Annotated in this window: 50 protein-coding genes; 22 read left to right on the top strand and 28 right to left on the bottom strand. The window is 49.8% G+C overall.

The window, feature by feature from the left end:
- Positions 1–39: 39 nt before the first annotated feature.
- The gene (locus BLS15_RS13775) at positions 40–1,047 is read right to left on the bottom strand and encodes an amidase domain-containing protein (protein WP_021256107.1); all 1,008 of its coding nucleotides are present in this window, start codon (positions 1,045–1,047) and stop codon (positions 40–42) included.
- Between the two features lie 414 nt (positions 1,048–1,461).
- Between BLS15_RS13775 and acnA the strand changes: the two genes are divergently transcribed.
- Positions 1,462–4,185 carry an aconitate hydratase AcnA gene (acnA, locus tag BLS15_RS13770; RefSeq protein ID WP_021256108.1) on the top strand — a complete coding sequence of 908 codons (2,724 nt, stop codon included), beginning with the start codon at positions 1,462–1,464 and terminating at the stop codon, positions 4,183–4,185.
- Between the two features lie 254 nt (positions 4,186–4,439).
- Here the strand turns inward: acnA and BLS15_RS13765 are convergent, their stop codons facing one another.
- Positions 4,440–5,138: an ArsR/SmtB family transcription factor gene (locus BLS15_RS13765; protein ID WP_090512155.1), complete on the bottom strand. Its 699-nt coding sequence runs from the start codon at positions 5,136–5,138 to the stop codon at positions 4,440–4,442.
- Between the two features lie 130 nt (positions 5,139–5,268).
- On the opposite strand from BLS15_RS13765, the gene BLS15_RS13760 reads away from it, so the two are divergent.
- From BLS15_RS13760 to BLS15_RS13750, 3 genes are all read left to right on the top strand, one after another.
- Positions 5,269–5,889 carry a flavin reductase family protein gene (locus BLS15_RS13760; RefSeq protein WP_021256110.1) on the top strand — a complete coding sequence of 207 codons (621 nt, stop codon included), beginning with the start codon at positions 5,269–5,271 and terminating at the stop codon, positions 5,887–5,889.
- Positions 5,890–6,104: 215 nt separating this feature from the next.
- A complete protein-coding gene (locus tag BLS15_RS13755) occupies positions 6,105–7,190 on the top strand; it encodes a glycosyltransferase family 61 protein (protein ID WP_021256111.1) in 1,086 nt (361 codons plus the stop codon).
- Between the two features lie 222 nt (positions 7,191–7,412).
- Positions 7,413–8,819, top strand: a complete 1,407-nt coding sequence (locus BLS15_RS13750; protein ID WP_028533621.1) for a hypothetical protein — start codon at positions 7,413–7,415, stop codon at positions 8,817–8,819.
- A 182-nt stretch (positions 8,820–9,001) separates the two neighbouring features.
- Here the strand turns inward: BLS15_RS13750 and BLS15_RS13745 are convergent, their stop codons facing one another.
- Positions 9,002–9,727 (bottom strand): nitrous oxide reductase accessory protein NosL, encoded by a 726-nt coding sequence (locus tag BLS15_RS13745; protein WP_021256113.1) that lies wholly within the window; start codon positions 9,725–9,727, stop codon positions 9,002–9,004.
- 211 nt (positions 9,728–9,938) lie between these two features.
- On the opposite strand from BLS15_RS13745, the gene BLS15_RS13740 reads away from it, so the two are divergent.
- The 7 genes from BLS15_RS13740 (at position 9,939) to BLS15_RS13710 (ending at position 16,592) form a co-directional block, all read left to right on the top strand.
- Positions 9,939–10,925, top strand: a complete 987-nt coding sequence (locus tag BLS15_RS13740) for a YncE family protein (protein WP_021256114.1) — start codon at positions 9,939–9,941, stop codon at positions 10,923–10,925.
- Positions 10,926–10,945: 20 nt separating this feature from the next.
- Complete coding sequence (locus tag BLS15_RS13735) at positions 10,946–11,623, top strand: response regulator transcription factor (protein WP_021256115.1); 678 nt, start codon at positions 10,946–10,948, stop codon at positions 11,621–11,623.
- A gap of 5 nt (positions 11,624–11,628) precedes the next feature.
- Entirely contained in the window at positions 11,629–13,035 is a 1,407-nt protein-coding gene (locus BLS15_RS13730; protein ID WP_090512048.1) for a sensor histidine kinase, read from the top strand.
- A gap of 110 nt (positions 13,036–13,145) precedes the next feature.
- Entirely contained in the window at positions 13,146–14,567 is a 1,422-nt protein-coding gene (gene nosD, locus BLS15_RS13725) for a nitrous oxide reductase family maturation protein NosD (RefSeq protein WP_021256117.1), read from the top strand.
- Positions 14,564–15,022: a nitrous oxide reductase accessory protein NosL gene (locus tag BLS15_RS13720; RefSeq protein WP_090512044.1), complete on the top strand. Its 459-nt coding sequence runs from the start codon at positions 14,564–14,566 to the stop codon at positions 15,020–15,022. Before nosD ends, BLS15_RS13720 begins: the two co-directional genes overlap by 4 nt.
- Positions 15,019–15,858, top strand: coding sequence for an ABC transporter permease (locus BLS15_RS13715; RefSeq protein WP_021256119.1), 840 nt, complete (start codon positions 15,019–15,021; stop codon positions 15,856–15,858). Before BLS15_RS13720 ends, BLS15_RS13715 begins: the two co-directional genes overlap by 4 nt.
- Positions 15,855–16,592 carry an ABC transporter ATP-binding protein gene (locus BLS15_RS13710; protein WP_021256120.1) on the top strand — a complete coding sequence of 246 codons (738 nt, stop codon included), beginning with the start codon at positions 15,855–15,857 and terminating at the stop codon, positions 16,590–16,592. The genes BLS15_RS13715 and BLS15_RS13710 overlap by 4 nt, the downstream gene beginning before the upstream one ends.
- Positions 16,593–16,787: 195 nt before the next feature.
- Here BLS15_RS13710 and BLS15_RS13705 read toward each other — a convergent pair whose 3' ends face one another.
- The 4 genes from BLS15_RS13705 to BLS15_RS13690 form a co-directional block, all read right to left on the bottom strand.
- Positions 16,788–18,092 (bottom strand): Gfo/Idh/MocA family protein, encoded by a 1,305-nt coding sequence (locus BLS15_RS13705; RefSeq protein ID WP_090512041.1) that lies wholly within the window; start codon positions 18,090–18,092, stop codon positions 16,788–16,790.
- A gap of 65 nt (positions 18,093–18,157) precedes the next feature.
- Positions 18,158–19,672: an extracellular solute-binding protein gene (locus BLS15_RS13700; RefSeq protein ID WP_021256122.1), complete on the bottom strand. Its 1,515-nt coding sequence runs from the start codon at positions 19,670–19,672 to the stop codon at positions 18,158–18,160.
- Positions 19,673–19,733: 61 nt separating this feature from the next.
- Positions 19,734–20,621 carry a carbohydrate ABC transporter permease gene (locus tag BLS15_RS13695; RefSeq protein WP_021256123.1) on the bottom strand — a complete coding sequence of 296 codons (888 nt, stop codon included), beginning with the start codon at positions 20,619–20,621 and terminating at the stop codon, positions 19,734–19,736.
- 21 nt (positions 20,622–20,642) lie between these two features.
- A complete protein-coding gene (locus BLS15_RS13690; protein WP_028533617.1) occupies positions 20,643–21,620 on the bottom strand; it encodes an ABC transporter permease in 978 nt (325 codons plus the stop codon).
- Positions 21,621–22,064: 444 nt separating this feature from the next.
- On the opposite strand from BLS15_RS13690, the gene BLS15_RS13685 reads away from it, so the two are divergent.
- A complete protein-coding gene (locus BLS15_RS13685; protein ID WP_021256125.1) occupies positions 22,065–24,395 on the top strand; it encodes a helix-turn-helix domain-containing protein in 2,331 nt (776 codons plus the stop codon).
- A gap of 233 nt (positions 24,396–24,628) precedes the next feature.
- Here BLS15_RS13685 and BLS15_RS13680 read toward each other — a convergent pair whose 3' ends face one another.
- Entirely contained in the window at positions 24,629–25,378 is a 750-nt protein-coding gene (locus tag BLS15_RS13680; RefSeq protein ID WP_028533615.1) for an IclR family transcriptional regulator, read from the bottom strand.
- Between the two features lie 333 nt (positions 25,379–25,711).
- Here BLS15_RS13680 and BLS15_RS13675 point away from each other — a divergent pair, with 333 nt between their 5' ends.
- The 3 genes from BLS15_RS13675 to BLS15_RS13665 all read left to right on the top strand — a co-directional run bounded on the left by BLS15_RS13675 (position 25,712) and on the right by BLS15_RS13665 (position 29,206).
- Positions 25,712–26,734, top strand: coding sequence for an alpha/beta hydrolase (locus BLS15_RS13675; RefSeq protein ID WP_021256127.1), 1,023 nt, complete (start codon positions 25,712–25,714; stop codon positions 26,732–26,734).
- A gap of 177 nt (positions 26,735–26,911) precedes the next feature.
- On the top strand, positions 26,912–28,192 hold the full coding sequence (locus BLS15_RS13670) for a Fe-Mn family superoxide dismutase (RefSeq protein WP_021256128.1): 1,281 nt from the start codon (positions 26,912–26,914) through the stop codon (positions 28,190–28,192).
- 186 nt (positions 28,193–28,378) lie between these two features.
- Entirely contained in the window at positions 28,379–29,206 is an 828-nt protein-coding gene (locus BLS15_RS13665) for a DNA adenine methylase (RefSeq protein WP_021256129.1), read from the top strand.
- A 62-nt stretch (positions 29,207–29,268) separates the two neighbouring features.
- Here BLS15_RS13665 and BLS15_RS29000 read toward each other — a convergent pair whose 3' ends face one another.
- From BLS15_RS29000 to BLS15_RS13620, 10 genes are all read right to left on the bottom strand, one after another.
- The gene (locus tag BLS15_RS29000) at positions 29,269–29,412 is read right to left on the bottom strand and encodes a hypothetical protein (protein WP_175460762.1); all 144 of its coding nucleotides are present in this window, start codon (positions 29,410–29,412) and stop codon (positions 29,269–29,271) included.
- A 30-nt stretch (positions 29,413–29,442) separates the two neighbouring features.
- Positions 29,443–30,285: a PhzF family phenazine biosynthesis protein gene (locus tag BLS15_RS13660; protein ID WP_021256130.1), complete on the bottom strand. Its 843-nt coding sequence runs from the start codon at positions 30,283–30,285 to the stop codon at positions 29,443–29,445.
- A 109-nt stretch (positions 30,286–30,394) separates the two neighbouring features.
- A complete protein-coding gene (helD, locus tag BLS15_RS13655; protein WP_021256131.1) occupies positions 30,395–32,746 on the bottom strand; it encodes an RNA polymerase recycling motor HelD in 2,352 nt (783 codons plus the stop codon).
- 222 nt (positions 32,747–32,968) lie between these two features.
- The gene (locus BLS15_RS13650; protein WP_021256132.1) at positions 32,969–33,484 is read right to left on the bottom strand and encodes a YcxB family protein; all 516 of its coding nucleotides are present in this window, start codon (positions 33,482–33,484) and stop codon (positions 32,969–32,971) included.
- 203 nt (positions 33,485–33,687) lie between these two features.
- Complete coding sequence (locus BLS15_RS13645) at positions 33,688–34,752, bottom strand: DUF7309 domain-containing protein (RefSeq protein ID WP_021256133.1); 1,065 nt, start codon at positions 34,750–34,752, stop codon at positions 33,688–33,690.
- Positions 34,753–34,862: 110 nt separating this feature from the next.
- Entirely contained in the window at positions 34,863–35,453 is a 591-nt protein-coding gene (gene folE, locus BLS15_RS13640; protein WP_021256134.1) for a GTP cyclohydrolase I FolE, read from the bottom strand.
- A 45-nt stretch (positions 35,454–35,498) separates the two neighbouring features.
- A complete protein-coding gene (locus tag BLS15_RS13635) occupies positions 35,499–35,717 on the bottom strand; it encodes a YneF family protein (protein ID WP_021256135.1) in 219 nt (72 codons plus the stop codon).
- 197 nt (positions 35,718–35,914) lie between these two features.
- Positions 35,915–37,669, bottom strand: a complete 1,755-nt coding sequence (gene queG / locus BLS15_RS29830) for a tRNA epoxyqueuosine(34) reductase QueG (RefSeq protein ID WP_021256136.1) — start codon at positions 37,667–37,669, stop codon at positions 35,915–35,917.
- A gap of 175 nt (positions 37,670–37,844) precedes the next feature.
- Positions 37,845–38,405, bottom strand: coding sequence for a DUF402 domain-containing protein (locus BLS15_RS13625; protein WP_021256137.1), 561 nt, complete (start codon positions 38,403–38,405; stop codon positions 37,845–37,847).
- A 189-nt stretch (positions 38,406–38,594) separates the two neighbouring features.
- Complete coding sequence (locus BLS15_RS13620) at positions 38,595–39,032, bottom strand: GNAT family N-acetyltransferase (protein WP_021256138.1); 438 nt, start codon at positions 39,030–39,032, stop codon at positions 38,595–38,597.
- A 515-nt stretch (positions 39,033–39,547) separates the two neighbouring features.
- Here BLS15_RS13620 and BLS15_RS13615 point away from each other — a divergent pair.
- Positions 39,548–40,165: a superoxide dismutase gene (locus BLS15_RS13615; RefSeq protein WP_021256139.1), complete on the top strand. Its 618-nt coding sequence runs from the start codon at positions 39,548–39,550 to the stop codon at positions 40,163–40,165.
- Positions 40,166–40,470: 305 nt separating this feature from the next.
- Here BLS15_RS13615 and cysK read toward each other — a convergent pair whose 3' ends face one another.
- Both cysK and BLS15_RS13605 read right to left on the bottom strand, forming a co-directional pair.
- Positions 40,471–41,403: a cysteine synthase A gene (gene cysK / locus BLS15_RS13610; RefSeq protein WP_021261186.1), complete on the bottom strand. Its 933-nt coding sequence runs from the start codon at positions 41,401–41,403 to the stop codon at positions 40,471–40,473.
- Between the two features lie 46 nt (positions 41,404–41,449).
- Entirely contained in the window at positions 41,450–42,127 is a 678-nt protein-coding gene (locus tag BLS15_RS13605; RefSeq protein WP_021256141.1) for a TVP38/TMEM64 family protein, read from the bottom strand.
- Between the two features lie 369 nt (positions 42,128–42,496).
- Between BLS15_RS13605 and BLS15_RS13600 the strand changes: the two genes are divergently transcribed.
- From BLS15_RS13600 to BLS15_RS13590, 3 genes are read left to right on the top strand one after another with little or no spacing between them, the layout of a single operon-like run.
- On the top strand, positions 42,497–43,177 hold the full coding sequence (locus BLS15_RS13600) for a chromate transporter (RefSeq protein ID WP_090512037.1): 681 nt from the start codon (positions 42,497–42,499) through the stop codon (positions 43,175–43,177).
- Positions 43,178–43,234: 57 nt separating this feature from the next.
- Positions 43,235–43,771 (top strand): chromate transporter, encoded by a 537-nt coding sequence (locus BLS15_RS13595; RefSeq protein WP_021256143.1) that lies wholly within the window; start codon positions 43,235–43,237, stop codon positions 43,769–43,771.
- Positions 43,764–44,972 carry an ROK family protein gene (locus tag BLS15_RS13590; RefSeq protein WP_090512033.1) on the top strand — a complete coding sequence of 403 codons (1,209 nt, stop codon included), beginning with the start codon at positions 43,764–43,766 and terminating at the stop codon, positions 44,970–44,972. Before BLS15_RS13595 ends, BLS15_RS13590 begins: the two co-directional genes overlap by 8 nt.
- Positions 44,973–45,209: 237 nt before the next feature.
- On the opposite strand, the gene BLS15_RS13585 is transcribed toward BLS15_RS13590, so the two are convergent.
- From BLS15_RS13585 to mutY, 4 genes are all read right to left on the bottom strand, one after another.
- Complete coding sequence (locus BLS15_RS13585) at positions 45,210–45,725, bottom strand: hypothetical protein (RefSeq protein ID WP_021256145.1); 516 nt, start codon at positions 45,723–45,725, stop codon at positions 45,210–45,212.
- Positions 45,726–45,910: 185 nt separating this feature from the next.
- Positions 45,911–46,435: a peptide deformylase gene (gene def / locus BLS15_RS13580; protein ID WP_021256146.1), complete on the bottom strand. Its 525-nt coding sequence runs from the start codon at positions 46,433–46,435 to the stop codon at positions 45,911–45,913.
- Positions 46,436–46,850: 415 nt separating this feature from the next.
- The gene (locus BLS15_RS13575) at positions 46,851–49,628 is read right to left on the bottom strand and encodes an endo-beta-N-acetylglucosaminidase (RefSeq protein WP_090512030.1); all 2,778 of its coding nucleotides are present in this window, start codon (positions 49,626–49,628) and stop codon (positions 46,851–46,853) included.
- 244 nt (positions 49,629–49,872) lie between these two features.
- The gene (mutY, locus tag BLS15_RS13570; RefSeq protein ID WP_021256148.1) at positions 49,873–50,967 is read right to left on the bottom strand and encodes an A/G-specific adenine glycosylase; all 1,095 of its coding nucleotides are present in this window, start codon (positions 50,965–50,967) and stop codon (positions 49,873–49,875) included.
- Between the two features lie 202 nt (positions 50,968–51,169).
- Here mutY and BLS15_RS13565 point away from each other — a divergent pair, with 202 nt between their 5' ends.
- Together BLS15_RS13565 and BLS15_RS13560 are read left to right on the top strand one after the other, a co-directional pair.
- Positions 51,170–51,547, top strand: a complete 378-nt coding sequence (locus tag BLS15_RS13565) for a c-type cytochrome (RefSeq protein ID WP_090512026.1) — start codon at positions 51,170–51,172, stop codon at positions 51,545–51,547.
- A gap of 172 nt (positions 51,548–51,719) precedes the next feature.
- Positions 51,720–51,995 carry a hypothetical protein gene (locus tag BLS15_RS13560; protein ID WP_021256150.1) on the top strand — a complete coding sequence of 92 codons (276 nt, stop codon included), beginning with the start codon at positions 51,720–51,722 and terminating at the stop codon, positions 51,993–51,995.
- 400 nt (positions 51,996–52,395) lie between these two features.
- Here BLS15_RS13560 and BLS15_RS13555 read toward each other — a convergent pair whose 3' ends face one another.
- The 4 genes from BLS15_RS13555 to BLS15_RS13540 form a co-directional block, all read right to left on the bottom strand.
- Positions 52,396–53,340, bottom strand: coding sequence for a phosphotransferase enzyme family protein (locus BLS15_RS13555; protein ID WP_021256151.1), 945 nt, complete (start codon positions 53,338–53,340; stop codon positions 52,396–52,398).
- Positions 53,341–53,360: 20 nt separating this feature from the next.
- Positions 53,361–53,762: a holo-ACP synthase gene (gene acpS / locus BLS15_RS13550; protein WP_021256152.1), complete on the bottom strand. Its 402-nt coding sequence runs from the start codon at positions 53,760–53,762 to the stop codon at positions 53,361–53,363.
- A gap of 155 nt (positions 53,763–53,917) precedes the next feature.
- On the bottom strand, positions 53,918–54,748 hold the full coding sequence (locus BLS15_RS13545; RefSeq protein WP_083545264.1) for an ABC transporter permease: 831 nt from the start codon (positions 54,746–54,748) through the stop codon (positions 53,918–53,920).
- Positions 54,745–55,698 (bottom strand): ABC transporter ATP-binding protein, encoded by a 954-nt coding sequence (locus BLS15_RS13540; RefSeq protein ID WP_021256154.1) that lies wholly within the window; start codon positions 55,696–55,698, stop codon positions 54,745–54,747. The genes BLS15_RS13545 and BLS15_RS13540 overlap by 4 nt, the downstream gene beginning before the upstream one ends.
- A gap of 446 nt (positions 55,699–56,144) precedes the next feature.
- Between BLS15_RS13540 and bioA the strand changes: the two genes are divergently transcribed.
- Entirely contained in the window at positions 56,145–57,530 is a 1,386-nt protein-coding gene (bioA, locus tag BLS15_RS13535) for an adenosylmethionine--8-amino-7-oxononanoate transaminase (protein WP_090512021.1), read from the top strand.
- Positions 57,531–57,671: the final 141 nt, after the last annotated feature.

Raw genomic sequence — 57,671 nt, 5'->3', positions numbered from 1 at the left:
AGCGCCTGTTGTCCCTCCTACGCTGTCCATGCTGCTCCTCTACAGAGCATCAATAATATGGAAGAAGCGATATTGCGTAGCCTCAGTCCACGCGTAGGAATCCTGATAGTCCCAATAACGGTGACGGCTGTTCGTCGTATGCGCATTAATGAGCGGCATGCCGTTTGCATCAAATGCAGTTACGATCGTCGTGTGTTGGAAATGGCCATCTCCATCCCAATCATAGGCGATGACGTCGCCAAGCTGCAGATCAGTTGGCTGTGCAACCAGCACTGCTCGCAAGCTAGATGCGCTATTAGCAAGCAAGCGCTCTAGACTGTTCGCGACCGCCCAGCTGTAGCTCCAGTTCTCCTGACCGTTGACCATTCCTTTATACCACCAGCCCGTTTCTCTTCTACCAGTATAGTTCATAGGCACCCCCCCTGCAAAGAGACATTGGGAGACATAATTGGTGCAATCGACCTCAAACGACAGAAAACGGGGATTAGGCTCGTTCCACCATTGTTCTGCATATTGTACCGCTCTCTCCCGCCGATAGGGGGAAGACTTCTGCGGCCGCATATTCATGCCTAGCACATCATAATTCAATAGGGGCATCGAGCGGTTCTGCCTCTCAGCATAATGCTGCGCCTCATGATTCTCGTCATCCAGCTTGCTGCCATGACGCTCATGGGCCGGTGTTTCTACTCGTGTAATAATCCAGCTGTCACCGTCTCGGTTCAGTGTCAATCGCTCGATGTCAATTCGCTCATCGAACAAGGACACACCCTGCTGGTCATACTCGCGCTGGACGTGGAACTCTACGTCGACAGCCACTTCTCCATCGCCTTCATGCTTGCGTACGATTTTAGCCTTTGTCTCGCTCTTAAGCGGTGTTGTTCCGCGTTCGCGATACCACAATTTCAATCTTCTGGCCCGCTCGCTGGCCTTCATAACATACTCCATATCCTCGATAGGTGCCTGAACCGCATAATTCCGATCATCCACTTCTGAGCGATTGTGCTGATCTACATAGAGATACAGCGTATTTTTCCAATCTTGCCGCATGCTACTGCCTCCTTGTACGGGCGCGCCTCCGGCGGACAACCGTCCTTGAAAGCCGCGGAATATTGCTACCATATATATGCGTCATCCACATCGCTCATGTCCTGTGGAATGACCTTGGGAAGCACGGTTATCAATTGTGTGCTTAGGGCTACGAATCTGCTCTTTATCGAACAAACGACCAGACATCACAAATATGTGCGAAAAGCACGTACATTTAGGCATTTTTATGCAGAAAAACCTCTTTACGCTCATACGGGAACACGCTATACTGGAGATGTGAAGCAATTATGAAATAACGTTTCATCTAGTGGAACTAATAGAAAAAAATTAACTATCTGCATACCTGCCAGCACACGTGAATCAGATGCATCACCAAGCAAGAGATGAACACAGAACCAAGAAGGAGGTTTCTCTATGGCAAGAACAGATGCTTTTTCTACAGCACGCGAGTTAACCGTCGGCAATCATTCCTATCGCTACTACAGCTTGGAAGCGTTCGAGGCGCAAGGCAACGATATTTCCCGCCTTCCATTTTCGATCAAGGTGCTGCTTGAAGCAGCCCTGCGCCAATTCGACGGCCGCGCCATTACGAAGGATCACGTAAACCAGATCGCCAATTGGGCGAATGGCCGTGATGAGAATAAAGAGATTCCATTCATTCCAGCACGTATCGTGCTTCAGGACTTCACAGGCGTACCCGTTGTTGTCGATCTGGCAGCGATGCGGGATACGGTGAAAAAAGCCGGTGGAGATCCGAAGCAAATTAATCCGCTTGTTCCGGTCGATCTCGTTATTGACCACTCTGTCATGGTTGATGCATTCGGCACTAAGGATGCACTCGAATATAACATGAACGTGGAATTTGAGCGCAACGAAGAGCGCTACCGCTTCCTTCGCTGGGCGCAAACGGCGTTCGACAACTTCCGTGCGGTACCACCTGCAACAGGTATCGTTCACCAAGTGAACTTGGAATACCTCGCTTCCGTAGCGGCTACGAAGCAGGTTGACGGCGTTACTGAAGTATATCCTGACTCGCTCGTTGGTACAGACTCGCATACGACGATGATCAATGGTCTTGGCGTTGTAGGCTGGGGCGTTGGCGGTATTGAAGCAGAAGCAGGCATGCTCGGACAGCCGCTCTACTTCGTTACACCAGAGGTTATCGGCTTCAAGCTGACAGGCAGCTTGGCGGAAGGCGCTACGGCGACTGACCTTGCACTGACAGTTACCCAAATGCTGCGCAAGAAGGGCGTAGTCGGCAAGTTCGTTGAATTCTTCGGTCCAGGCCTTGGGAACATCAGCTTGGCTGACCGTGCAACTGTAGCGAACATGGCTCCAGAATACGGAGCAACGATCGGCTTCTTCCCTGTTGATCAAGAGACATTGAACTACATGAGTTTGACTGGCCGCTCCGAAGAGCAAATCGAGCTCGTGAAGGCTTATTATACAGCCCAAGGCTTATTCCGCACGGAGGCTACCGAAGATCCGGCATTCACAGATGTCATTGAATTGGATCTCGGCTCGATCGTACCAAGCTTGGCTGGTCCGAAGCGTCCGCAAGACCGTGTAGAGCTGACGAACATGAAGCAATCCTTCCTTGATATCGTGCGCACGCCGATCGATAAGGGTGGATATGGTCTGAGCGACGAGAAGATCGAACAGCAAGTTGCGGTTACTCATCCGAACGGTGAGACAACACAGCTGAAGACAGGTGCTGTCGTAATCGCGGCTATCACTAGCTGTACGAATACGTCCAATCCTAGCGTAATGATCGGTGCAGGTCTAGTTGCAAAGAAAGCGGTAGAGCGTGGCTTGAAGAAGCCTGCTTACGTGAAGAGCAGCTTGACGCCTGGTTCCCTTGTCGTTACCGAATATTTGAACAAATCCGGCTTGATCGAGCCGCTGGAAGCGCTCGGCTTCCATGTTGCCGGCTACGGCTGCGCAACATGTATCGGCAACTCCGGTCCGCTTCCTGACGAAGTAAGCAAGGCAATCGCAGATGAGGATATGACCGTTGCCGCTGTCTTGTCCGGTAACCGCAACTTCGAAGGCCGTGTCCATGCTCAGGTGAAGGCGAACTATCTCGCTTCTCCTCCACTGGTTGTGGCATATGCACTTGCGGGTACAGTCAACATTGACCTTGCGAACGAGCCGCTTGGCTACGACAGCAACAATGAACCTGTATTCTTGAAGGACATCTGGCCAACATCCGAAGAAATCAAGGAAGCTGTTGCTCAAGCGATTACACCGGATATGTTCCGTGATAAATACGAAAATGTATTTACTCAAAACGAGCGTTGGAACTCCATTCCGGTTCCAGAAGGCGAGTTGTACGAGTGGGATGAGAAGTCCACGTACATTCAGAATCCTCCGTTCTTCTCGAACCTTGGTTCTGATTTGAACGATATTGCAGATATCCGCGACGCGAAGGTATTAGCGCTGCTCGGCGATTCCGTAACGACTGACCATATCTCGCCAGCCGGCAATATTAAGGTCGACAGCCCTGCTGGACAATACTTGATCGATAATGGCGTAACTCGTCAGGACTTCAACTCCTACGGTTCCCGCCGCGGCAACCATGAGGTCATGATGCGCGGTACATTCGCAAACATCCGTATCCGCAACCAAATCGCGCCAGGCACAGAAGGCGGCGTAACGAAGTACTTGCCTACGGATGAAGTGATGTCCATCTATGATGCTTCCATGAAGTATCAAGCAGACGGTACAAACCTAATCGTAATCGCTGGTAAAGAATACGGTACAGGCAGCTCCCGCGACTGGGCTGCGAAGGGCACTTACCTGCTCGGCGCAAAAGCTGTTATCGCCGAAAGCTTCGAACGTATCCACCGTTCCAACCTGGTCGGCATGGGCGTTCTGCCGCTTCAATTCCAAGACGGCAACAGCTGGCAGACTCTCGCCTTGACTGGAACGGAAACATTCAGCATCGTAGGCTTGTCCAACAACGTGGAGCCAGGTCAATCTCTGCAAGTTGTGGCAACTCGCGAAGACGGTACGCAATTCGAATTCCCGGTAACAGTTCGTCTCGACAGCATGGTCGATGTCGACTACTACCATAACGGCGGCATCCTGCAAACGGTTCTTCGCCAAATGATCGCGCAAGAGCGCTCGCACGCGTAACTATAATTAATCTCGGCCCAACATGGTCAACATGAAGAGCCCCCTTATCGACGATATTGGCTGGACACCTAGTGTGTTCCTCCAATAAAGCATAAGGGGGCTTTTTTATAAGTGTATAAAAAAAGAGAAGTACCTGTAAGTAATGTATGGCTAGAATAGGTAATAGACTAGCTCTATCCTCAGACTCTGCTACTGTTACTTCAGTTACTGTTACTGTTGCTTCCTCTGATATGGCATCTGTGGAGGACACCCCTTTACACCAAATGCTTCATATCTACATCAATACCGAACGTTTCCTGAAATCCTATCGTGCCTGCTGCCGTTACCTGAATAGCTCTCGTCTTCGGCAGCCGCTCGAGCCAGCCCTTCTCTAGCATTTTTTCCAATAGGGCATTGCCTAAGGCTCCCGCTAGATGATGTCGGCGTTCACTCCAGTCCAAGCATTTCAATATATAGGCGCGCCGTTTCTTATGCGTCTCTACCAGATCTATATGAAATGCCGTGAAGAACGCCTCGCCTTGCTCTGTAATCTGATAAGTCTCCCCGACATCTTCCATCAATTCCATTCGAAGAAGAGCTTCAGTCACCTGTACGCCCACACGCCCGGCGAGGTGATCGTAGCAAGTGCGCGCATAACGGATTTTCTTATCTTCATTGTGCTGCTGTAATGACTTGATCGGAACAGGAGGCGCAATCGATAGTAAAGTCTCCATCACATGAGCGACCTCTTGATTCCGAATGCCGTAATAGCGGTGTCGCCCCTGCTTCTCCATCGTGATGACATCGGCTTCGATCATTTTGGCCAAGTGGAAGCTGGCAGTTTGCGGCTTAATTCCAGCCATAGAAGCAAGCTCGCTCGCTGGGTGAAATCGGCCATCCAACAGTGCCGTCAACATAGCAGCACGAGAGCAATCGCTGACAAGCGAAGCGATGACAGCTGCATTGGCATCCATTTGTCTAGACACGACATTCCCCTCCTTGATTGTCACGATTGTATTTCATACTTCGATGATAATGGAATTATTTACGTTTTACAATGCAGAGGTATGAACAAAGAACCCAACCATAGGAGGCACAATGAATATGGAAATGATGAAGAAGAGGATGTCTGCAAGAAGCATTCAGCCGAAAGTTTTGTATTATGGAACTCCGGTCATATTGTTGAACACATTAAATGAAGATGGAACCACCAATATAAGCCCCTTGTCTTCATCTTGGGCCTTAGGAAATTGTATTGTACTAGGGATTGGACTTGGAGGCAAAGCGATTGAAAATATTCAGCGCCATCCGCAATGCGTCATCAACGTTCCGAGCCCTGAGCTGTGGGGCAATGTCGAGAAGCTGGCTCCCTATACAGGAAAGCAGCAGGTTCCCGAATTCAAACAGCACATCGGAATTCACTATCATTCAGATAAATATGGAGTGAGCGAACTGACGCCAACTGAATCAACTGCCGTACAGCCGAGCCGTATTGCAGAGTGCCCCATTCAGATCGAGGCGAATGTGAGACATATCCGCATTCCTGAACACACTCCGTTCATGGCGATTGTCGAGACGGAAGCCGTTCACGTTCATGCCCATGAGGATATTCTCATCGGGAATAACCATATTGATCCGCGGAAATGGAGTCCGCTTATTTATAACTTCCGCCACTACTTCGGACTTGGCACTGAGCTCGGCAAGACGTACCGAGCAGAAACATAGAGCATCGAAAAAAGCCAAAAAAGCTGCTGTACCGGCGAGGAACTCCCCTTTTCCGGCCAGTGCTTCTCATTTCAAGCTGGATGTATATGTGAAATGTGCATCTTCCCCTTCTGACTTGCCCTTGCTGCCCCTTATTCTGTTGCATACTCTATTCATAGAGTTCTGCTATTCGTGGCATATGCAACTGTAGCAATTTGCAAAGGAGGGCTGGAGTGATGAATATATTTCCGAATCAGACTTATCTACGAACACGAGACTGGGCTGCTGGAACCGCTGTTAACCCTCAACAATTTCAAGAACGATATCGTGTGCTTTACCCGGCAGAAACGATTATTCTTCCTCCTCCCAAAGGAGTAGACACGCCTCGATGGGGATCTATATGTCACTTTGATGAAGCATTCGTGGCCGTTATACCAGGGGGAAGGGTCATGACTGGAAGCGGTCATGTGGTAACGCCTGACCACCGCCGGCTTCAAGACGTAGAACTCCCCCCTTATCCTTACCCGTTCAATGAGCTTCCTGAGCCGCAATATACATCAGAAACTGTAGCCACATTAATGTGGGGCTGGAATATTCCCGGCTATGCATATCACCAAGCTATTTTCGGGCACTGGTTTTTTGATTATTTGACCCGCATTCATTTGCTGGAGCAGAGCGGAATCGCTATCGACAAATATTTGGTTGGCCAACTGACACATTCTTTCCAATATGAATCGCTGCAAATGCTCGGCTTTCCGATGGAGAAGTTAATACAGGTTGACCGTAACGATTTCCATTTGGTCGCAAACAAGCTGGTCGTGCCGGCCGTACCATTCCTTATTGGCGGATGCCCGAGCTGGGCCAGTCAATACATTCGCACCCGTCTGAAAAATGCTTCCATTGCTCCTCGTCCTGGCTATGAGCGAATCTACGTTAGCCGTCAAGATGCGTTCGTTCGACACGTCATTAATGAAGAAGAAGTCATGCAAGTTTTGGCCGAGAAGGGCTTCGTCCGCATTGTGCTTACACCACTGTCCACGGCTGAAAAGATTGCAATTTATTCTTCAGCGCAAGTTATCGTTTCGCCGTTCGGAAGCGGGAGCATTAATACCGTGTTCTGCAATCCAGGCTCTACATTGATCGAACTGACGCCGTTAACAGTTATGGATGGTTACTTTTGGAAAATTAGCAATTATGCAGGTATGAATTACTATGAGGTTCTATGTAATATCGAGCAGCCGCCAAAGCAGCTCGCTGGCTTTGATAACCTGATCGTCGACATCGACAAGCTGAAGCGCGTCCTTCATATGGCAGGCATTTAGTTGTGCCTGCCATATGTAGCGATTAGCACAGGGCTATGCAAGGACACGCCGCTTGCTGGCTGTATCTTCCGGTTAAATGCAAATGTGAACGACTCGCGTCCTCTCTCATCCGCCTGATGATGACCAAATGATAGGTATCCGCATAGTATGAAGCACATAATTCGAAGAGCTTCCACGCTTCCGAAACCTATGTTAACGCTTACATTATGGGAGGCGATTCCATTGGTCGTTACACTCGTCGGGATACACTGGGTGTATCTGCTGTTCATTGGGTTAATTATTGGCTTCCTCGTCATGCGGAGAGATACGACCATTGTATGTATGGCGGGGATATTCCTGCTCGGCTTGCTGGCAACTTCCTCGGTCAGTTCAGCGGTCAGCGGTATATTTACCAGCTTTATTTATGCCATTAAGGAGTTGCTTGGCACCATTCTCATCATCTCGATTATTGTCGCGATGAGCCGTGTGCTGCTCGCGTCCGGCATTAATGAAACGATGGTATCTCCATTCACCAAGCTAATGCGCGGTCCCACGATGGCCTATTGGACACTTGGGATAGTTATGGTCGTCATCAGCACCTTCTTCTGGCCGTCGCCAGGTGTCGCTCTTATTGGTGCGGTGCTGCTGCCAGCAGCAATTCGCGTAGGGCTGCCTCCTCTTGCTGTTGCGATGGCTATGAATTTATTCGGACATGGTATCGCATTGTCAGGCGACTTCGTCATTCAGGGCGCACCAAAGCTTACCGCGGATGCAGCCGGATTGCCTGTTAAGAGCGTGCTGGAAGCCAGCATCCCGCTTGTGATGGTCATGGGTGTCGTCACCACGGTCGTAGCGTTCTGGATGATGCGCCGCGATATGGGGTGTGGTCTTCTGACCATGAGTACCGGTCTTGCCAAAAATGACGACCGCAGCAGCTTCCATGTTCCCCGTATTCCCTTATCTCCCGTTGCCAAAACAACTCTAGCCATTCTCATTCCCCTGCTCTTCGTCATCGACGTCATCATGCTGTTCCAGCTAAATCTTCAGGGTGGGGAAGCAACGGCGCTTATCGGCGGAACCGCTGCAATCACACTCATCGTCGTTACCCTGCTCACCCATCGCAAGCAAGCATTTGAACAGACAACCAGCTACCTCGTGGACGGCTTTCTATTTGGTTTCAAAGTATTCGGCCCTGTCATTCCAATCGCCGCATTCTTCTATTTAGGAGACTCTGCCTTCTTCGAAATCTTCGGCAAAACTCTGCCCGCGGCATCGCATGGGATTGTGAACGATCTAGGGTTGGCGCTTGCACACAGCGTTCCACTCCACCCTGCCATCGGTGCAATTACCCTCACCATTGTAGGAGCTATTACAGGATTGGATGGGTCAGGATTCTCCGGCATCTCGCTTGCCGGCTCCATAGCGTCCCTGTTCGGGGCCGCCATTGGCGGCGGGACAGATACCCTGACTGCACTCGGTCAAGTTGCCGCCATATGGGTCGGAGGGGGAACACTAATCCCATGGGCGCTCATACCAGCAGCAGCTATTTGTGGCATCAGCCCGTTCGAGCTGGCACGCCGCAACCTTGTCCCGGTGATCATCGGCTTAACCGCCACGACACTCGTCGCAATGCTGCTGCTTCTCTTGTAGCAATAAGTCCCACCTGCTCGCTGCTTTGCAACAGGTGGGACTTATTTTGATTCATCCATCATTATTATTGTTACCTTGACACCTTTTCAACTTATATCGACTATGTCTGACAGATTTTCTTTAATCCTCATCACTAGTGTTTGTTATCCTTCAGAGCCATCATTTTAGTATTTGTTATCACTTTAGTGTTTGCCATCATTTTTTTGCTTATCATCGCTTTTGTGCTTGTCGTCCCCATTATTGCCATGGTCCATTGATTTGTTCATGCTTCCATTGTGCATGCCGCCGTTTTTCATTTTCTCTTTCCTCTTCAAATAACGTTGGTGGGAGATTTCATCAATTTCCTTCCACGATGCTTCCTTGCCCTTCAGGGCTTGATTGTCCGACACGAACTTCTGCGCTGCATCCTGCGTAGCGAACAACGCATAGCCATATTTCATCGGTGTCTTAATATCCGCCTTTACCGGAGTTGAATCCTTTGCTGTCACCCATTCTAATGTACTATAATCTCTCACCCAGGATGCAGCCGGCTTCTCTTTCATATCTCGCTCATAATTCAATAAGCAGCCGACATCGTCAAAATAGAGATGCTGACCATCTGCTGTCTGCATTTGCGCTGTAAACATCCCCATATCTTCTTCTCTCAAATAGATTTTCATTTGGCAAAAGGCGCATAAGTCCTCATGAGTTGGCTCCTCCGCATGCGCTGCAGCCAGTTCCTGCTTGAGTTGTGCCTTATTCTCAGTCGTTTGGTTTACTTGTTCCTTCCCCGTATTCGGAGCCGCTGCCCCCTCAACTGGCGCCGCAGCTTGTTCGCCCTTCTCTCCCGCATGGTCTGCACCGCCACATCCAGCAAGAATACTCAGCATCATGATCGAACAAATAAAAATAGCTAACCCCTTTTTCATATAACACCCTCCACGATGGAATTCATTGACAGATCAAATGCTAGCAAGCAATTGTGAGGAGATTGTGAAGGAAGTGAAATGAATTGTTGAACTTTATGTTGCAATTTTCCAAAAAGAAGTACAAAACTTCATAGATTTGATCAGATTTTGTGTCTAAAGCCGCTATAATGTTGCTATATTCCATTTTTTGAAATACAGGAGGAAGCGCCTTATGCGCCTTGCACCTTTCTTACGCACATTTTTGCCTTTGTTTGTTCCGCTCACTCTTGCTTTTGTTCTCACCGGGTGCGGCAAGAACGATTTCCAGCCTATAGAGCAGCAGCCTATTATCGTCAGCGTCAATGTGAAGGACCATAGTCTCTCTTTCCTTGATCCTGTCCGCAATAAGGTATCGGCGGCATGGCAGCTCGATTTCCCGCTTAGCGGCGCCCTATTCCTTGCGCAGGATCAATTGCTCGTCTACGGCAAGCAGGCGGACAAGGCTCTCATTTACCAATTGTCTACGGGAAAGCAGATCGAGACATGGGACGTAGGCAAAGGAGCGGCCAATGCGCTGCTGTCCCATTCGAAGCAATTTGTCTATTTTGTTGATCAGCATCATAAATCGATTCGCGCTTTCCGGCTGGACGGCACGCTTCAGTACGAGGTTGCTGTAGGCAAGCAGCCGTTGCATATGTATGAGGCGAAGGACGGGAGCAAGCTGTACGTCATCAATTTCGACGATACGACGATGTCCATTATAGATACTCGATTGCAAAAAGTTGTACAAACATTCGGCATTAACGAATCTTCGGCTGGCGGTCTGCTGTTGGATGATCGGCGTGAGCTGTGGGTTGGCGGCCACGGAAGCGGGGCTGAAGTTGAGTCGGACATCCATGTGTACAACATGGATACCGGTTCGCTTATTCGGCGCATCCCAGCTCCTTATATGCCCGTAAGCTTCGCACAGACGGATACAGGCATATTCGCACTGAGCCACGGATCCAGCACGCTTCGCAAGTTCGCGCGGAATACCGGCGCAGAGCTTGGCACGATCAAAATTGGCGCCAACCCGTTCGAGATGAAGGAAATTGGCAGAAATCTATACATCGCTAGTTATGATAGCAATGAGATCTACGTCATCGATCCCAACTCACTCACCGTCAGCTCAATCATTCCCGTGGGCCAAGGCCCATTCCAGATTATGTCCAACTCATAAGCGCAAGGAGGAGAGCAAGCATGAACCAGTCTCGATTGCTCATTATCGATGATGAAGAAGATATGAGAGCACTCGTGCATATGTATTTGAAAAGCTCTGGATTCGAGGTGTACCAAGCCGCGAATGGCGAGGAAGCGCTAGAGATTCTGTCTGCCATGTCCATCGATCTAATTGTTGCCGATGTCATGATGCCAGTTCTGGATGGCTTCACGCTCTGTCTGAACATACGCCAGTCCTCTAACGTGCCAATCGTCTTCTTAACGGCAAGAGGAGAAGAATGGGATCGTGTCTATGGCCTGAAAATCGGTGCCGACGATTATATTGTAAAGCCGTTCAGTCCAAGCGAGCTGATCGCCCGCATCGACGCGGTTCTGCGCAGGGTCAATCGAGAATCTGCAGCAGACAAAACGGTTCAGCTATACGGCCAAATCGAGATCAATGAACGAGGTAGAACGGTCAAGGTATGCGGCGAGCCCTTAGCCCTCACCTTGAAGGAATTCGAGCTTCTCCTTTTCTTATGCCGCCACCGCGGTCAAGCACTCAGCCGCGAGCAGCTTCTGCAGCACGTGTGGGGCATCGATTACGAGGGCAGTGTTAGAACTGTAGATACACATATCAAAACACTGCGCATTAAGCTCGGCAATGTGGGTGAATTCATTCAAACGATGTGGGGCATCGGATATAAACTTGAGGTGTAAATGGCATGAAGCAGCTAACCTTAGCACAGAAAATGTGGCTTATCGTGTGCGCGGCGATTATCGGAACCGTGTCTTTTTCGTATGCGCTCACTCACTATTTCTATGAAAAATACTATGTCGAAAAGGTAGATGAAGGACTGCGGCTGGAAGGGTTTCGCCTTGCAAGCAACTATAGCGGTGGAGAGGTCACCGCCAAGCTGCGCGATCAGATCGATTGGTACAACAAGATGTCTGACTCGGAGGTGTTTCTTGTCACGAACCCGCGCGAGTTAAGCGCCTGCCTTCCCTTCGAAGTCGAATATGACTCCCTCATCAGCGAGCAGGATCGCCAGCAGCTCCTTCAGGGCAACCCCGTCACCAAGTCCGGGTTCGAGGAACGCTTCGGCCGCACGATTCTATCTGTCAGCATCCCGCTGCTGGACGACAATCGCTTGCAAGGCATCTTATTCCTGTACATCCCGCTTGCAACCATTATGGAAATGAATAAGGAACTGACCAGCATTTTCATTCCGATCACCGTATGCTTCGTGCTCCTATCCCTTGTAGTGGGCAGAACATTAATCAACCGCATCACGCAGCCCCTTCGACGCTTGGAGTCCGCTGCCCATGAGATGGCACATGGCAATTATGCGGAACGTGTTCCGATTACAACACATGATGAAATCGGCAAGGTGGGACAAGCCTTCAATCAGATGGCATGTGCCGTTGCCGAGGAGGATAAGCGCAAAAAAGAATTTCTCGCGAACGTGTCCCATGAGCTGCGGACCCCTATCAGCTATGTGAAGGGGTACAGCGAAGCGATTCTGGATGGGGTTGTCGAATCCGAACAAGATCAGAGAAGCTATATCAGCCTGATCCACCGCGAAGCCGGCCGCATGCAGCGGCTAGTTCATGATCTGCTAGAGCTGGCCAAGCTGGAGAACAATGCCTATCCGCTTGCCATCACCCATCTGGTGTATGCTCAGCTTATTGAGGACGTGCTGATGACATACAGACACATACTTGTCCAGCAGCACATTGCATTGGAGATTGATCTTGATCCCGAGCTTATTATTGAAGCCGATCAAAATCGAATCGAACAGATCCTCCATAACCTGCTGGACAATGCCATAAGGTATACGCCGGAACAGGGAACGATCAGCATCAAACTGCGTGCATCATCACACACCCCTTGTTGCGAGCTGAGCATTAGCGATACCGGCATCGGCATTGCCCCTGAGCATCTTCCCCATATAACCGAGCCGTTCTATCGAGCCAATAAGGCGCGAACCCGCAAGGATGGCGGGACAGGGTTGGGGCTTGCCATTGTGTCCAATATTGTTGCTATGCATGGCGGAACGCTGACCTTTCACAGCATCGAGAATGAGGGGACGACTGTAACGATTGCGCTGCCGCGATACAGAGAGACATAAAAACATGCGGGTTGTCATGCTCCGTTCACACATTCTTTCATCTTTGCACACAATTGTGTCGTAATGTAGGAGCCAAAGAAAATGAAAATGGGGACAGGATGGTGCCATTTGTGACCAATTGCAGACAAGTCAACAGAAAAATGCTGCTGGCCGCTCTAGCTTTGCTATTGTCTCTCCTCATCTGCTTCCCAGGTACAAGCAAGCTGCATGCCGCTAACGCTAACGGGAAGACGTTCATCGTTCGTGCCGGAGATTCGATCCAGAAGGCCATTAATGAAGCTGAACTAGGCGCTATCATTACCGTACAAGAAGGCATCTATCATGAACAGCTTGTCATTGATAAGCCGCTGAAGCTCCAAGCTGCAGACAGTGCCAAGGTTACGCTGAACGGCAATAATCAAGGTCATGTCGTCACAATTACCGCTCCCGGCGTTTCCCTAACCGGATTTCAGATTATCCAGAGCGGCAGCAAGAAGCAGGATGCCGGTATTTATATCGCCTCCTCGGACAACTTGATCATGTCCAATACGCTGTCCCGCGTACAGAATGGCATCTATGTCAACAAAGGAAGCCGCAATCAGATCGAGAACAATACGATAACGAGCAATAACAGCCGTATCTCTAAGCGAGGCAACGGCGTTCACCTCTTCTATGGCAGTGGTAATGTTGTGCGTGGCAATGACATTTATGATGTTCAGGACGGCATTTACATCGACTTCGCAGCCGACAGTACGCTAAGCAGCAACACGATATCCGATTCACGCTACGCCATTCATCTCATGTTCGGTGAAGGAGGTCTCGTATCGGGCAATCAATTCATGTACAACATTAACGGGATGATGGCCATGAGCTCCTCCTCCTTTCGGATTGAGAAGAACATCATGCAGAAGCAGCTTGATTACCGCGGCTATGGAGTGTTGCTCTATGACACCGACCGCATCACGATGCGGGGCAACCGCATGATGTACAACAGCAACGGTCTCGCACTGGAGGATGCGAGAGACAGCATCATTACAGACAATGTCATCTCGGGCAATCATCTTGGCCTTAGTCTGCTGAAGGGCAATACCGGAACTACCATATCGGGGAACCAGTTCATCGGCAATGTCGTGCAAGCACGTAGCTTGGATGCGAAGCAGGCCATTGATGACGGCACATCGGGCAATTATTGGGACGACTACTCTTCCTTCGATATTACCGGCGACGGCATCGGGGAACTACCTTACTACGCAGGCTCCATCTATGACAAGCTGCTGCCGAAGCAGCCGCAGCTGCAATTCTACTTCGAGAGCCCTGCCATACAGCTATGGAATGCAGTTAATCGCATGCTGCCTTCCGCTAACGCCACGAGCGGAGCAGATCGGTTCCCGCTTACGCAGCAGCCCACCCTTCAACCACTTGTAGATGATCCTGCACAATCAGTCCTAGAAGCGGAACATCCTACAGACAATCGCCATCTTATCGGCATCGCAGGATGCTTGTTCCTAATTGGCGGCATATTCATTCTTGCACAAGGGAGGATTCAGAAATGACATGGAGATTCGGAACAGTCGTAGCGGCAGTCGGCCTTATGCTTGCCACATCCTGCGGCAAACCTAGCTATGAACCGAGACCGATTAACCCTGATATCGATGTATGCATCATATGCAATATGAGCGTAGCGAACGAAGACTACGCAACAGAGGTTGTATTAACGGACGGCAAGATTATGACTTTCGATGATATCGGCTGCATGATGGATTATATCCAATCTTATCACAATGCAGACAATCCGATTGCCAAGTCCTATGTATACGCCGTAAGCAATTGGGTAGAGCTGGAGCAAGCCTGGTTCGCCTACCACCAAGACTTCTGGACGCCAATGGCGAATGGCGTGCTGGTCTTTCCCAACAAGGAACAAGCGGAACAATACGTTGCACAAGAAGGCAAAGGAAACGTTCTGTCGTTCCCTGACCTGAAGCAGCATAAATGGGACGGTCATCAATGATGCATATAGGTTCAATTGCGAAGCAGGAAATGAAGCTGATCATTCGCAGCCGCTGGCTGGCAAGCTTCTCCATATTATTTACACTACTGGCGCTGTTCATCGTATTCTTCGGCAGCACCGGCTATCAGGCAGGATACGAAGGGTTTACGAGAATGACTGCAGGACTTCTGAATCTCTCCCTCTTCCTCGTTCCGCTTCTCACATTGTTAATGGGCAGTACCATGCTCGCGGGAGATAAAGAGGATGGGGGCTATCAATTGCTGCTCACCTACCCGGTATCGCCAACTTCCATTGTTCTTGGCAAATACATAGGCATGCTGGCGGCCATTGCAGCCGTTATCCTGCTCGGCTACGGTATTGTCGGAACTGTGCTGTGGATCACGAACCGCACTGGCATGTTCGCCGCCTCCTTGTTTTTTCTCTTTATCGCCTTGACCCTGCTGCTTGCGGCTGTCTTCCTGGCGATCGCTTCGGTCATCGGCGTGTATGCCAGCACGCGATTCCAAGCGCTTGGCATCAGTATTCTGACATGGGCGCTCAGCGTGCTCCTATACGAATATATCGTGATGGGTGTCTCCAGTGTTGTCCCTTTTCATTGGATTATTACACTCTTAACCACATCCATCCTGTTCAATCCAGTTGAGCTGATACGGGTGTGGAGCATCGTTCAAATGAAGAGCGGCATGATATTCGGGCCGACGCTCTATGACTTTACGATATGGGCCGAGGGGAGCACCGGACAAATTGCCTTCTGTCTAACGGCTGCGGCATGGATTATTGCTCCGCTTGCCTTATCCATCATCATTGTGAAGCAGGGGGTGCGCATCCGCGAATGACAACAAATGCGATGATTCGATTCGATCATGTATCCAAGATTTATTCCAAGCAGAATCAGGTGCGCGATATCCACTTCTCAATCGGCCAAGGCGAATGCTTCGCCTTATGTGGAGGCAATGGCGCCGGGAAGAGCACGATCATTCAGATGATGATCGGCATCGTGAAGCCAACGTCAGGCAGCATTTACTTGAACGGGCACAAGGTATCGTCCACGGACATCGCCTATAAATCCACATTCGCCTATATGCCTGACAATATGGTATTTCCCCGTTCCTTGACGGGATACGAGGTGCTGCACTTTTTCTCCAAGCTGCTGCAGGTGCCGCGAGGTCGCATCGATGAGCTGCTCTGCCTCGTTGGGTTGGAACAAGATAAGCATAAGAAGGTAAGCCATTATTCCAAGGGAATGCAGCAGCGGCTCGCGCTCGCACAAGCGTTGCTGCCTGAAGCTCCGATCATCATTCTGGATGAGCCCACCAACGGACTTGATCCCTATTGGGTGCATACGTTCAAGGAACTAATCCATGCTGAACGCAGGAAAGGAACAACAATCCTCTATTCGACTCATATTTTGTCTGTCGTGGAGGACACGGCCGATACTGTCGCCTTCATGAATGAAGGCGTCATGGTCGCATGCGATTCTGTCGCTAGTCTTTGCCGCATAGAAAATGGACATCGTTCCCTGGAAGCCGTCTTTTATGATACATGCCAGCGTATAGCCACTAGTTCGTAATTAGTGTTTCTTCTCGTATTTGAACGATGTTGGTATTTGCTTTTACTCGCGCAAGGCTCGTATCATTCAAGTGTGCACTATACAGTTGCACATTTATATACCTATTCAAACACTGTGCACTTATCTATACAAATGCAAAAAGCCAGCGATCGCTGGCTTTTTTAAGTTCATCAGTATGCATGCATTACGACATGATTAGCAATGTTTCTCATGAACATGCGGTTGTACCGCTGCTCCTGCCAGTTCATCATAATAGGCCTGTAGATCAATCGATCTGCCCCCATCCAGCCGTGATGCCTCTGCTGCGAATGCCATCAGATGGCTGCGTACGGAGACGGAGGCAGAAGACTTGCTCTCCGTCACCATTCCCGCCTCGAAATCACGCACTTCCTTAATAAAGGAGCGGACTATATCCGCGTCTCCACCCCCATGCCCTGCAGCGGATGCATGAATATGGACAACACGCATCTCCTTCGTCACGAAATCATGGATCGTGAATGCATCATCCTCCATATTGCCGCGAATATCCCCCCTCGTGCCCATCACCTGCACAATGCGGGTATTGTCGTGTGTGAAGCCGCACATGCTGAAGGTAGCCGTTGCGCCACTGGAGAATTCCATATTGACGACCTGATGATCCACAACATTATTATCCGTCTGATAGACACATTTCCCGTACGGCCCTTCCCACAGCGCCTTAATGATGCCTTCCTTCGTATGATCATCTGTAATTTTCCGCGCCCATCCAATGCCTTCCCCCAGGTAATAACGCGGCGCATGATACTGGCAGACATGTTCTGCCGGACATCCTTCGATACAGCGCAGCGGTGCACCCTCCGGTCGATTCCCTTCATGGAAATGTATTAACGAGCCAAACGAACTAATGCGTGTGCACGGCTCCCCCATTAAGTACGCCAAAATGTCCAGATCATGGCATGATTTCTGCAGGATCATCGGGCTCGACTCGTCGCTATTGCGCCAATTGCCGCGTACGAAGCTGTGCGACATATGCATATTGCCCACGTTCTCATTTAACTGTATCGAGACGATATCACCAATCGCACCTCGGTTGATTTCCCGCTTCAAAGATGACCAGAATGCCGTATAACGCAGCACATGGCAGATCGTGAGCAGACGATTGTACCGCTTGGCCGCAAGCTCCATCTCCACACACTCTGCCGGCACAGGCGACATCGGCTTCTCCAGCAGAACATGATACCCTAACTCAAGTGCCCGGAGCGTTGGCTGGATGTGCATTCGATCCAATGTACAGATAATTGCAACTTCTGCCTGCCTCTCGTTGCCAAGCAGCGACTCCCAAGAATCGAATTGCTGCTGAGCGGTTAGTGCAAATTGCTCGGCAAATTTGCGTCGTCGTTCTGTATTCGGCTCAGCGACACCTACAATACGAAATTCATGCGGATTATCCAGTGCGTATGGAGCATATGCACGTGCTCCCCGATCCCCTGCCCCAATCACAACCGCAGTGATAGGCTTCATGTTGCTTCTCCCCCTCTAATGAAGCGAAGGAACGCTCGTAAGCAGCAGCGTTCCTTGGCCTCTCATTATTTTGCTTGGTAAGCCTTATTCATTTCATCTGTAATCATTTGCAGCTCTTTATCCTGCTTCAAGGTCGCAATAAACTGATCATAAGCCTCAATCGTCTCTTTCCCAATGATCACCTTCGTCCGCATATCCTCTACCTTCTTTTTAATTTCCGGGTAGAACCGATTATAGGCTTCCGAATAAATGCCGCGTCCTGGATCTGGTACAACATGCTCCTTGCGCTCGTTTACAATTTTCACGTTGCGTTCATACAATTCATCTGGCATCCCCACTGCAGCAATAGCCATATCGTCGCTAATCAAGTGGAACAAGCTCGACATGTTGCCGTCTCCCGTCAGATCTTTCTTCGCCTGCTCAGTAGCAATCCGCTTGCCGTTCTCTTCCTTGTAATGCACATCTTTCAAGCCGTAGTACTCCAGAATATTGCCCTCTGGGCTATTGCCATAATCGAACAGCGCCAGAATCTTCTTCACCTTATCCTCTGGTACCTTCTTAGGAATAAGGTAAACTCCATAATAGGACTCACCGGAAGGGACATACTTAGCCCCCTGCGGATTCGCCAGGTAAGAGGCCGGAATGAGATCGGCCTTCGGATCGATCTGGCGAAGCACTTCCCCTTGGATCCAGACATGGTTCATGGATAACCCCACCGCCCCTACCTTGCCGCCGCGAACCATATCAATAATTTGCGAGAACTTTAAGATGGCAAAATCCTTCGGAAACAGTCCTGCATCGTAGGCTTTCTTAATCCACAGCAGCGCATCACGGGAAGCATCTTCAGTGATGATCGGCGCCAGCTTGCCATCCTTCAACTTCCATGCGCCTTGCGTTTCATTGTAGACGTTATATACAAAACCGAGCGAGTCTGGGGATGCCGCATAAGGAACGATATCAGTCTTCCCGCCGGGCGCCTTCTCCTTAAATGCCTTCAGTACGTCGAAGAGCGAATCCATGGAATTTGGCACTTGCAGATTCAGCTCATCCAGCCAATCCTTGCGCAGCATCGGGAATACACCGCCGCCAAAGCTTGGATAGTACCGTGGAATGGCATAGTTCTTGCCCTCGATCTTCGTCTCTTCCCACATCGCCGCCTTAACGCCTTCCGTTAGATTCGGATAATCCGTAATGAAAGGCGTCAAATCCCAGAACACGCCTTGCTTAATCATCTTCTGGAGCTGCGAGTTGTTCAGCGACTCCACAAAGGTAACATCCGGCATCTCACCGGACGCCAGCATCACATTGACCTTATCTTCAATCGTCGTTGGTGTCAGCCATGTGATGTCCAGCTGTGTATTCGTGTTCTTCTCTAGTTCCTTCCACATCGGATTGCTGTTGTTCACCATGTCGGGCGCATAATTCAACGTTTGCAGTGTAATCTTCGTCGGACCTTCTCCCCCAGAGGCATCGCCTGTGCCTCCACCGCCGCATGCAGTCAGCAGCAGTGAACATGCCAGCATGATAAGCATTGTTGTCTTGAGCAAGGATGACAACTTACGTGATGAATTGTGAACCATTCTGAACCCTCCTTTTTGATATGCGAGCGCTACAGGCTGTCCATGTGCATCCTATATTTATTCATTCTTTGACAGAGCCAACCATCGCACCTTTGGCGAAATGCTTCTGTAAGAATGGATACACCAGCATAATCGGCACAGTTGCTATGACGACGGCTGCCATTTTCAACGTCTCGGACGGCATCTGGCGATTCATACGGAAATCCGCTCCGCTCCCTCCTGCCCCGCCGCCCATTGCCGCCGGATCGACCAGCAGGTTTTGCAGCAGCACCTGCAGCGGCCACATGCTCTGATCGTTAATGTACATAAGCGCGTTGAAATAGGTATTCCAATACCCTACCGCAAAGAACAAGCCGAATGCGACCAGCGCTGGAAGTGACAAGGGCAATATAATGCGCCAAAATACGCTTATCTCGTTACACCCATCAATTCGTCCCGCTTCCTCCAGACTATCGGGAATACTGTCGAAGAATCCCTTCATAAGCAGAACGTACCACCCACTGGTCAGCGACGGAATAATGAGCGACCAGATATTATCGATAAGTCCTACATTGCGCACAATTAAATACTGCGGCACAAGTCCTGGCTGGAACAGAAAGGTTAACAAAATAAGAAACAGAATGGCCTTCCGGAAGTGCAGTCGCTTCCGAGAGAGCGCATAAGCCAAGCCCCCGGTTACGATGAGGCTGCATGCTGTTCCCACTGTAGCCAGAAAGGTGCTCACACCGAGTGCGCTGACAAACAAGCCGTTTGCGAGCAAGTACTCATAGGCATCCAGTGACCATTTGGCCGGGAACAAAATAAGCGGCTTCGTGTAATATTCCGTTGGATCCGTGAACGACAGCACGATTGTATAGTAAATGGGAAAGACGGTCGCCAAGCTGATGAGCAGTAGAATGGCTATGTTCCCGATATTGAATAAGCGATCTCTCACACTGTTATCTCTCATAGCACTTGTCTTCCTCCCTAATTAATACAAACTGTCCTGTCCGAAGCGCTTAGCAATTTGATTGGCCGCCACCACAAGAATGACGCCAACTACCGATTTGAATAATCCGATGGCTGTACTGTAACTGAACTCCCCTTGCTTAATCCCAACCCTGTACACATACGTATCGAACACTTCCGCTACATTGGAGACGGCTGCATTCATCATCAGATAAATCTGCTCGAATCCGGTATCCATAATAGTGCCTAACCGCAAAATAAACAGAATGATGATCACATTGCGCATGCCCGGCAGCGTAATATGCCAAATGCGGCGCATCCGCCCTGCTCCATCCATCACCGCAGCCTCATACAGCTGAGGATCGATTCCTGCGATAGCAGCGAGGAAGATAATCGTCCCCCAACCGACCTCCTTCCAGATCGACTGTGCCGTCAACATTCCCCAGAAATAACTTGGATTCGTGAGCAGATCAAAAGCCTCTTTGTCCATAGACAGCAGCAGCTTGTTGAACAACCCTTCCGATTGCGAGAACATGAGGAACGTCAACCCCGAAATGAGCACCCACGATAAGAAGTGCGGAATGTAAATGAGAGACTGTACTGTTCGCTTCACAATCGAATGCCGAACCTCGTTCAGCATGATAGAAAGAATGATCGGCGCCGGGAAGAAAAACAACAGATTCAGAAAACTGATAGCGAGTGTGTTGCGCAGCAGAATGTAGAAATCTTCATTTGCAAAGAAGCGGCTGAAATGCTCGAATCCTACCCATGGACTTTGAAACACACCGAAATACGGCGAATAGTCTTGGAAGGCGATCACAAGATTCGTAATCGGAACATACTTGAAGACAAGGAAGAAGAGAAGTCCTGGCAGCGCCAACAAATACAAGTATCTATCCCTCTTCACATCTACCCATACACGTGTGCGCACTCTTCGTTTAGATGATGTCCTCCGTTCTAACTGGGCTGCAGATGCAGATGTTGATGGTTCCATGCTCATCAGTACTACCTCACTTTCTTCTGCATGTTCAATTGAGACAGCGAGTATCGCAGTGTTGCTAGGATTTTTTCATTAATGTAAACGCTATCATTATTTCATGCAATTTGACTTTTTTGCTGAAGCGTCTTACCTACCTGCATAACCGCGCTTATTCATCGCTCGATGAACGCACAAGCAAGCCCCGCAAAGAATCACCTGCTGCGAGATTCGATGCAGCATTTTTCCGATTTCCTGAGGCTGCACTTTTTTTCTGTAAGCCTTTTCTTCCGTTGTGCCATTCAGTATGATAAATACAATCGGCCACCATACCAGAACATTCCATACTACCGTTCTTGTATGAACAGCTTCGTGCAGTCGAGCAAATTACAATTTCTATTCCAATATCAAATATCAATGATTATCCAGTATTCCGTTTCATCATCCATTGCCACACAGGAGGAATTCATGGGAAAGCTGCATGATATACTACGTCCCTCTTCCAAGGGAATCTTCTATTGGAAAAGTCTCGCGCTCGCCGTACTGCTGACCTGCCTGCCAATCACGATCATCAGTGCGGCTTATTTATATATGGGCAACCAGCAGCTCGTGAAGCAGTTTCAAGAGAAGAACGACAGCGAGATGATTGAAGCAGCCAAACAAATCGATAAACAGCTTGGGCAGCTTATTAATTACGCTCTACATATGGTCGTGAAGCCGCATTTCAAGCCGACGATTTCCGATATGGATTTCGCACAGCAGTTCGAGGAAACGAACCAATTGCTCGATACGCTCACGCTTATCGAGAATGCCGATCCGATTATTGATCAGGTGTATTTGTACGTGGCGAAGCAGAACAAAGTACTTCAGCCCTCGATTGGTCTTCGGACATTGGAGCAGGCAGAAGAATCTCGCTGGAAGGAGCTTATGTCGGCCGAGCAGGGCATCTTCTGGACACATGAATTGCAGCGTCCCTTCAGTAGAGGCTCGTCCCATGCCGTCGTAATGAAGCTGCCGTTCAATGGAAACGCATCCTACGGGGCTATCGTGATTTACATCAATCCGTCTAAGCTGTTCGTATTTGCGAACCCAGACCGATATGCTTACCTGCTGGACGAGGAAGGACACATTATTGGGCAAAGCGTAGCAAGCAGACAGAATCCTGAGGCATTCGCCGCTATTCAATCTCATCAGACTCAACATACAGAGGCATTGAATCAACCTAGCGGAAGCAGCAAGGTTCCCTTGGATCAGGATACATTGCTCATAAACACCGTAACCTTGGAGAAAATGGGCGGCAAATGGACTTACTTATCGGCTACCCCTCAATCCATCATTACGGCACCTACACGACCCTATACACATATCCTCATTGTGTGCTGGATATTTGCCCTGCTGGCTGCGTTAGCGTTAAGCTGGTTCGCTTCCCACCGTATGTATCGACCGATACGCCGGATGATGAACTTGCTTACAGGCTGGCGCTCCCCCGATACGGATGTTCACAATGAGCTTGATTATATTGAACGGGAGTGGCAGCATTATCGAATTACAAATGAAACATTGGAACGGAGGCTGAATCAGGCCGTGCCGTCCATGCGCGAGGCAATTATGAATCAATTCATTACAGGACAGGCTGCGCACTGGACAGAGAGGGAGATGATGGAGAGGCTTCATACGATGGGGGTCGCCATTGAAGGCAGGTCATTTGCAGCGATCGTTCTACAACTTCATCCAACCGATGAAGAATATAAGCCGCTGTCCGATAAAGACGATGTTCTATTAACGTACGCAGCTATCAATATCGTGGCAGAACTATCCCAATCCGCAGCGGAACATGTTCACACGATTAATTTCTTAGATGGATCGTTCGGACTTGTGCTCATACTTCCCACACAGGATCATACTCAAGCAGAAGCACAACAGGAGATGCACAGTCTGTGCTCCCATTATATCAACGTGCTGCATGAGGTTCTGCGCATCCAGGCTACCATCGTCTATAACGGGCCAACTTCGTCGTGGATGGATATTCCCCATGCCATGGAGCAGGCTCAGCGTGCGCTTCGGTGCCGCACCTTCGACGCAACGAGCCAATTGCTTCAGGCCGATCAAGTGCTGGATAGAGCGAATACGCTGCTTGAAGCCCCTCTGCTTGTGCTTGAGCAGGAGCTTATTTACGCTCTCAATATGGGTCTGGCCCAGGAAGCGACGCAAGCCTTGGAGCAGTATGTAGAGGCACTGCAAGCAAGCCACGCGGCAGAATGGCTTGTCCATCAAGCGCTGTTGCGACTAATGGGAAGCATCCATCGCGCTATGCTTCAGGCCGGCCATAATCCGTATGCCGTCTATGACAGCGCCCAGCTGTATGAAGAGCTTCGTATGCTGCGCAATCCACAAGCATCCTTGTCCTGGTTCCAAGAGAAGGTGATCCACCCTTACATTCATTCGCTCTCTCGCAGCTTCAATGCATCTATGAAGGAGATTGTAGACAATCTGCTCGAACAGATTGCACAAAGCAACGGCCAAGAGATTGCACTCGAAACCTATGCGAAAAGTAATGGCGTCAGCATCTCCCAACTGAGCAAAGCTTTCAAGCAAATGACAGGAACGAACTATGTCGATTATATTACCTCGATAAGAATGAACTATTGCAAGCAGCTTCTACTGACCACGGATATGAAGATCAATGAAATCGCTGAATCGGCCGGTTACCAGGCCCCCTACTTCAATCGTATGTTCAAGAAGCTCGAAGGAATAACTCCCGGCCAATATCGCCAGCGTCATTCCTCACAAACCCTATAGCAGGATGTCGCAATTGGAGCAATAACTTCAGCATAACCTTATACATCACTGCAGATCATGGCTGGCATTCCGATCTCCGTTCTGATGGGTGCTGTCAGGCGCATTTCATAGGTCTATACAACTTCGGCCCCTCCACTGCTTACCGCAGTAGAGGGGCCGAAGGACGTATTATTTACAATGCACAGAATCTAGCAAAAAGACAATCTTAACCGTCGATTACAGCAGACTGACTGTTACTGCATCGTCAGCAGCATCGTGCCCATTCGGCGGGCAGTCTCCATCATCTGCGGGGCAAAGGATACAAGCGTATCTGCCGACATTCGGCTGACAGGCCCCGATACCGACAAGGCTGCGACCAGCCGCTGATTCCGATCCATGATCGGCACAGATACAGCCGCCGCTCCAAGTTCGCGTTCTTCCAAGCTCACAGCATATCCGAGTCGACGCACTTCCTCAAGCTGCTTCATATAGCTGTCCTTGTCAATGGAGGACGGCCAGCGTGAATCGCGCAATGCAGCCTCTAGCTCGTGCGTCTCAGCAAAGGCAAGCAGCACCTTGCTGGATGCCCCCACGAACAACGGCAAACGAACGCCCACTGGCGCTACTCTACGGATCGCCTGATTGCTCTGCACGGCCTGAATCCGTATCCGGTCGTTGCCATCCTTCACATATAGACTTACCGTCTCATCCAACTGATCGCGCAGGAGTTCCATCTCCGGCTGCAGCAGCTGAGCAGGATCATCGACCTGCGTCAAATTCGCCGCCAACTCCCATACCCGATATCCCAGGCGATACTTATCGCCATTTTTAAGTACGAATCCGCGATCCTCCAATGTTGTCATCAGACGATGAACAGTGCTCTTATTCAGCCCAACGCGGGTTGCAAGTTCCGTCAAGCTGATATCTCGCTCATTGGCAAAACACATTAATATATCGAGTGCACGCTCTACGGCGCGTACGGTTAGCTTTCCTCGTTCTTCCACCATGTATCTCCCTCTTCGGTTCCATAGTATGGAACATCGTTACAACTAGTATAACTCTCTTCCTTATTTTCGTAAAGATACTAGCACCATTCTCCCGCATCCTACGAACGTCCCTTCTTTCGACATGTTTTTACAGGGAGATTGCAATGTTACGGGACGATTACAATCACCTTACAAATCGCGCAAATCCGTTGACCCTATGCGGATTCCCGCATACGATAATGATACGAAGACAACGTTTACACGAATCAGCTCCCATCGGGACTTTTGTTCTATATGAATTTATTGGGCTCGACACCATTCTGCATTACATCATCGAAGGAGGTCATCTACATGAGCACACCTGTTATTACATCTCCCGCACTACAGCCTGAATGGCTCGGCCCATCTGGAGCAGCCCCTGCGGCAGCGCGGAGACTACGAGTGAAGCATGTAGCCATTGCGCTATCCCTATCGACCTTCTTCGCTGCGATTGTCATCTTCCTTGCCCTGCACGGATTCATCGCATGGATGTTCGCCAATCCGCAAGTACCCCCGCTGTTCTCCAATCCAATGGAGGCCAAAGGGATGAAGTACGAGACGGTATCCTTTCCCGCTCGCGATGGGCATACGTTGGTAGACGGATGGTACATTCCATCTGATAAGCCTTCCAAGCGCACCTTAATCTTCAGCCATGGCTACGGGGCCAATCGAGAAGAATATTGGGTGCCGATGTATGACCTCGCCAAATTCGCACATCGACTCGACTACAATGTCATCATGTTCGACTATGGATTTGCTTCCGAACAGCATCCGACCAAAGCAACAGGCGGCCGTCTGGAGAAGGAACAGCTGCTAGGCGCAGTCAAGCTCGCGAAGGAACGCGGTGCTGAGCACGTCGTCGTATGGGGCTTCTCCATGGGTGCCGGAACGGCGCTTCAAGCAGCACTGCTTACCCATGATATTAATGCCATGATTCTGGACAGCACCTTCCTGCTGGAGCCAGATACGCTATATCATAATTTGCAGCAGTACGCTCCACTGCCGAAGCATCCATCGCTTGATCTGCTGCGTACCTTCTTCCCTGCTGTCAATGGCACGAGCCTACAGCAAATTCCATACAATGAAGTGAAATCAACGAACTATGAGATGCCGATTCTCTTCGTTCATGGAACAGCGGACTCCAAGGCGCCATATGGAATTGCAGAAGGCATTGCCGCCCATCAGTCCAATAAGCTCTCGCAGGCATGGATCGTCCCTAATACACAGCATGAGCTTATCTATCGCACACAGCGCAAAGAATACTTGTCGAAGACATCCGCATTTCTGAATGCAGCCTATCGTGCTGATCGCGGTTTGTTCATTGCACAGAACTAACTTCCCTGCTACGCCGATTGAGAAATTCGGCAAGGAAGTTTCACAGAATACGAGATGGAATAAGTCGAAGTTGAACCGCAAGCCCCCGCTTGCGGTTTTTTTGTGCCATTTTACATAGGTCAACCTATGAAGCTAATACAATAAAAAGAACCATTTCAATCACAAGGAGGGAGAACATTGCAGCTCATATACGGGCCACTTATGCCTGTGCGTGTACTGGAAGAGAGTGCCTACTGGAAGCAGCAGGAGAAGAAGCATACAGAGGTCATTCGCGCAATTGTGCCCCAGCTGGAGCCTGAATACGTGCAGCTGCTTGCCCAATGGGAACAGGTTCTGTCACAGACGGAAGATGCAGCGAGGGGACAGCTGCGCACCGCCCTGCAGCAGCCAGATGTCCTTCAGCCAGATCAGCTTCAACAGCTTCAAGAATTGCTCCGCGCTTCTGTATATCAATCCGAGCAGTTCGTTCAGCAGCTTGATGCCATTAAGCATAACAGCCAAGCCGTGCAGCATACGGAGCACGCCCCTGTCGTATTCGATCATATCACGGAGCGATCCCAGTACTTTCTGAAAGCCATTAAACCTGTCTTTTACCCAGCAGTAGACCCCCCGGGAAGCAATCATAACACTCGTTCTAACAGCAGCTCATCCCCACCAGCTCGCATTCACGCCGCGGGGAACGAGCCTTCCTCGCATTGGCCGCAGCATCAGTATCAGCCCCAGCAACATCAGTATCCCTATCCACAACAATCCATTCAAGGCATTCATGCTCACATTGGCAATACGCGCAGCGCGCAGCCGGAACAGGATGATGAGACAGATGGGGAATCCTTCGTTCCAATTGGCGGACACCGGCTTCCTCCGCTTCCGTACCCTTATAATGCGCTTGAGCCTTATATCGATGAGACGACGATGCGCATTCATCATGACAAGCATCACAAGAGCTACGTGGACGGCTTGAACAAGGCCGAGTCGGCGCTAGCAGAAGCACGGCGCACCAATAAGTTCGATCTGGTGAAATATTGGGAGAACGAGCTTGCGTTCAATGGGGCTGGTCACTATCTGCACACCATCTTCTGGGATGTAATGAGTCCGCAGGGCGGAGGCAGGCCTACAGGCAGTCTGCTGCGCCAAATTGAGCATGACTTTGGCAGCTACGATGCCTTCCGGAAGCATTTCTCGAACGCAGCAGAGAAGGTTGAGGGTGGTGGCTGGACGATACTCGTCTGGAGTCCGCGCAGCCGAAGATTGGAGATTTTGCAAGCAGAGAAACATCAGAACTTGTCCCAATGGGATGTCGTCCCGCTGCTGCCGCTTGATGTATGGGAACATGCTTATTATTTGAAGCATCAAAATGAACGGCCAAAATATATTGCCGATTGGTGGAATGTCATCAATTGGCCCGCTGTATCCGAACGATTCGAGCAAGCTCGCAAATTGAAATGGACTCCCTTCTAAGCTTACAACATCATTCGATGAATGAGGTGTTTACTTCCTATTTTTCGAGCTTATTCGCCGTTGCGCCGCACCCTTTTCGTTCTATACAATAATAAATGGAAATAGCTGGATCACGTGCGGTTCTGTGCCGCGCTTTCCTTTTGTACCAGAACAATGAGTTATCGACTTCGAAAGGGGTGAGGCGAATTGCTCAGACCTATTGTGAAATGGGCTGGCGGCAAACGCCAACTACTTCCCAGCATCCGTTCCCTTCTGCCTTCGGCAGACTGGACGCGAGCAGCCTACTTCGAGCCGTTCATCGGCGGAGCGGCGTTATTGTTAGCATTAACGCCAGACAACGGGGCCATTAACGATGTCAACCCAGAGCTCATCAACGTGTACCAAATGATAAAGCAGCAGCCAGACCAACTTATTGAAACCCTTCGCCAGCATCGCAACGACGAAGGATACTATTATGAAATCCGGGCATGGGACCGGAACCAAGAAGCCTACGCCGCCTTATCCCCTATCGACCGCGCCGCCAGACTTATTTATTTGAATCGGACATGCTATAACGGCTTATACCGAGTCAATGCAGGCGGCCAATTCAATGTTCCATTCGGGAAATACAAGCGGCCGAACATCATCAGAGAAACAACTATTCGCAGTATGTCCTCCTATTTGAACCGCGCCAATATTCGAATGATGGATGGAGATTTTGCTGAGGCTGTGCAGGAGGCACGCGCCGGCGACTTCGTCTATTTTGATCCTCCCTATGACACCTTGACGCCAACTGCCGCCTTCACTTCGTATGCCAAGGGGGGCTTCGGCCGACCGGAACAACAGCGTCTAGCCAATGTATTTAAGGAACTTAGTGAACGTGGTGTATATGTCATGCTGTCCAATCATGCGACAGACTATATTCATCAATTGTATGAGGGATATCGAATCCATACGGTAAAAGCGAGGCGAAGCATTAATTCCAAAGGTGATGGCCGTGGTGTGATCAACGAGGTCATTATTATGAATTATTGACATGTAAGACGAAACGTGAATATGCAGGCATTGGTTGTACAACCCTATAGGCAGTGCAGGCATCAGTCAATCCCATACTTCTTCTTCGCACGATCGTAAGCTTCCTGGGCGCGATCCCGCCTCGGAAGCTTACTGTTGATGCGCAGAAGGAGCAGTAGATTGCAGGCGAGCAAGATGAGAATGGTCATCTCCATCCAAACTCCCATTCTATTCCCTCCTAAAATGAAATCACTAATCTACGAAAAAGTGAACTTGCCATCCATAACTGTGACAGCCGTGCCGGTTAAGTACACCCGCTCCTGATGCAGCTCCAGCTTCACAACGCCTCCTCTTGCAGAACATTGACGTCCAGTTAGAGATAACTTGCCGAGCTTGGCTCCCCAATATGGCCCCATCGTGCAATGAGCAGATCCCGTAACCGGGTCTTCATTCACACCGAGCGCGGGAAAGAAACAGCGTGACACGAAGTCAATTCCGTCATGGGCAGATTCCCCTGCTCTCGCTGTAACGAGCACACCAATCGCTTCTTCATCGCACGCCTTAAGCTGTTCCCAATTTGGCTCCAGCGACCGTACAGTCTGTTCCGAATTCACGATGGCCATTAGCTCGATTCGGCTTCTAAGTACCTCATGCACCGAGCAGCCTAGCGCTTCCTCCAGACGCACTCGCAGCGCCTCATCCTCTACGGGCATTAGCGAAGATGCTGGGAAATCCAGCGTGATCTCGCATTGGCCCCCGCTTTCCTTATATGCAGCATGGAGAATGCCGCTCTTCGTCTCGAAGGAGACTCTGTCCCCGCTCACAATCCCGCATTGCCGTAATACATGAGCCGTAGCCAGCGTTGCGTGTCCGCATAGATCAACCTCAACCTCAGGCGTGAACCAGCGTAGGCCGAGAGGGCGCTGAGCCCCCTCTTCCCACTCTGCATCTACATGAACAAATGCTGTCTCGGATAAATTCATTTCGGATGCGATATGCTGCATCATCGTCTCATCCCATTCCTGTTCAACGAGACAGACCGCAGCCGGATTGCCACGGAATGGCGCATCTGTAAAAGCATCTACGATGTATACCTTCATGTCCATACCTCCCTTGCCTAAGATTACTACAACCGGCTAATCGAAAAAGACAGATCTGTTCTATTTCTGTTCTATTTCTGTTCTATTCCCTATCAGCTTTATTGGGATCTTACAGAGAAAGGTATGTCTCCGCCGGCACCGCAGCCAGCCATGGACTCGGCTTGCCGACACAGAATACATGAAGCTCATGCATGGCCCGCGTGCAGGATACATATAGCAGTTTCTGTTCATTTGCACGCCCATAGGCAGCTTCCGATGCATCATAGATGACAACTGCATCGAATTCTACTCCCTTGGCCAAATACGAAGGAATAACCAGCGCACCCTCATGGAATGAGGCCGTATCTTGCTCGACAAGGTAAATCGAAATTTCATTTTGCAGCGCCTCATATGCTTCCTTGCTCTCTTGAGCCGTCTTACAAATCACGGCTACATTGCGATGCCCTTCCTGCAGCAGTTGACGTATGCGATCCGCGACCAGTCGATCACGCTCCGCTCTGTCCTCTACAACGGTAACTGTCGGCAGATTCCCAGCCCGATCGAACGGTTCAATACGATCGCCATCCATAGCCAGATAGCGGGCGAACTCCATAATCGGACGAGTTGTGCGGTAGCTTCGCGTCAAGTGGAAAGTTTCCGCAGATGAATCGCCGCGCATATCCGAAGATAGCCAACTGCTGTTAATATCCTGTTCCCCAGCATGCGGATAAATCGCCTGCTCCCAGTCCCCAAGCAGCGTCATGCTGCAGCGCGGGAACATTCGTCTTAACAATGCGAATTGGAACGGTGAGTAATCCTGCGCCTCATCAATGAACAGTTGGCGAATAGAGGTATTCACACGGAACCCCTTAATGCATTCATTCAGATACAGATATGGCGTTGCATCCTCAAATGGCATCTCCCCTGATAGAAGGCGTGCTTCCGTATCTGCACATATGGTTCTCCACTCCGCAGGCAGCGTTCCGGCTGCCGCACATCGCTCCGATACATCTGGCATAGCGAACAACTGACGATACGTCCCCTCCATATCAATAAACCCAAGCTTCTTCACCTGTGAATAGAGAGACTTGAAGTGCTCATTCACAATCGATGCAGCAAGCCAGTCGCGTTCACGCTGGAAGTCATCGAAGGTTTCCTCCGAGAACTGCTTCTTGCGCTGCAGCTTCATATAAGCTTCGTGGTATGCATCATCATCCAGCATCTCTAATTCCTCATCCACCCACGGCTTCTTGCGTTCTTGCTTCGCCGCGCGATGCAGTTCCCCACGCAGCCATTCGGCCAGCAAGCGCAAACGGTTCGGCAGCGGAAGCGATGCATCATAACGGTAGAGCTGGCTGTGAATTTGCTCTGCAGTTACGATTACCTCATCGCGGAAGCAAATATCATGTAGCTGCAGGCCTCCTGTCCCTAACCACTGTACGTACGCATGGATCATATCAATATAGTTACGGCTTGCCTTGAAGCGGATCGCCTCCATACGAGCGCTATAGCCCGGTTCTTCTGCAGCTGTCAGTGAATATTCCATTTGCTCGAACGGATGCTCAAGCTTGAAACTGCTGCCTAGGCGGTGCTCCAAATAATCCTGGAAGGTCGTCTGCTCCATATTTCGTTCTCCCAGCTCCGGCAACACTGTCGAGACATAACGGTTGAACAGAGGATTTGGGGAAAATAATACGATCTGCTCCGCCTGCAGTGTTTCCCGATACCGATAGAGCAGGTATGCAATACGCTGCAAAGCTGTCGACGTCTTACCGCTGCCTGCTGGCCCCGTCACAATCAGCACGCCGCTCCGTTCATTGCGAATGATGCGGTTCTGCTCCTGTTGTATGGTCGCTACAATGCTCTTCATATGCTCGGCTGACGGCTGACTAAGCATTTGACGCAGCAATTCATCTCCAATCGTAACCCCGGTATCGAACATTCCACGGAACCGGCCTTCCGAAATAAGAAACTGACGCTTCAGTTCCATCGTACCTTCTATCTCCCCTACAGGAGTCGTGTAGCGCGCAGGGCCTGGAGGGAAATCATAATACAAGCTCGATACCGGAGCTCGCCAGTCATATACGAAAAATTCGCCTTCTTCATTGCGGAAAGAGCCAATGCCTAAATAGATCTCCTCACCGCGCATTTCTCCAGCTTCCTTGAAGTCGATTCGTGCAAAGTAGGGAGACTTCGCCATGCGAGTTAATACATCCAACTGACGCGCAGCATGGCGGTGTCTATGCTCGCGCTCGGTTAACACCTCTGCCTGCTGCTTCATGCTGGCGAAGGTCTCTATCGCCTCATTTATATCGTCCATGTTGATTTTGACATCGTCCCAGAATGCCTTGCGGAATTCGACTACTTCGTGTTTGATGTCGCCAATATCCTGCTGCAGGGGCTCAATATGCTGCTCAATAGCTTCCATCACCCGAGTCGCTCGTTCCTCTTCTAGACGCCATTGTTCTTCTTTCGTACTCATCTAACCACCCGCTTCTTTAGAAATTTATAAATCAAGGTTGACAGCCCGTGATTCGATATGGTATTATATATTTGGATAGTAATGCATTTTAAAAATATACTCATATCGTACATTAGATCTTAACATAACAGTCCTCTGCTTACAAGATGTTGATTAGGCTTTTTCCTTGTCAACTTTTGTATACAGAGGACTTTTTGCATGGATGTAATATGTGATCACCAGTTAGGAATGTACGATAATCTTTTTCTTATGATGCTCCTCAAGAAGCTGAATAAGCTGTGTCTGCTTGGACGAGTTAGACAAGCAAGCAAGTGGGATAATATGTGCCTGCATCGAGCTGATGAAGATATAGATGTAGTCCTTGGTCATTCTGATTTCCGGTATCGCATCCCAGTTGTAATGAGCGCTGCCGACCGGCGTCGTCTCATCAATTCCCTGCTCCGTAATCTCCATCGTATGATCTCCGAGCCAGGCTGCATTTTCTGTGGAAGCAGACCAACGGATAACCTTTCTCTTAATCGAAAAATACATAAATACGTTCAAAAGCACCCCCAGCGCTACCCCAACTACAATCGAGTACACCCATGGTTTTCCGATAACTTTAAGAATGATGCTTAAAAACAAGGGCAGGCCGATGATATTCGCTAGCATGACTTTACGGTATTTCGGCATGCTGTATATCACGAATTTATTAAATTTCCAATAGTCTTCCTTTGTAATATGCATTGAAAGCTTCATAGCAGCACTCCTTTATTTCCATAGATAGCATAAACATCTTTATTCCCATTATACATGCAGCGATTTCATTAAGACACCCTCCTTTCCCGGGTGAGCAGTATATTAAAAAAGAAGACACGACCCGCCTTTCAGCGAAGCCATGCCTTCTCCTCATTCCCTATTTATTAAGGACATATATCATTTATAACGTAAATAGATTCCTTCTACCCTTCTTGCTTGGAGAAATAATCGAATAAGTCTCCGCGCGCTTCTTCCAAGTACGCCAGGTGCGACTCGCGCTCGATGCGAATTTTCAGACGCTGTGCTGTCTTCTCGAACAGATCCACGCATTCATTCGTGCGAATGATGAGCTTCTGTGGGCGTACCCCCTGCTCTTCAATAAGCTGCAAGAAATGATTCAGGAACTCCTGCTCAAAGTTGTCATCATACGCGACATGGAAGCCTACAGCAGCACGTGTCGTACGGTCTACCCACAAGCAAAGACGCGGATAGTACGGACGCTCGCCTTCACCCTTCACAGCAACAGGCGCATAGAAAAATTCTGTCTCCCATTGGCCCTTCTTATTCGGGAAACGATTCATAACATCATTCAGACGATCGCGATCTTCGATTTCAACCTTCACAGGACGCTCCAATACGAAGTCAGGATCCATCCAGCGATCTACCCACTTCTTGTTGTCCGGAGTACGAACCAACACTTGACCGGATTGCGGTGCTGTCATTACCTCATTGTCCTTCTTCACGCGCGCTGCCAGATCTATCGCTTGTTCTAAGGCGATCGCCAAGAAACTGACCTGCTTCTCGTCAAGCGTCCATGGAACAAACCCCGGGTCGTATGCACGGAACATTGGCCATGCATTACGGCCGCGGAAGCGGAACCCGAGCTCCTTGATCTGTGCCAAATCGCGCTTTTCCAGATCCGTACGGTCTTCAAACGTTACCATGATGCATTTTTGGCGGTGCAGCCATGCATTCTGCTCATGATTGTCCAGCATCATGCTGTTCAGGCTCTCTAATCCTTCACCGCCGCGGAATAACGCCAGACCGAACAAGTAGTCTGTTCCATTCATAATCGTGCAATAGCCCACTTCTCCGTCTTCGGGATTGCTCACGCCAAAGATCACGTTCTCCGGCATCCACTCCCAGCTCGCCTGCTTCTTGAACGCAGAAGCTGCTTCATACAATCTCGCCCACAGCTTCTGTTCCGCTGTCAATTCTACTTCTTGTTCCGTACTTTTCTGTTCCGACTTCTTCTTTGCTTCTGTCATGTGACTTGTAACTCCTCCTATTCAAATTCCCTGCTCTGTCCGAAAAAAACCCCGTCCCATGCCCGGAACGGGGTTCATCAGTTCATAGTTCACCCACATACATCACATTACTACTTAATCAGTGACAAAAATTCCGCGCGCTGCGCCGCATCCGTCCGGAAGCTGCCGCGTGTTGCCATCGTTACCGTCTTGCTTCCCGGCTTCTTCACACCACGGGCGCACATGCACAAGTGCTCGCCTTCCACAACGACCATCACGCCGTGTGGCATGAGTACCTCATCCATAATGTCGGCAATCTCGGTAGTGATCCGCTCTTGCACCTGCAAGCGGCGGGAGATTGCTTCCACCAAGCGGGCGAACTTGCTAAGTCCTGCTATCTTGCCGCTTGGAATATATCCGATATGCACCTTCCCGAAGAAGGGCGCCATATGATGCTCACATTGGCTATAATACGTAATATCCTTCACAATGACAAGTTCTTCGTGATTTTCATCAAATGCTACCCCGAGCGCATCACGAGGATCTACCTCATAACCGGCGAAGATTTCCTCATACATGCGAGTCACGCGTGCTGGCGTATCCAGCAATCCTTCGCGCTCAACATCTTCTCCGACGAGCTTCAAGATTTCCTTAATATGATGCTCAATCTTCTCGCGATTCGTACCAACCTGTGTATTCACATAATCCTTCAAACCAGCCACGAACGTCCCTCCTTCCGCCGCGCTTGTGAGCATGATCTCGTTAACTTAGCGGTTTTTCTTGAAATTCTTGTTCTTCATCATTTGCTGTGCTTGCTGCATCTGCTTCGAATTCAGATTGTAGCCCATTTGCTTCGCCATCTTCTGCAGCATTTGAGGGTCTGATTGCATTTTCGTCATTTGGTTACGCAAGTAGTACACGCCGCCAGCGAAGCCGATGATAATGCCTACAATTAGTGTTACGATTGCCGTAATTACTGTCCACATCTTCCCATGGTCACCCCAACATCGTCAAGTTTAGCTCATTGCTTCTATATTCAAGTAGGGTACAGATTCCGTGAATGATCCACCGAAAACTTCACATAGAAAACGAAAAGAGATCGATGTGCCGTTCGATTTCGAATATACCGTACCGCCACTATGATAGCACGTACCATCAATCGTGACAAATATCCCCTGTTCCATTAAGGAGCAGTCAGCATCCGTTCTTCATTCGCCTGCATGCCTTCCAGCTTAAGGAGAGTAACTTTCTTGTCCACCCCCCCGCCGTACCCGACCAGTCGGCCATCTGCTCCAATGACACGATGGCATGGCGCAATAACCGGAATCGGATTGCGATTGTTCGCCCCACCGACTGCTCGTACTGCCTGCGGACGTCCAATTGCCTCTGCGATCTGCTTATAGGATCTCGTCTCCCCGTACGGAATATCCATTAGAGCGCGCCACACCTCACGTTGGAATGGCGTTCCTTGGAAATCAAGCGTCAAATCGAACGATTGCCGCTCCCCTCTGAAATATTCCTCCAATTGGCGAATTGCCTCCTGCAGCCGTTCCGGATGACGCTGGAGGGCAGCCCGACCATATGTGTGCTGCGCCCAGGCGTTCAGACGCGCTGAGGTATCCAACACACTGCCGAATTCAATAGAACACAGTCCTGTCGCCGATGAGGCAACGGTCAGCATCCCTATCGGCGACTCCATCTCCTGCACATAAATAGGTTCCACATGATTGTCGAACTGCTGCAGGGCATCATCTATCGCTTGCACAACGGCATCCTCCTTCTCACGATTCAAGGCTGACAGCAGCGCCTGCTTCGCATCAGTACCGCCAATCTGACCAAGCGCCCAAGCGGCTGTCGTACGAATATCATAACGCGTATCTTCTCGCAGCAAGGCACGCAACTCCCCAACCGCGCTTCGATCACGGAAGTTCCCAAGTGCCACAATCGCATTGCGCTGGATCGGCTTCTTGCCGCGCCATGCAGCCGACAATGAGCCGAACTGCTCCTTAAATTCACGATTCGATAATTGCAGCATTGGAACGAGAAGAGGCTTCGCCTTCTCGGGATCAGGCTGCATTTCGGGTTGGTGCGTCCAATTCATTCCTTTATTTTTGGGACAAACGATCTGGCATGTGTCGCAGCCATACAGCCGATTCCCCATCTTGGTCATCATCTCATGGCTCAAGATGTCCTTCGACTGCGTCTGGAAGGAGATACACAGGTTCGCGTTCAACTGCCCAGGGCCGACAAGGGCACTTGTCGGACAAGCATCAAGACAGCGCGTGCACTCGCCGCAGTCTTCTGTTACAGGCTCGTCAGACGGGAACGGAATATTCGTAATCATTTCGCCCAAGTAAATCCACGATCCCCACTGCGGCGAAATAATCGAGCAGTTCTTGCCGCTGAACCCAATACCTGCACGCTCTGCTACGGCCCTATCACTTAATTCTCCTGTGTCCACCATACTTCGTACCCGTAGTTCCTGTTCAGGCACGCGCTCACGTAAGAATGCTTCCAGTTTCGCGAGGCGATCACGCAGAACATGATGGTAATCAAGTCCCCATGCAGTCCGCGCAAACATTCCCCGATAGGAGCCTGCCTTCGACTTCGGCGATTCCTCCAGCTTGGAAGGATAGGCCACAGCAATGGCTATGATTGAGCGCGCATCCTCCAGCAGCAATTCGGGGCGAGTACGCTTGTCCAAGTCAGGCTCTTCGAATCCCGAGGCATAGCCTTGGTCAATGGAATGCTGCAGCCTCGCCTTCAATTCAATGAATGGGTCTGCCGTCGTAAAGCCGACCTGATCAATTCCGAGTGCCGGGGCAGCCTCTATAATATCCTGCTTCAGCTGGCGCCACCGATCCTTGGAAGCACCCTGATTAGATACCGCCCGCTCTTCATGATTTTGTTGTTCATTCAGCTTCTTCGAATCAAGCATCCCATTCACCTCCTTGTCGTCTCATGATGTATTTTCATATTCCATTCATTTCGCTAATGCGCTATTGCTAAATAAAAAAAGCCTGTCCACAATCCGCCAACATCGGAAACGGCACCATGCATCCATGAACTAAGTTCTGGAACAGGCGCCGTTCACCGATTTCATGTCTACTTGCTTACTGTTCATGAGGTTCGTTTAACAACCGCTTCCACTCTTCGTAATACCAACGTACCGTGCCATCATGGAATGGAGTACGACCCTGCTCAATGTACTCCAACACCTGATCCAGGCCTAGCTTCACCTTCTGCTCAACAAGCTCCGGATAATGATAGGTTAAGCGATTGTGCTCATACTCATCTTGATCCACTACTTGAACTTGCCCATCCGTCATGCGAATGACATCCAAATCATAGTCAATATAAGTGAAAGTATTGCCGCACCGATATGGAGGCGATGCTATATTACAATAATACCGAATACCGCATTCCTCGATAAGAGCAACAACGTTGAACCACTGCTTCGGGATGAAGAAGGTGACAGCAGGAATCTTGCTGACCCACTGCTTCCCATCCGACTCCCGAATCGGCGTCTGACTATTGATAAGGACGTACATGTCTTCCTTCACATGATCAGGATGCCGCATCGTGGAGGGCACAAGCCAGTTCTCGAGCCATACCCGATGCAGGTGACCATCGTGCTTGAAACTTTTCACAAGAGCTTCCTCATAACGATTCATGCTAATTCCTCGGCTTTGCGTTCAATTCGCTTTACTAATAGAAAAGCATATCTTTTCCCCGAATGCAACGGTTGAGAAGATATGCTTCCTTGTACAATGTTTGGCTATAGTAAATCGTGTATCGCCACTCTTACCGAGTGAGGCCGATTGCGACCTTGCAATACATCTGCAATACAGGATTGCGCGCCGTTACCCTGCAACGATGCGCAGCTGCGACAGGGAGCGCAGCATATCCTTCGCTCCGTACCCCAATGCCTCAAACCATGGCAATACGACTTCTGTATGCTCGTCCACAGCAATCATAATGTTTTTGACGCGGCGTTGTTGGAATTTCTGTTCCAATCCCGCTACCAGTGCTTTGCCTACTCCTTGATTGCGATAATCTGGGTGTACGGCAAGGCGGTAATAGTAGCCGTTGTTACGATCAACGGTTCCGATGACAAGTCCGACAATAGCCTGCTCCCCACTAGATGCCTCATGTTCTGCGATGAGCACCAGCTCTCCGTCCAACGATAACTGACGCGCGAATGCTTCCAGCGTCTTCTCACAACATTCATCTGACAGTGATTCCTTCAACAACTGGGTTGCCGGAAGATAATCCGACAAACGAAAGGAACGAACATTCATGACTTACTCTCCCTCATCCTGAGCTTGGTTTCGTGATCGGTTGTCTCTCTGTCTAACACCTTTCTACGCCTTTACATTAAATCTGTATTTTGTGGTTATCTACATAGATTGTGCAATACCTTTACAAATACGACAAAAATCGCGAAAATCCTTCTTTATCTTTCAACTTCCATAAAAAAGATCGGAAAATCTCTCGTTTTCTCTTGTAAACGCTTTATTTAAAGCGTTTACATTACCCAATACAAGAAAAGGTTATAGAAATTGTAAAGAATTCGTATTCATTGCTAGCCCTGATCCATCGTTCTCCAATGGAGCATTCGTTTGAAAAGAACCATTTTCGGGTAATATGATAGCGTTGAATGACAGGCTGTTATTCATCTATTTGTGAAGAATTGCGAAGGCTTTACTTTCAATACAGACTTTCGCAACATTTATGTTGATTTATTCGTTCGCTTCATGTTTAATTAGGTTAGAAGTATATAAGATGCTACATAATTATTAGGAGGTATGACACAATGGCACATCAATTACCAGCTCTTCCTTATGCCAACAACGCTTTAGAACCACATTTCGATGAAACAACAATGATGATTCACCACGATCGTCACCACAACACTTACGTGACGAACTTGAACGCAGCTTTGGAATCTGCTCCAGAATTGCAAGATAAATCCCTGGATGAACTTATCGCTAACTTGGATGCTGTTCCTGAGAGCATCCGCACAGCTGTGCGCAACAACGGCGGCGGCCATGCGAACCACTCCCTGTTCTGGGAAATCATCGGGCCAAACGGCGGCGGCCAGCCTTCCGGCAAATTGGCTGATGCAATCAACAATGAGCTTGGCGGCTTCGACAAGTTCAAAGAAGACTTCGCTAAAGCTGCAGCTACACGCTTCGGCAGCGGCTGGGCATGGCTTGCAGTAGATGCTAACGGCAAATTGTCCGTATACAGCCTGCCTAACCAAGACAGCCCGATTATGGAAGGCAAGACGCCTATCCTCGGCTTGGATGTATGGGAGCATGCATACTACTTGAAATATCAAAACAAACGCCCTGACTACGTTTCCGCGTTCTGGAACGTTGTGAACTGGTCAGCAGTTGAAAAACGATACGAGGATGCATTGAACAAGTAATTCATGCATTGGCAACAGCCGCCCCCTTGCAGGCTTTCTGCTCGGAGGACGGCTGTTTTTGTTAGCAGCGCTTATGATGTTAACACATTATTCATATGCAAAAAGCCCCGACCTGCTTTGCACAGGATCAGGGCTTCTTATTTACAGAGATTCATGTGCTTCCCTGCAGCTGATGCTTATTTCGTTGTACGTTGTTTTCTTGTACCATGTTACGTTCATACCTTGTTTCGCTGTACGCAGCAGTTACCTCGTCACACTGCTACTGACCATGACACGTATATAATAAGTATTCCAGCGCCTGCCGCTTAGCCTTCGAACAATGGCGTCGACAGATAACGTTCGCCTGTATCCGGCAGCAGCACAACAATCATCTTGCCTGCATTCGAAGGGCGCTTCGCCAGCTGTGTTGCAGCTGCCAAGGCTGCGCCTGAGGAAATACCAACTAGGAAGCCCTCCTGCTTCGCAAGCTCGCGCGCTGCAGTGAATGCTTCTTCGTTCGTAACCCGGATGATCTCATCAACGATGCTGCGATCGAATGTGCTCGGCACGAAGCCAGCGCCGATACCTTGAATCATGTGCGGGCCGCGATTGCCTCCTGACAGAACAGGAGAATCAGCAGGTTCAACTGCTGTAATTCGTACCGATGGCTTATTCTCCTTCAATACGCCGCCTACACCGCTAATTGTCCCACCAGTGCCGACCCCTGCCACGAAGATATCCACTTCTCCGTCCGTATCGCGCCATATTTCCTGTGCTGTCGAATTCCGGTGCATTTCTGGGTTTGCCTTATTATGGAACTGCTGTGGGATGAACGAGTTCGGAATGCTCTCGGCAAGCTCCTCCGCCTTCCGAATTGCACCCTGCATCCCTTCTGATCCAGGCGTGAGCACGATTTCCGCACCAAGCGCCTTCATCATCTTAATGCGCTCCATACTATACGTATCTGGCAACGTAATAATAATACGATAACCAAGTGCTGCAGCAGCGCTCGCCAATGCAATCCCCGTGTTGCCGCTTGTCGGTTCAATAATGACCGAGCTGCGGTCGATGACACCTTGCTCCTCGGCTGCCTTAAGCATTGCATATCCGATACGATCCTTGACGCTTCCACCAGGATTGAATGCTTCCAGCTTCGCAACGAGCCTCGCTCCGAGGCCATGCTTGCGACTGTAGTTGTTCAGCTCCATTAGGGGTGTGTTGCCAATGAGCTGTGTAATGTTTGATGCAATGTTGGACATATTCAACTTTTCCTCCATAACGATATTATCGCAATTCCTTGTGTCGCTACGTGCGGCCACGCCTTGATTGGCATCGCTCCACGACTCGATGTATTCCATAAATGCCAGCCACGTACACGGCATATAGAAGCAAGACGACCGGAATCCTTGTCCAGTCTTGAAGCAACTGCTCGCCGACATAGGCGAACAGGAACATAACCGGCAGCTTCCCTAATACAGTTGCCACCATGAAGGTACGTAGAGGGATAGACAGCATGGCCGCATATGCATTAATCGCTACAGCTGGGACAATGGGAATCATCCGTCCGATAAGTACAGCAGTGAATGCATTTCGTTCCATTAATTGATTAAAGCTTCGAAGTAAGCCGATACGCTCGATATACGACCTGCCCTGCTTGGATATCCCGCTTCGAACAGCAAGGAACATCAAAGCAGCCCCTACCGTCGAAGCCGCCACGTTGATCCAGCCCCCAATCCAGAAGCCAAAAGTAGCGCCTATAATCCCTGCCACTAGACCGAATGGAATGACAGGAAATAGGGATATAGCGACAGCAGCAAGAAACATAATGATGAGCGCACCTGCTCCAGGCTCCATATGACGCAGTACAGCAAGCAGCTTCTCATGGTACACCAAGATGAGTACAGCAGCGAGAACATACAGCCCGAGAGATATTCGCTTATCCAATGTACCTCCTCTGGCATCGGCTTCCGTTACTGGTTGCAAACGCTGCCTACTTCCTTACGTTAATAATTCCATATTAATATATAGAAGCCCTCCGCCACAAGCTCGCTGGCATTTTGCTCCCTTCCTCGACTGCCTTCGCAATAAGTAATGGGAAATGACTCCCACTTATGTCCCTGTAATCTTCTTAATTTCTTCAATCATGCCACCTCTTCGTGTAAACGAATCGAGATGCATGCCAACATGATTCCAATATAGATGAAACTCCCTCTAAAATACAATAAATCGCAATTCAAATTCTTCATATTACAGATCATTTACATCTATTAGTTAAATAGTTTATTCCAAAATGGAATTAAGTGCGTTATACTGAAGCTACCATACCACTGAACGGAAGGGATGATAATCACCATGAATCAAAATGCTCTCCGTCCCGCGCAGCGAATAAAGAAGCGCACCCTTCTCCTTCAATTGTTTCTGACCTTTAGCCAGATTGGACCGACCACCTTCGGCGGCGGTTATGCAATCTTGCCTGTCATCGAACGGGAAATCGCCGAAAAGCGCAAATGGCTAGAAGCAGATGATATGGGGGAAATCACTGCACTAGCTGGTGCCGCCCCTGGCGGAATCGGTGTCAATGTCGCCGCACTCGTCGGCTATCGCATTGCCGGCCTATCCGGACTTGCCGCAGCAGTCATCGGCATCTCCTTGCCTACTATTGCCATTATGCTGTTATTATGCGCAGGAGCAGCCGGACTACGTGATCAACCGTATGTGCAGGCAGCATTGTTCGGTATTAAACCTGCTGTCGTTGCACTTATTGTATATGCAGCCGTGCGTCTGGGCACGCGCACCTTAACCAATGTGTTCACATGGACCATCACCTTGACCACATTAGCACTGCTGTTCTGGACTTCACTCCACCCCGTTATCATGTTAGCCATTGGAGCAGCCGCTGGTCTCGTACTGAATTGGATCACTCGCAGCAGCTTTATGGGCGACCATCCACACGACCGTTCCAAGCCACCGCGCACAAGTAATAGCGCCACCCGCTCCCGCCAAGCGAAGCAGCACAACAATAGAGCGGTCTAGGTTGATGGAATAGATATGGTTAGCCTCCCATAATCGAACAAGAAGGATGGATGCACCATGTTATGGGAACTCTTTTGGACTTTTTTTAAACTAGGATTTGTCTCCTTCGGAGGCGGATATGCGATGCTTCCGGTTATTGAACACGAAGCATTGTCTCATCACTGGATGACTGCAGAGCAGTATACGGAAGCAATCACACTCGCTGGCATGGCTCCAGGCCCTATTGCAATGAACAGCGCCGTATATGTTGGGTATACTGCATCTGGCTTGATCGGCAGTATTGCTGCATCGCTTGGAGTTATCCTGCCATCTGCAATCATCATGCTGCTTATTGCCACTATTTTCTACCGCGTGTATGATAATCAGTGGGTGCAGTCTGCACTTGACGGCATGAAGCCAGCCGTAATCGCACTGATCGCCTATGCGGCGGTCAACATGGCGATGCATTCTGGGCTCACGGCGAAGTGGACATTATCATCATTCATTCCAGTCGCAATCTTCGCCTGTGCACTGCTTGCGCTGATGAAGCTGAAGCTCCATCCGATAGCCGTCATCCTATTGTCAGGAATTGCGGGGATTGTTATATATGGATAAATCATTGGATCAACACATTCCTTCCTCCAAAGCGAAGGAAATCTTTCAATTCATTCGACGTACCGATGAAATCTCGAAGCTGGACTTGCTCCAATACAGCGGGCTTACGGTCAGCACACTGACTCGTGTATTGGAGGAGCTAACTGCGCTTGGACTCATCGCTGAATGCGGGTTTGGCGCTTCGACTGGCGGACGCAGACCGATTCTATACCGAGTCGTTCCTGATTACGGCTATGCATTCGGCCTTGATATCTCCCGCACCTCTTCCCGCCTCGTCATGCTGGACATGGCCGGAAATAAGCTCGATACATGCGAATGGGAAATGACTGCACTCATGACACCGGAATACTTGTTGGCAGAAGTAACGAAGCAGATTAAGCACTGGACGGGCAAGCATAAGCTCAGCCCAGATAAGGTACTCGGTCTTGGAATCGGCGCCGTCGGTCCGCTGGATCGATTCGAAGGTGTCATCTTGCAGCCTAGCTTCTTCCCTTCTCCAGGCTGGGAGAATGTCTCGATCGTCAATGACTTGGAACGACAATTGAACATGCCTATCATGCTCGATAATGGGGCGAACACCGCAATTCGGGCAGAAGCGTGGGCCAATCGAGCAAGAGATGTCCGGCATATGCTGTACGTACATGTCGGCATTGGGCTCCGTTCCGCGATGATGTCCGAAGGCAAGCTTATCTATGGGGCTGTCGACATGGAGGGCTCACTTGGGCAAATGATCATTCAGGCAGATGGCATTCCCCCACGTACAGGGAACGGCAACTACGGCTGCTTGGAGTCATATGCCACCGTATACGCCATAGAACGTGAAGCGAACGCACTCATCCGAATGGGTCGCCGCAGTCTGCTTGAGCAAATCGCGGGGGCAAGCTCCGACATTTCATATGCGCATATTATGGAGGCGCTGCGGCGGCGTGATCCACTGGCGACCGAGATTGTAACGCAGGCTGCTACTTATTTCGGCATTGGGTTAGCCAACCTGCTCAACGTTCTCCATCCAGAGAAAGTGGTGCTTGGCGGACCGCTCATGAACGCGAATGATTTATTTTTCTATACCGCAACACAAACAGCTATTCGCAAAACCTATCATTATCCGCAATATCAGGTCATGTTCAGCAAGGGCAGCTACGGTGACGAGGCGCTTGCGATCGGCGCTGCCTTCATGATACTGGACAAGATCACTGCATAAGAATGCATAAGGCCAGACACTAGACACTAGGGCATATAATCAGAGTGCTGGTGGCGAACAAATAGAGGTTCTGCTCACTGCAGAACCTCACTCTTCATTCGATAATAATTGCTTGCAATTGCTCACTCCATGGACTCTCTTGCGCTTCTGTACATACATGCCGAATTGTGTAAGTGGAAGACCGCTTATACAAAAAAAAGGCAGTGCTGAGCACCGACCTCCCCTTTCGTCATCGCCTTATAAATGACCCTGCCGCTGTAGTAATTGAAGATAGTGCACATAATACTCGTTGTTCAGTGAACATTCTTCCCCTTGAGGAATCCCCTTCATAATCATAAGATCATCAACTAATTCATAACACAATCCCTGCACGGTAAATCCGAGCATATGCTCCCCATCTTCACTAGTGAGTACAACTCGAAGCAGCTCTCCATTTCGAATCCGAATCCATTCCTTCTCCGATGGTTCCGGAGGCCTATGTTCAGCTTCCCGCTCCTCATATCTGGCCTTATGCTCTTCTTGAATGCCCTTCTCCGTATCACTATATATCCGGTTCAGAACATCACGATCCTCAATCTTGAAGCACTTGAATACCTGTTCAAAATTCGCCAGTGGATCGCGCTGCAAATCAGCCAGCACCTCTGCTGGGATTTCAATCGCGCGGTACTTCTCCACAAGCATTTTCTCGGCAGCAAGATTCGTATACCTACGGGGAAGCTGCTGCTCCAGAAATCGTTGATGTAGCTCCTCCATCCCTCTGCACCTCCACTTATCGATTAAATGATTACTTCTATCATTCGACCCCAAGCGCCGGAACACTTTACCAATTATTTCCCCACAAAAAGAAGATTCAGCCAACATCCAATACCTTTCGTGTATTCAAGTCTATGAAGCACAGGTACATACTGCGATAAATGGAGGAACTGCCTCTTCCACCCTTAGGTACGCTGTTCTGGGGATGTTAGTCGAAGTGCATGAAACAGCGGCATATGCTGATGATTCGTTCCATGGACAAGATAATCATCCTCTACACGGTCAATGAACAGCACACCGTCCAAATGATCCATCTCATGCTGGATGCAGCGGGCAAAGAAATCCTCGGCCTCCAATGTGACCGTCTCACCATCCCGGTTCATCGTTGTTATCTTAATATATTGATGCCGCTTCACTCTGCCATAGTACCCAGGATAAGACAAGCAAGCCTCCATCCCTTCCTGCTCGCCAGCCGTCTCAACGACCTCCGGGTTAATCAATTCAATCAATCCCTCTCCGACATCCATGACGACAACACGTCGCAAAATCCCAATTTGCGGTGCCGCAAGTCCTGCTCTTCCCTTCTCAGCATACAGGGTATCCTTCAAATCATTAAGCAGCGATATCGTACGCGCATTCAGCTCCGTAACTGGCTTGCAGCGCTTGCGCAATATCGGATCTCCAAAAGGTAAAATGATGCGTTCAGCCATCTCTCTCACTCCTTTCTCTTTAGTAATTGCTATCAACCATTTTACTGGCAGATGGTTTACACATTCTTGAAATCTTAATCACGGTCTACTCGCTATTATTCCCTATGTTCTAGGTCGGAGGCTTCTCGCTTCATTTAACGCCGCTCCCTAAAGTACATGTCATCTTCATTGGAGTCTTCCCTATCCAATATAACATAAATATAATGTCATTATTTTTTCACCCGTTTGCATACCTGTTCCATCACACTATGAACCAACAATTCTCCCTATTCTATCTTCCTCTAGCCTGACACCGGAAGCAATCGAAGTAGAGGTTGTCCACCTAACAATCATTATGCCCATAAAAAAGGGCCTCCCCCACGCCGACCATCGTCGACTATGAGGAAGACCCTCTTATCCATCTTCGAATCTTCGATTATTCAGTAGCTACATTCTTAATGCCTTGCACCTCGAAGCCGTAGATACGAGCTGCTGTATCTCCGCCTTGGGTTGGTTTCTCAACGTTAAGGCGAACATAACGAGCCTTGGTCTTAGCAATCGCGTGCTTGGACGTGCCCTTCTCGTTGTCCGTCACCTTCACAGCATCCGTCCAATTCTCGCCGTCCATGCTGAGCTGAATCGTGAACTCGCGTGTATTGAAGGCAGCCGATTCACCGCCAGCCTCTGCATGGTGTACGATGAACTGCGTTACATCATACGCCTTGCCCAGATCCACCTTCAGCCAGTGCTTCTCATTGCCGACTGCACACCATTTCGTATGCATCTCGCCGTCAACAGCGAAATGCGGCGCTTCACTGTCATTGACGAAGCTGGACGCTTCTGTCTTCGCACCCTTAGCCAAATCCTCTGCCCGGAACGCTGCTTCCTTGGATACCGTAATGAGCTGCGACTTCGTCATTACATCTTCACCAACTGCATTCTTCGCAGTCAGCTTCACTTCATACGTGCCTTCCTTCGCGAAGCTTACCTTCGGATTGCGCTCCTTGCTTGTCTCAGGCGTTCCGCCTGGGAAGCTCCATTCCCATTCTGTTGTCACTTCCGAAGACTTATCTGTTAGCTGTACTTCCTCACCTGGCGCCACGAACGTCTTATCCGCCTCGAAGTCTGCCTTAGGGGATGGATATTCAGGCCAGTCAAACGAAGTCATTGCTACACGGCCTTCCTCATAGTGACGATTCACCGGAACGACTGCTAGTTGCGTCGTCTTCTCCATGTCGCCGCCGCGCTTCATTTCAGACACATAGTAATAGTTGTTGCCTGTTGCGCCCATGAATTCACGGGAACCGTCCGGCTTCACACGATAGACTTGGTAATACTGCACATCGTTGCCCAGCGCTGTCCACGTCAAGCGAGCGTCTGCATAAATGCCGTCACGGACATCGTTTTCAATTATACGTACATCCGATACTTGACCTACAGGAGCCGTCTTCTCATTCTTATCGCGGATCGCAAACTCCCCTACATTTGCCAAGTATAGATTATCATTGGCCTTGCCTTCCACTTGAACGGATACGCCAACAATTTTCTTGCCCGCATATGGGCTCAAGTCATAAGTTGCCTGTGTCCAGTCGCCCTTCGCGCCAGCTGCCTTCGTATCAGAAGGCTTCACAAACGTATATGTATCCGGTGCTCCTTCGAACGCAACACCGATGTTCAGATTAGCAGCTTCCGGTGCATTCGAATGGTACGTCAACGTCATTTGCATAGCAGCTGTCGCCTCTACATCAGTCTTGTACAGCTTCACATTTGAAGAAGCGCCTTCCGCAACCTCGCCCTGAAGCTTCAAGGAACTGCCGCCATAGAAGGAGTTCGAGAAGTCGAAGCTCGGTGCAATCTTCTGTCCAGACTCGTCAACCATCCAGCGCCATGTCGGCAGAACGTCCTGCAGACTGCGGTTGAACCATTCACGATCACGAACCTTCTTGCCGAATACACTGAACTGCGTACCGTTACCTGTATTGAAATGGGTCACGAAGTCAGACTTCGTAATGACCGTCTTATCTACGATATCATGCGCAATGCCACGCCATGCCCAATCGTTCGCCTTCGTCTTGGATGGATCGAGGCTATCGCCTACCCACAGACGCTGCTCCTTCTTCATGAATTCGTCATTCGTCTTGGTTGTATTGAACGCCCAGTCTGGGCGATACAGGCCAAGCGATGTCACCGCGTCCTGACCTTCCGGGAACAATACCGGGAAGTTGTACTCCCCTTGATAACCGCCGCCGCCTTCCAAATCCATACCTGCGAACAGCTCATGGCGATCCCGCTTCAATTGCTCAGCTGCCTTCGGCGAGTTCTGGAATGGCGTTACGTAGTCGTACTTGCCATCCTTCTTGAACTGCCAGCGGAAGTCGATGAACATATTGTCAGCTACTCGCTCCTCCCCATCTTGGAAGAACATCTTATTGTTGTCCGTCAGTCCACCCTGCCATTTCACAGGGCCATCCTTCACCATGGAGTCATACCAGATGATTTCCATATTGGAAGGCTTGATCTTCTGCAAATATTTTAAAAACTTCTGCATATTCTGCGCATCTTCCGGCGTGCCGCCCTGTGTCTCCTGGTTAATGAACCAGCCGTCGAAGCCATAGTATTTCGCGACTTCAATCAGTTTGTCTGCAACAGGGAACGTACCGTCCTCACGCTGCTGGATCAGATCACGCATCCATTCGATTTTACCGCCGTGCTCCTTTTGTGGAAGAAATACGGTGCCGTATACCGGTACGCCATTCTTGTGCGCTGCATCAATTACGTCCGCACTTGGAGGAACGATCAAGCCTTCCCCGGCAGATCCGCCCCACATAATCAGCTTGTCAACATACTGCCAGTAGCTGAACGCGTAGCCATGGAAGCTGTCATTGCCTTGCGATGGTGCACCGCTCGTACTTTTGTACATCGAAGCAAGCGCCATGACCTTGGCGTCTGACTTCGCATTCGGGTTCACCTTCGCTCCTTGTACACGAGAAGTGTCCAGCTTCACGGAGCTGCGGTTGAATGCCGCATCCTTGTCTGTCTGTGCCGACCACGACAATAGCGTATCCGGGTACCAATACGAGGAATGCGGCTGCGCAGCCTCTGCCTGGCCAGCGAAGCCAGCAAGCGATCCAGCAATCATCGCTGTGCTGAGCATCAAGGCAAACTTGCGTTTTATCTGACCTCGGGAAAGTATAGTCGGTTTCAATCGTTTCATTAGAATCCCCTCCAAAGTGACGACTTTCTCTTGATGTTGTATAGACAAATCCAATGCCTCAACAAGCGTATCCGAAGTCTCTCCTAACTTTGGTAACGCTTCCACAATGTTGTCGTGACCATTGTAAACGTTTACGAAATAGAAAAAAAGGGAACTTCCGCCTAAACGGCAAGCACCCTTTAATTTGTCTAGTAAATCTTTAAAATCTACACCAGAATAAATGTCACGAAAGTAACTAAATGGATTACTGAAAGCGGATTTTTAACAATCGCACGAATACATTCGGGAAGGCAAGCTCCTCCATCTCTTCTGGACCTGCCCATTTGTATACGGTATTGTCCTTCGGCTGCAGATTGCGAAGATTACAGCGGTACACGCGCATTTGCCAATGAATATGGCTGAACGTATGCTCCGCATCCATCCAGTGTTCAACGGGCGCAACATCTACCCCCTCCGCTTGCAAGGAATGATGCAGAATCGCATACGACTCAGCGTCGCTCATCCCGACGATGCCCACCTGCTTCGGTACGAGAATATGCGGCAGCTCCCACATCTTCGCCAGCAAGCCGGTATCCGGACGTTGACGGACAAGCACCTTGCCTTCATGTTCTCCAGTTCCCTCAATCAATGCCGCATACCGAAGCTCCGGTTTCGGCGGCTTCGCTTTTGTCTTGATCGGCAGGATAAGCTCTTCTCCTGCCATGCGTCCCTCACAATGCTCCATAACTGGGCAGAGCAGACATGACGGGGATTTTGGCGTGCACACGAGCGCACCGAGCTCCATTAGTGCCTGATTGAAATCGGATGCGCAGCCCTCCGGAATAAGTTCCTGTGCCAAATGCTCCATATGAACACGCGTTGCTGGCTTTGCGATATCATCATGCAGGCGGAAATAACGCGACAGCACCCGCATTACGTTTCCATCCACTGCCGGCTCCGGCCGATTGAAGGCAATGCTCATGATCGCACCGGATGTATATGGCCCAATGCCTTTTAACGCGGACACCTTCGCCTTGTCATTAGGGACTTGTCCGCCGTATTGTTCCTTCACTTCTCGTGCTGCAGTCTGTAAATTACGCGCCCGGGAATAGTATCCGAGCCCTTCCCATGCCTTCAGCACTTCTTCCTCAGGTGCATCTGCCAGCGCCTCAACGGTAGGGAATTTCCCAATAAAGCGTTCGAAATACGGCTTTACCGTCTCCACACGCGTCTGCTGCAGCATAATTTCGGATACCCATGTGTAGTAGGGATTCGATTGACGCCGCCAAGGCAGATCCCTCTTATTCGCCCGATACCAGAGCAGAAGCTCGCGGCTGAAATATCTCTTTTGCTCGTCCATGACGGCCTCCTGTCTCTTGTCTATTGATTTGTCTCTAGTAGGTAGTATTCATCCTATAAGCGCAGTCTCCTTGCCCATTATACATGAAGGGAACCAGTTGTGAACGTTCTGCCAACAATCCACACCAGCGCTTGCAAGAGAGGTGCTGGAATTTCTATACTATTCATATAGAAATGTCCCAATAGAATGGAGGGCATCATCAGTGCCACAACGTCGAATGTTCACACGCTTCATCCCAATTGTCGCCGGTATCGCCTTGCTAGGACTGCTTGCCGGATGCGGCGGAGGAGCAAGTAGCAGCAATGAGAGCAGCTCAGGAAACGCCAAAAAATCAGCTGCACTAGAAGGTCCAGAAGAAGTTGTCACCCTGTATAAAAACAATTGCATGCAATGCCACGGCAATGAAATGCAAGGGATGATGGGGCCAGAGTCAAACCTGCAAAAGATCGGCAGCAAGCTGACGAAGGAAGAGATTGCGAATACGATTGAAAATGGCGGCAAACTCATGCCTGCCCAAGGCGGACGTCTGGAAAAAGAAGAAATCGACAAAATTGCTGACTGGCTCGCCAGCAAGAAGTAGCCTCTTCCCCCTCGAGGCCGATAGCCCTATAAGATAAGTGCTCGATGAGTATTGCCAACATACGAACACCCCATAGTAAGCAAGGACGGCAATAAGCCGTTTTGCTTTGAGAAGCCTATCCTTTCAGCTATAATAGATAATAGAAATATAGGGATCGAAAGGGGATGTTCGAATGGAATACCTATCTATCACGATATCACTCATCACGTTATTCGTATGCTTATCTGTGTACAACAAGGTAAGCGCCATGGAGGCACGCATCAAGGCAATGCAGGTAAGCTATGACCACATCGCCCAAGAAGTCGGCCTGCCTCGACACCCTGTTCAAGACGAGGTGCTTCAGCTTGTACGCGAAGGCAAGAAAGTAGCTGCAGTCAAAAAGGCGAGAGAAGTGCTCGGCTTGTCGCTCGTAGAGGCGAAGCAATATGTAGACGCTCTTGAGGCCTAATGAACGCTTCATGCTTATCAGTATTTAGCAGACTCTTACATAAAAATGGGGTACCCTTGTCGGGACCCCATTTTCTATTTACGCTGTTCATTATTATCCTGGTGAAAAGGTTCCGCTCCCGCTCACATGCTGCCTATCATACCAATGGTCGACAGCCGATTCCCCTACCTCGCTTAGTAATGGAACACGCGACTCCCTACGCTCGCCAAGAGTGAACTAACCGCTTCGAAACCCTTCATTTACCACATCCTCTGTATAGCCACTAAAGCTTAGCTGAAGGTTGCCCGACGCCTGAACTTCCTCAACGTTCGAACTGGCAAATAAGGGCGGACGGACAACCAGGGTCTGTGCATGGACATGGCGAATCAAACATGCACGTTCCGAACTCCCCACTTACCTGCTACACAAGTGAAAATCCTAAAAAATGATCCTGCTGGATGATGGACTGTTTCATATTTTGCATAAAGAGTACTTGCTGATCCGTCAACTTGCTAAAGTCTGCATAGGTATGGTGATAAACATAGGAAAATACATGTCGATAATCGATGAAGTCATTCAATCGTGGTGTAATAAGCCTCGTGGAGCGATGGCTTGTGTAACCTTCCATCATTGCATCATGGAAGCGCTCGGCGAAGTTGCGCCGTTCTTCTGGAGCTTGCACAGTGGAGACAGCATGATAGATGGCGATCGCCACATCATATGCGTACCAATGGTATTCGCTGTCTCCGAAATCAATGATAACTGGGGTATTCTGTTTAATCAGGAGATTGCCCTGATGAAGATCGCCGTGAACAATTCCATACTCTGCGGGGGTGACCGTCTGTTCAGACAACCATTTGCAGTACTGCTTCCATTTGCTCCGCACAGTCGGATCAAGCTGATGATGCTCTTGCTGGTACAGTGCATGCTCCTTCCAATGCGGACGGACAAGAGGAGATCCATCGTAAGCTTCTGAAGCTGCATGCATCTGCGCAAGGGCTGCCCCCCAATCCTTGAATAAGCGTTCATTCCACACTTGCTCATCATGGATCTGGATTTGTTGGCCTAATATCTTCTCATATATCGTAAAAAAGTGAGTTGGCAGGGAATGAACAAGTTGACCTCTTAAAGAAAGCGGTGCTGCAACCGGAATACCGTATTCATGAAGATATTGCACCCATTCAACTTCAGACTGAATATGTGCCGTATTATGAATTCCATGCTCATATAGCTTTATAATGACAGGACTTCTCCCTACAATAGCTGCCTCGTATACATTAAGATCGTAACCACCAATTATATGCAATTCCGACCTGTCGCACCCGATGTAGTCACATACCTCCAGAAGCACGTCTTCCGGCGCCATAATCTTACTCCCCCATTCCACTATGTATCTGACGTACGCCATTCTACAATAGCCTGTGCCGACGCAATGCTCGGCTGGTGCGAGATGCTAAGATGAATGCGATATTCCCTGCTGGACAAGCCGAGCCGCTTCCAAGCAGCTTTGCTCAATCGGGCAATCGGCTTGCCGAGCTGATCCGGCAATATCTCGATGTCTTGGAAGGAGATCACTTCTCCGATTCCCGTTCCAAACGCCTTCACAATCGCTTCCTTGGCAGCGAATCGGCCAGCGGCGAATTCGACCTGCCTTCCTCCCTTGGTCGCATATACGGCCTGTTCGCGTTCTGTTAGTATACGAGCGATAAATCGTACACCGATATGATCATGCAGCAGCTTGTTGACACGCTCAATTTCGATGATGTCATGCCCTAATCCATGTATCATCCTGATCCTCTCCTTCCATGCGGCTTCGCCGATCAATTGCAGATCAACGCTTCCAGATATATACATGAAATTAATCTTGCGGTAATTGTATCACATGCAAGAGGCGCTGCCCAACCTATAACGGCTGACAGCGCCCACATACGCTCCAGAATCAATTATTCGCCTACACGCCATTTCACCAAGAAATGAATCACAAGAATCGATACTATGCTGTACCCCAGCAGTACGATGCTGTTCAGCATGACATCTGTTGTCCATCCTGTCAAAAGTACTCCCCGCATCGCCTCTGCCGCATAGGTGGTCGGAAAAATATAGGCCACCCACTGCAATAATGATGGCAGCTGATGCATATCGACCATGACGGGCGACAGAAATGTAACGAACATCATCAGCGCCTGCACAAGCATATTTGTCAGCTGATGATTCGGCGACCAGAACCCGATGCCTACACCGACGCCAACAACACTGGTCAAGGACAATAGCACAACAATCGGCAGCGCCCATGTAATATGAAAATCAATGCCGTATCCCCATTTCCCAAATGATGCAAGCAATACAAAGGACGGAAGGGCACTCATTAAGCCTTTCAGCATATTGGCAATTACGAAGTTCAGCTTGGATATCGGCAATGACAAGTAGTACGTAAAATGACCTTGATGCTTCTGCCACGATATCTCCTGCCCCATCGAGTTCATCCCCGTTACGATAATACCAAATATGAGGTTGCCGGCAATGACCCGGATCAATGCTTCATGACTCGGATTGTCAGTAAAAGAAATCATGAAGAGCATGGTTGTAAATGGAAACATTGTTGACATCAACAGAACCCACACCCATGTGTCTCGAATGTTGGCGTATTGAATTCGGGTTAGGATTATAAACTCTGTCAACTTCCGCCCAATTCCTCTTGTACCTGCGAATGGGACTGCTGATTTGACTGCAGACTGGCTGACGATATCAGATCTGCTTGCTGCTTCTGATTTCATACATCCTGCACCTCCTGCTCTGCTTGACGATCAATATGGAAATACACATCCTCTAAACTTGGCGGCTTTACCGCGTATTCCTCGATCGGCAAGTGAGGAGAACGAACAATATAATCGAGCACAAGGCTCGCTTCTGATTTGTCTACGAGCAAACGAAGCCGGTTCTCGCCATCAATATGAAGCTGTCCCCACTGTCTCAAAGCCTGCTCGGCAGCCTCACGGCGGCCAAACTCCGTGGTCAGCTCGAATTTGAGCCGCTGATCGACCTTCTGCTTTAGCTTGGCGACCGCATCAATTACTAGCAAGCGTCCATGATTGACCACTGCAACCCGATCCACTACCTGCTCTGCCTCAAGCACGTTGTGCGTAACTAGGATAATGGTCGCCCCTTCACGATTGCGTTCCTTAATTAAATTCCATACGAGTCGGCGGTTCGTGGGATCCAGTTCATTCGTTGGCTCGTCGAAAATAAGGACTGGAAGACGGCCGATCAATGCAGTCCCGATGCCAATCATCCGCCGTTGCCCTCCAGACAAATGCTTTAGCTGCTTATCGCGAAAGTTAGACAATCCCACCATCTCCAGCAACTCCGCTGACTGTCTTACGGCGTCCGCTTTTGTCATTCCTCGCAGGCGCCCGGTAAACTCCAGCGCTTCTTGTGCTTTCAACACAGACAAAACATGCGGATCCTGCGAGAAATAGGCAACCTGCTGTGCCACATATTTCGTATGGCGCGATACATCCATCCCCTTGAATAGCACCTTTCCTTCTGTAGGTTTCAGGTGTCCAATCATCTGCTTGATCAGGGTTGATTTGCCCGCTCCATTGGGGCCAAGCACCCCCAATATTTCACCTTCTTGCACTTGCAGCGAAATATCTACATTCGCCTTCACCTTGCCGCGTTTATACATTTGACTCACATGGTCGAGTTCATAAATAACAGGATTCACGTTCCACCCCTCCCTATATGGTAAATGATACCTATAGGGTTTGGTAGCAACAAGCGACCATCGATGGATCTTATATTCGTTCTCCAGGTGAATAAGCTGCTCCGTCCGTAGACGGAGTACTTATAGACGGCGTTCTCCCTGCTGACGATGTCCTCCATAAGCGGAGTTTCACTGTAGACAGTGTCTCTCTTTAGGCAACGCTCTCCTGTAGGCGAAGTCTCCCTGTAGTTAGTGTCTCTCTATAAGCAATACCCTCCTGTTGACGAAATCCCCCTGCAGATAGTGTCTCTCTTCAGACAATGCTCTCCTGTTGATGAAAATTGCTGCACTCCCCCTGGTGTAAAGTTCTTGCCCTGCTGAATCTTTAATGTTAACCTTTATTAAATATTATTGGTTAACATTAAAGATTCAGAGCGTTCGTTATTTACAAAGGAGCTGGAAATGAGATGGAAACAGAAAAACGGGAATCTCTTCTACATAAGGATCGTTCGTATGTCTGGCATCCCTTTACACAAATGAAGGAGTATGCCGATCGTGATCATGTGTTAATTGAACGTGCGGAGGGCATGTATGTATACGATGCAGAAGGGCGTCGCTATTACGACACCGTGTCTTCTTGGTGGTGCAACCTTCACGGACATGGGCATCCACGCATTAAGGCTGCGATTGCCGAGCAGTTGGATCAGTTCGATCACATTATGTTCAGCGGCTTAACTCATGCCCCAGGGATAGAACTGGCGGAGAAGCTTGTCCAGCTTAGCCCCGAGGGGCTAAATAAGGTATTCTATTCGGACAATGGATCGACTGCTGTGGAAGTGGCTATTAAGATGTCCTTCCAATACTGGCAGCAGATCGGCCGCCCTTCGAAGACAAAGTTCGTTTATTTGGAAGGCAGCTATCATGGTGATACATTGGGCGCGGTAAGTGTGGGCGGAGTTCCGCTCTACCATTCACTTTTCAAGCCGCTTCTGTTCCATGCCCACCGCGTGCCTGCGCCGGATATGCGCACCGCGCGCATATCCGGTCCTGCTCGCGAGCGGGAGGTCGCGGAGGCGGCACTAGCGCCGGTGCGCGAGCTGTTCGAACGCGAGGGTGATACACTCGCGGGCATCCTCGTCGAGCCGATGCTGATGGGCGCTGGCGGCATGATCATGACGCCTGCTGCTTATATGCAAGGCTTGCGCGAGCTGTGCTCTGCGTACGATGTCCACCTTATTGCGGATGAGGTCGCAACGGGGTTCGGGCGAACGGGTAAGATGTTCGCCTGTGAGCACGCCGGGGTCAGCCCCGACATCATGTGTCTCAGCAAGGGGCTGACCGCAGGAATAATGCCGCTCGCGGCTACACTGTGCCGCGACAGCATCTACGCCGCGTTCTACGATGATTACGCGGCGCAGAAGACATTCTTCCACGGCCACAGCTTCACCGGCAATCCGGTGGCGTGCGCCGTGGCCCTCGCTTCCCTGCGCCTGTTCGAGGAGGAGCATACACTCGAACGAGCGCAGGACACCATTGCCGCGCTCAGTTTGGCGATGCGCGGCATTGCCGAGCTGCCACACGTTGCAAATGTGCGGCAGCTCGGGTTCGTTGCGGCGTTCGACCTATATGAGGATGTCGAACACCGCAAACCATTTGCTCCCGAGCAGCGCATCGGGGCGCAAATGTACGAGGCGGGCTTCGAGGATGGACTCATCCTCCGCCCGCTCGGGGACACCCTCTACTTCTGGCTGCCGCTATGCGCCACGCCAGACGATGTGCATGACATCGCCGCTCGCACCATCCGGGTGCTCCGCCGCGTTCTGCAGCTGCAAGCGCCAGCGTGCTTGGAGTAAACAGGGAACCAGCGGAGAAATTAAGCCCAGTTAAACATAAAGAAACAAATCATAGAAAGATGACTGGGGATTCGGATTCGGTCTCGGTCTCGATCGTTGTCTTAGTCTCGGTCTTGGTCTTGGTCTTGGTCTTGGTCTTGG

The sequence above is a fragment of the Paenibacillus sp. cl6col genome (genome assembly GCF_900102125.1).
GTDB lineage: Bacteria > Bacillota > Bacilli > Paenibacillales > Paenibacillaceae > Paenibacillus_B > Paenibacillus_B suaedae.
This window is presented reverse-complemented; position numbering and strand designations above follow the sequence as displayed.

Bases quoted from the DNA above. Each gene is read 5' to 3' on its own strand.
- mutY (WP_021256148.1), bottom strand. From the start codon at position 50,967: ATGGACGAGCAAAAGAGATATTTCAGCCGCGAGCTTCTGCTCTGGTAT.
- BLS15_RS13555 (WP_021256151.1), bottom strand. From the start codon at position 53,340: ATGGCGCCGGAAGACGTGCTTCTGGAGGTATGTGACTACATCGGGTGC.
- BLS15_RS13620 (WP_021256138.1), bottom strand. From the start codon at position 39,032: ATGAATGTTCGTTCCTTTCGTTTGTCGGATTATCTTCCGGCAACCCAG.
- BLS15_RS13745 (WP_021256113.1), bottom strand. From the start codon at position 9,727: ATGAAAAAGGGGTTAGCTATTTTTATTTGTTCGATCATGATGCTGAGT.
- BLS15_RS13695 (WP_021256123.1), bottom strand. From the start codon at position 20,621: ATGAGAGATAACAGTGTGAGAGATCGCTTATTCAATATCGGGAACATA.
- bioA (WP_090512021.1), top strand. From the start codon at position 56,145: ATGGAAACAGAAAAACGGGAATCTCTTCTACATAAGGATCGTTCGTAT.
- BLS15_RS13645 (WP_021256133.1), bottom strand. From the start codon at position 34,752: ATGACAGAAGCAAAGAAGAAGTCGGAACAGAAAAGTACGGAACAAGAA.
- BLS15_RS13650 (WP_021256132.1), bottom strand. From the start codon at position 33,484: ATGAAGCTTTCAATGCATATTACAAAGGAAGACTATTGGAAATTTAAT.
- BLS15_RS13690 (WP_028533617.1), bottom strand. From the start codon at position 21,620: ATGAGCATGGAACCATCAACATCTGCATCTGCAGCCCAGTTAGAACGG.
- BLS15_RS13660 (WP_021256130.1), bottom strand. From the start codon at position 30,285: ATGAAGGTATACATCGTAGATGCTTTTACAGATGCGCCATTCCGTGGC.
- BLS15_RS13715 (WP_021256119.1), top strand. From the start codon at position 15,019: ATGATGCATATAGGTTCAATTGCGAAGCAGGAAATGAAGCTGATCATT.
- BLS15_RS13740 (WP_021256114.1), top strand. From the start codon at position 9,939: ATGCGCCTTGCACCTTTCTTACGCACATTTTTGCCTTTGTTTGTTCCG.
- BLS15_RS13590 (WP_090512033.1), top strand. From the start codon at position 43,764: ATGGATAAATCATTGGATCAACACATTCCTTCCTCCAAAGCGAAGGAA.
- BLS15_RS13560 (WP_021256150.1), top strand. From the start codon at position 51,720: ATGGAATACCTATCTATCACGATATCACTCATCACGTTATTCGTATGC.
- BLS15_RS13615 (WP_021256139.1), top strand. From the start codon at position 39,548: ATGGCACATCAATTACCAGCTCTTCCTTATGCCAACAACGCTTTAGAA.
- BLS15_RS13755 (WP_021256111.1), top strand. From the start codon at position 6,105: ATGAATATATTTCCGAATCAGACTTATCTACGAACACGAGACTGGGCT.
- acnA (WP_021256108.1), top strand. From the start codon at position 1,462: ATGGCAAGAACAGATGCTTTTTCTACAGCACGCGAGTTAACCGTCGGC.
- BLS15_RS13675 (WP_021256127.1), top strand. From the start codon at position 25,712: ATGAGCACACCTGTTATTACATCTCCCGCACTACAGCCTGAATGGCTC.
- acpS (WP_021256152.1), bottom strand. From the start codon at position 53,762: ATGATACATGGATTAGGGCATGACATCATCGAAATTGAGCGTGTCAAC.
- BLS15_RS13600 (WP_090512037.1), top strand. From the start codon at position 42,497: ATGAATCAAAATGCTCTCCGTCCCGCGCAGCGAATAAAGAAGCGCACC.
- BLS15_RS13760 (WP_021256110.1), top strand. From the start codon at position 5,269: ATGGAAATGATGAAGAAGAGGATGTCTGCAAGAAGCATTCAGCCGAAA.
- BLS15_RS13710 (WP_021256120.1), top strand. From the start codon at position 15,855: ATGACAACAAATGCGATGATTCGATTCGATCATGTATCCAAGATTTAT.
- def (WP_021256146.1), bottom strand. From the start codon at position 46,435: ATGGCTGAACGCATCATTTTACCTTTTGGAGATCCGATATTGCGCAAG.
- BLS15_RS13585 (WP_021256145.1), bottom strand. From the start codon at position 45,725: ATGGAGGAGCTACATCAACGATTTCTGGAGCAGCAGCTTCCCCGTAGG.
- cysK (WP_021261186.1), bottom strand. From the start codon at position 41,403: ATGTCCAACATTGCATCAAACATTACACAGCTCATTGGCAACACACCC.
- BLS15_RS29000 (WP_175460762.1), bottom strand. From the start codon at position 29,412: ATGGGAGTTTGGATGGAGATGACCATTCTCATCTTGCTCGCCTGCAAT.
- BLS15_RS13635 (WP_021256135.1), bottom strand. From the start codon at position 35,717: ATGTGGACAGTAATTACGGCAATCGTAACACTAATTGTAGGCATTATC.
- BLS15_RS13545 (WP_083545264.1), bottom strand. From the start codon at position 54,748: ATGAAATCAGAAGCAGCAAGCAGATCTGATATCGTCAGCCAGTCTGCA.
- BLS15_RS13705 (WP_090512041.1), bottom strand. From the start codon at position 18,092: ATGAAGCCTATCACTGCGGTTGTGATTGGGGCAGGGGATCGGGGAGCA.
- BLS15_RS13700 (WP_021256122.1), bottom strand. From the start codon at position 19,672: ATGGTTCACAATTCATCACGTAAGTTGTCATCCTTGCTCAAGACAACA.
- BLS15_RS13735 (WP_021256115.1), top strand. From the start codon at position 10,946: ATGAACCAGTCTCGATTGCTCATTATCGATGATGAAGAAGATATGAGA.
- BLS15_RS13685 (WP_021256125.1), top strand. From the start codon at position 22,065: ATGGGAAAGCTGCATGATATACTACGTCCCTCTTCCAAGGGAATCTTC.
- helD (WP_021256131.1), bottom strand. From the start codon at position 32,746: ATGAGTACGAAAGAAGAACAATGGCGTCTAGAAGAGGAACGAGCGACT.
- BLS15_RS13730 (WP_090512048.1), top strand. From the start codon at position 11,629: ATGAAGCAGCTAACCTTAGCACAGAAAATGTGGCTTATCGTGTGCGCG.
- queG (WP_021256136.1), bottom strand. From the start codon at position 37,669: ATGCTTGATTCGAAGAAGCTGAATGAACAACAAAATCATGAAGAGCGG.
- BLS15_RS13765 (WP_090512155.1), bottom strand. From the start codon at position 5,138: ATGGATGCCAATGCAGCTGTCATCGCTTCGCTTGTCAGCGATTGCTCT.
- BLS15_RS13595 (WP_021256143.1), top strand. From the start codon at position 43,235: ATGTTATGGGAACTCTTTTGGACTTTTTTTAAACTAGGATTTGTCTCC.
- BLS15_RS13720 (WP_090512044.1), top strand. From the start codon at position 14,564: ATGACATGGAGATTCGGAACAGTCGTAGCGGCAGTCGGCCTTATGCTT.
- BLS15_RS13625 (WP_021256137.1), bottom strand. From the start codon at position 38,405: ATGAATCGTTATGAGGAAGCTCTTGTGAAAAGTTTCAAGCACGATGGT.
- BLS15_RS13775 (WP_021256107.1), bottom strand. From the start codon at position 1,047: ATGCGGCAAGATTGGAAAAATACGCTGTATCTCTATGTAGATCAGCAC.
- BLS15_RS13575 (WP_090512030.1), bottom strand. From the start codon at position 49,628: ATGAAACGATTGAAACCGACTATACTTTCCCGAGGTCAGATAAAACGC.